Annotated in this window: 45 protein-coding genes and 2 pseudogenes (2 of these 47 running past the window's edge); 28 read left to right on the plus strand and 19 right to left on the minus strand. The window is 65.1% G+C overall.

The genetic code is table 11. The annotated features are described in order from the left end of the window. From EJ067_RS07115 to EJ067_RS07140, 6 genes and pseudogenes are all read right to left on the minus strand, one after another. Positions 1-1,159: the 5' portion of an acyl--CoA ligase gene (locus EJ067_RS07115; protein WP_126085319.1), read on the minus strand. It extends 371 nt beyond the left edge of the window; only the first 1,159 of its 1,530 coding nucleotides appear in the window; it begins with the start codon at positions 1,157-1,159; its stop codon lies off the left edge, out of view. A 50-nt stretch (positions 1,160-1,209) separates the two neighbouring features. Next, positions 1,210-2,797: pseudogene (gene ggt / locus EJ067_RS07120) on the minus strand (gamma-glutamyltransferase). 22 nt (positions 2,798-2,819) lie between these two features. Further along, positions 2,820-3,619 (minus strand): annotated as a pseudogene (locus EJ067_RS07125) (ABC transporter permease). Next, the gene (locus EJ067_RS07130) at positions 3,616-4,539 is read right to left on the minus strand and encodes an ABC transporter permease (RefSeq protein ID WP_126085320.1); all 924 of its coding nucleotides are present in this window, start codon (positions 4,537-4,539) and stop codon (positions 3,616-3,618) included. Before EJ067_RS07130 ends, EJ067_RS07125 begins: the two are co-directional and overlap by 4 nt. Next, positions 4,536-5,615, minus strand: coding sequence for an ABC transporter ATP-binding protein (locus tag EJ067_RS07135; protein WP_126085321.1), 1,080 nt, complete (start codon positions 5,613-5,615; stop codon positions 4,536-4,538). The genes EJ067_RS07130 and EJ067_RS07135 overlap by 4 nt, the downstream gene beginning before the upstream one ends. 127 nt (positions 5,616-5,742) lie before the next feature. Beyond that, positions 5,743-6,777 carry an ABC transporter substrate-binding protein gene (locus tag EJ067_RS07140; RefSeq protein WP_189510712.1) on the minus strand — a complete coding sequence of 345 codons (1,035 nt, stop codon included), beginning with the start codon at positions 6,775-6,777 and terminating at the stop codon, positions 5,743-5,745. 237 nt (positions 6,778-7,014) lie between these two features. Between EJ067_RS07140 and EJ067_RS07145 the strand changes: the two genes are divergently transcribed. Then, positions 7,015-7,716 carry a GntR family transcriptional regulator gene (locus tag EJ067_RS07145; protein WP_189510455.1) on the plus strand — a complete coding sequence of 234 codons (702 nt, stop codon included), beginning with the start codon at positions 7,015-7,017 and terminating at the stop codon, positions 7,714-7,716. 121 nt (positions 7,717-7,837) lie between these two features. On the opposite strand, the gene EJ067_RS07150 is transcribed toward EJ067_RS07145, so the two are convergent. The 6 genes from EJ067_RS07150 to EJ067_RS07175 form a co-directional block, all read right to left on the minus strand. Then, positions 7,838-8,923 carry an ABC transporter ATP-binding protein gene (locus tag EJ067_RS07150; RefSeq protein WP_126085323.1) on the minus strand — a complete coding sequence of 362 codons (1,086 nt, stop codon included), beginning with the start codon at positions 8,921-8,923 and terminating at the stop codon, positions 7,838-7,840. Next, the gene (locus EJ067_RS07155) at positions 8,913-9,521 is read right to left on the minus strand and encodes a cupin domain-containing protein (RefSeq protein ID WP_126085324.1); all 609 of its coding nucleotides are present in this window, start codon (positions 9,519-9,521) and stop codon (positions 8,913-8,915) included. Before EJ067_RS07155 ends, EJ067_RS07150 begins: the two co-directional genes overlap by 11 nt. A gap of 207 nt (positions 9,522-9,728) precedes the next feature. Further along, positions 9,729-10,799 carry an ABC transporter substrate-binding protein gene (locus EJ067_RS07160; RefSeq protein ID WP_126085325.1) on the minus strand — a complete coding sequence of 357 codons (1,071 nt, stop codon included), beginning with the start codon at positions 10,797-10,799 and terminating at the stop codon, positions 9,729-9,731. A 29-nt stretch (positions 10,800-10,828) separates the two neighbouring features. After that, entirely contained in the window at positions 10,829-11,650 is an 822-nt protein-coding gene (locus tag EJ067_RS07165; protein ID WP_126085326.1) for an ABC transporter permease, read from the minus strand. Then, positions 11,647-12,534 carry an ABC transporter permease gene (locus tag EJ067_RS07170; protein ID WP_126085327.1) on the minus strand — a complete coding sequence of 296 codons (888 nt, stop codon included), beginning with the start codon at positions 12,532-12,534 and terminating at the stop codon, positions 11,647-11,649. Before EJ067_RS07170 ends, EJ067_RS07165 begins: the two co-directional genes overlap by 4 nt. A 108-nt stretch (positions 12,535-12,642) precedes the next feature. Next, positions 12,643-13,884 (minus strand): FAD-dependent oxidoreductase, encoded by a 1,242-nt coding sequence (locus tag EJ067_RS07175; RefSeq protein WP_245468190.1) that lies wholly within the window; start codon positions 13,882-13,884, stop codon positions 12,643-12,645. A gap of 239 nt (positions 13,885-14,123) precedes the next feature. On the opposite strand from EJ067_RS07175, the gene EJ067_RS07180 reads away from it, so the two are divergent. From EJ067_RS07180 to EJ067_RS07200, 5 genes are all read left to right on the plus strand, one after another. Continuing rightward, positions 14,124-15,281 carry a fumarylacetoacetate hydrolase family protein gene (locus tag EJ067_RS07180; protein ID WP_126085329.1) on the plus strand — a complete coding sequence of 386 codons (1,158 nt, stop codon included), beginning with the start codon at positions 14,124-14,126 and terminating at the stop codon, positions 15,279-15,281. A gap of 275 nt (positions 15,282-15,556) precedes the next feature. Beyond that, positions 15,557-16,489 carry a substrate-binding domain-containing protein gene (locus EJ067_RS07185; RefSeq protein ID WP_126085330.1) on the plus strand — a complete coding sequence of 311 codons (933 nt, stop codon included), beginning with the start codon at positions 15,557-15,559 and terminating at the stop codon, positions 16,487-16,489. Between the two features lie 202 nt (positions 16,490-16,691). After that, entirely contained in the window at positions 16,692-17,678 is a 987-nt protein-coding gene (locus tag EJ067_RS07190) for an ABC transporter permease (protein ID WP_126085331.1), read from the plus strand. Positions 17,679-17,681: 3 nt separating this feature from the next. Continuing rightward, a complete protein-coding gene (locus EJ067_RS07195) occupies positions 17,682-18,476 on the plus strand; it encodes an ATP-binding cassette domain-containing protein (protein WP_126085332.1) in 795 nt (264 codons plus the stop codon). 92 nt (positions 18,477-18,568) lie between these two features. Further along, positions 18,569-19,591, plus strand: coding sequence for a LacI family DNA-binding transcriptional regulator (locus EJ067_RS07200; RefSeq protein WP_126085333.1), 1,023 nt, complete (start codon positions 18,569-18,571; stop codon positions 19,589-19,591). A gap of 267 nt (positions 19,592-19,858) precedes the next feature. On the opposite strand, the gene EJ067_RS07205 is transcribed toward EJ067_RS07200, so the two are convergent. Next, positions 19,859-20,449, minus strand: a complete 591-nt coding sequence (locus EJ067_RS07205) for a TetR/AcrR family transcriptional regulator (protein ID WP_126089525.1) — start codon at positions 20,447-20,449, stop codon at positions 19,859-19,861. A gap of 246 nt (positions 20,450-20,695) precedes the next feature. Between EJ067_RS07205 and EJ067_RS07210 the strand changes: the two genes are divergently transcribed. The 10 genes from EJ067_RS07210 to EJ067_RS07255 all read left to right on the plus strand — a co-directional run bounded on the left by EJ067_RS07210 (position 20,696) and on the right by EJ067_RS07255 (position 34,297). After that, a complete protein-coding gene (locus tag EJ067_RS07210) occupies positions 20,696-20,935 on the plus strand; it encodes a hypothetical protein (protein WP_126089526.1) in 240 nt (79 codons plus the stop codon). Beyond that, positions 20,929-24,123 (plus strand): multidrug efflux RND transporter permease subunit, encoded by a 3,195-nt coding sequence (locus EJ067_RS07215; RefSeq protein ID WP_126085334.1) that lies wholly within the window; start codon positions 20,929-20,931, stop codon positions 24,121-24,123. Before EJ067_RS07210 ends, EJ067_RS07215 begins: the two co-directional genes overlap by 7 nt. Positions 24,124-24,138: 15 nt before the next feature. After that, positions 24,139-25,293 carry an efflux RND transporter periplasmic adaptor subunit gene (locus EJ067_RS07220; protein ID WP_126085335.1) on the plus strand — a complete coding sequence of 385 codons (1,155 nt, stop codon included), beginning with the start codon at positions 24,139-24,141 and terminating at the stop codon, positions 25,291-25,293. A 157-nt stretch (positions 25,294-25,450) separates the two neighbouring features. Beyond that, the gene (locus EJ067_RS07225) at positions 25,451-26,140 is read left to right on the plus strand and encodes a GntR family transcriptional regulator (RefSeq protein WP_126085336.1); all 690 of its coding nucleotides are present in this window, start codon (positions 25,451-25,453) and stop codon (positions 26,138-26,140) included. A 15-nt stretch (positions 26,141-26,155) separates the two neighbouring features. Beyond that, positions 26,156-27,259 carry a mandelate racemase/muconate lactonizing enzyme family protein gene (locus EJ067_RS07230; protein WP_126085337.1) on the plus strand — a complete coding sequence of 368 codons (1,104 nt, stop codon included), beginning with the start codon at positions 26,156-26,158 and terminating at the stop codon, positions 27,257-27,259. Position 27,260: 1 nt separating this feature from the next. Beyond that, positions 27,261-28,445, plus strand: a complete 1,185-nt coding sequence (locus EJ067_RS07235; protein ID WP_126085338.1) for a mandelate racemase/muconate lactonizing enzyme family protein — start codon at positions 27,261-27,263, stop codon at positions 28,443-28,445. 268 nt (positions 28,446-28,713) lie between these two features. Further along, complete coding sequence (locus EJ067_RS07240) at positions 28,714-30,378, plus strand: ABC transporter substrate-binding protein (protein ID WP_126085339.1); 1,665 nt, start codon at positions 28,714-28,716, stop codon at positions 30,376-30,378. Positions 30,379-30,511: 133 nt separating this feature from the next. Beyond that, a complete protein-coding gene (locus EJ067_RS07245) occupies positions 30,512-31,402 on the plus strand; it encodes an ABC transporter permease (RefSeq protein ID WP_245468288.1) in 891 nt (296 codons plus the stop codon). Beyond that, positions 31,399-32,283: an ABC transporter permease gene (locus tag EJ067_RS07250; RefSeq protein WP_126085341.1), complete on the plus strand. Its 885-nt coding sequence runs from the start codon at positions 31,399-31,401 to the stop codon at positions 32,281-32,283. The genes EJ067_RS07245 and EJ067_RS07250 overlap by 4 nt, the downstream gene beginning before the upstream one ends. Then, entirely contained in the window at positions 32,276-34,297 is a 2,022-nt protein-coding gene (locus tag EJ067_RS07255) for an ABC transporter ATP-binding protein (protein ID WP_189510456.1), read from the plus strand. The genes EJ067_RS07250 and EJ067_RS07255 overlap by 8 nt, the downstream gene beginning before the upstream one ends. 101 nt (positions 34,298-34,398) lie before the next feature. Here EJ067_RS07255 and EJ067_RS07260 read toward each other — a convergent pair whose 3' ends face one another. Next, complete coding sequence (locus tag EJ067_RS07260) at positions 34,399-35,304, minus strand: LysR family transcriptional regulator (RefSeq protein WP_126085343.1); 906 nt, start codon at positions 35,302-35,304, stop codon at positions 34,399-34,401. A 125-nt stretch (positions 35,305-35,429) separates the two neighbouring features. On the opposite strand from EJ067_RS07260, the gene EJ067_RS07265 reads away from it, so the two are divergent. The 5 genes from EJ067_RS07265 to EJ067_RS07285 all read left to right on the plus strand — a co-directional run bounded on the left by EJ067_RS07265 (position 35,430) and on the right by EJ067_RS07285 (position 41,780). Continuing rightward, positions 35,430-37,085, plus strand: coding sequence for an ABC transporter substrate-binding protein (locus EJ067_RS07265; RefSeq protein ID WP_126085344.1), 1,656 nt, complete (start codon positions 35,430-35,432; stop codon positions 37,083-37,085). Between the two features lie 2 nt (positions 37,086-37,087). Further along, positions 37,088-37,978 (plus strand): DUF427 domain-containing protein, encoded by an 891-nt coding sequence (locus EJ067_RS07270; RefSeq protein WP_126085345.1) that lies wholly within the window; start codon positions 37,088-37,090, stop codon positions 37,976-37,978. Positions 37,979-38,186: 208 nt separating this feature from the next. Further along, complete coding sequence (locus EJ067_RS07275) at positions 38,187-39,509, plus strand: homoserine dehydrogenase (RefSeq protein ID WP_126085346.1); 1,323 nt, start codon at positions 38,187-38,189, stop codon at positions 39,507-39,509. Between the two features lie 123 nt (positions 39,510-39,632). Beyond that, the gene (locus tag EJ067_RS07280; RefSeq protein ID WP_126085347.1) at positions 39,633-41,117 is read left to right on the plus strand and encodes an FGGY family carbohydrate kinase; all 1,485 of its coding nucleotides are present in this window, start codon (positions 39,633-39,635) and stop codon (positions 41,115-41,117) included. Between the two features lie 75 nt (positions 41,118-41,192). Then, complete coding sequence (locus EJ067_RS07285) at positions 41,193-41,780, plus strand: hypothetical protein (protein ID WP_126085348.1); 588 nt, start codon at positions 41,193-41,195, stop codon at positions 41,778-41,780. A gap of 11 nt (positions 41,781-41,791) precedes the next feature. Here EJ067_RS07285 and EJ067_RS07290 read toward each other — a convergent pair whose 3' ends face one another. Further along, on the minus strand, positions 41,792-42,754 hold the full coding sequence (locus EJ067_RS07290) for a sugar-binding transcriptional regulator (RefSeq protein WP_126085349.1): 963 nt from the start codon (positions 42,752-42,754) through the stop codon (positions 41,792-41,794). Positions 42,755-42,994: 240 nt separating this feature from the next. Between EJ067_RS07290 and EJ067_RS07295 the strand changes: the two genes are divergently transcribed. The 5 genes from EJ067_RS07295 to EJ067_RS07315 all read left to right on the plus strand — a co-directional run bounded on the left by EJ067_RS07295 (position 42,995) and on the right by EJ067_RS07315 (position 48,243). Further along, the gene (locus tag EJ067_RS07295) at positions 42,995-43,981 is read left to right on the plus strand and encodes an ABC transporter permease (RefSeq protein WP_210211704.1); all 987 of its coding nucleotides are present in this window, start codon (positions 42,995-42,997) and stop codon (positions 43,979-43,981) included. A gap of 114 nt (positions 43,982-44,095) precedes the next feature. Further along, positions 44,096-45,034: a sugar ABC transporter substrate-binding protein gene (locus EJ067_RS07300; RefSeq protein WP_126085351.1), complete on the plus strand. Its 939-nt coding sequence runs from the start codon at positions 44,096-44,098 to the stop codon at positions 45,032-45,034. A 33-nt stretch (positions 45,035-45,067) separates the two neighbouring features. Next, entirely contained in the window at positions 45,068-46,576 is a 1,509-nt protein-coding gene (locus EJ067_RS07305; protein WP_126085352.1) for a sugar ABC transporter ATP-binding protein, read from the plus strand. 107 nt (positions 46,577-46,683) lie between these two features. Continuing rightward, positions 46,684-47,448 carry an SDR family oxidoreductase gene (locus EJ067_RS07310; RefSeq protein WP_126085353.1) on the plus strand — a complete coding sequence of 255 codons (765 nt, stop codon included), beginning with the start codon at positions 46,684-46,686 and terminating at the stop codon, positions 47,446-47,448. A gap of 9 nt (positions 47,449-47,457) precedes the next feature. After that, positions 47,458-48,243, plus strand: a complete 786-nt coding sequence (locus EJ067_RS07315; protein WP_126085354.1) for a glucose 1-dehydrogenase — start codon at positions 47,458-47,460, stop codon at positions 48,241-48,243. Between the two features lie 160 nt (positions 48,244-48,403). On the opposite strand, the gene EJ067_RS07320 is transcribed toward EJ067_RS07315, so the two are convergent. The 4 genes from EJ067_RS07320 to EJ067_RS07335 all read right to left on the minus strand — a co-directional run bounded on the left by EJ067_RS07320 (position 48,404) and on the right by EJ067_RS07335 (position 55,633). Continuing rightward, complete coding sequence (locus EJ067_RS07320; protein WP_126085355.1) at positions 48,404-51,553, minus strand: efflux RND transporter permease subunit; 3,150 nt, start codon at positions 51,551-51,553, stop codon at positions 48,404-48,406. 260 nt (positions 51,554-51,813) lie between these two features. Further along, positions 51,814-52,965, minus strand: a complete 1,152-nt coding sequence (locus EJ067_RS07325; protein ID WP_126085356.1) for an efflux RND transporter periplasmic adaptor subunit — start codon at positions 52,963-52,965, stop codon at positions 51,814-51,816. Between the two features lie 53 nt (positions 52,966-53,018). Next, positions 53,019-53,624 carry a TetR family transcriptional regulator gene (locus EJ067_RS07330; protein WP_126085357.1) on the minus strand — a complete coding sequence of 202 codons (606 nt, stop codon included), beginning with the start codon at positions 53,622-53,624 and terminating at the stop codon, positions 53,019-53,021. Positions 53,625-53,992: 368 nt separating this feature from the next. After that, positions 53,993-55,633, minus strand: coding sequence for an acyl-CoA synthetase (locus tag EJ067_RS07335; protein WP_126085358.1), 1,641 nt, complete (start codon positions 55,631-55,633; stop codon positions 53,993-53,995). A 203-nt stretch (positions 55,634-55,836) separates the two neighbouring features. Between EJ067_RS07335 and EJ067_RS07340 the strand changes: the two genes are divergently transcribed. Next, on the plus strand, positions 55,837-56,802 hold the full coding sequence (locus tag EJ067_RS07340; protein ID WP_126085359.1) for a sugar-binding transcriptional regulator: 966 nt from the start codon (positions 55,837-55,839) through the stop codon (positions 56,800-56,802). An 83-nt stretch (positions 56,803-56,885) separates the two neighbouring features. Next, positions 56,886-57,671, plus strand: partial view of a bifunctional aldolase/short-chain dehydrogenase gene (locus EJ067_RS07345; protein WP_126085360.1) — the 5' portion only. Its footprint extends 1,269 nt past the window's final position; only the first 786 of its 2,055 coding nucleotides appear in the window; the start codon lies at positions 56,886-56,888; the stop codon falls past the right edge of the window.

The raw sequence follows: 57,671 nt of genomic DNA on the forward strand, positions 1-57,671 counted from the left end.
GGAACCACCCATGCGCGAAGGCGCCGGCGTTGGCGTCGGGGTTCTTCTCGTAGCCGGCGGTCACGTTCGGCCCGCGAATAACGATCTCGCCGATCTCGCCGGCTGCGAGCAGCCGCCCGTCCGGCGCCATCACCGCCACTTCCGGCCCGGCCGACGCGCCGACGCTGCCCGGCTTGCGCAGGCCGGGCGGCAGGCGGTTGGAGGCCATCTGGTGCGCGGCTTCCGTCATACCGTAGGACTCAACCACCGGGCAGCCGAAGGTGGATTCCAGCTCGGCCATCACCTGCGCCGGGAGCGACGCCGACGACGAGCGGATGAAGCGCAGCTTCGCCTGGGCCAGTTGCTCGGGATTGCGCGCGGCGCGCGGCAGGATCGCCTGATGCATGGTCGGCACCGCCGTGTACCAGCTCGGCTTCGCCTCGCTCAGCCACTGGAAGAAGCGCAGCGCGTTGAAGCCCGGCGTGCAGAACACGCTGCCGCCGGCGGCAAGCGAGGACAGCACCGCCGCAATCAGCCCGTGGATGTGAAACAAGGGCATGATGTTGAGGCAGCGGTCGGCAGCGCTGAGGCCGAGCGTTGCGCCGATATGCGCGGCCGAAGCGGCAAGATTGGCGTGGCTGAGCGGCACCAGTTTCGGACGCGACGTCGTGCCGGAAGTATGGAGCAGCAGCGCGACATCGCCGTCCTTGGCCAATCCGGACACGACAGGTGCTCCCGCCGAGTCGCCCTCGATCGTGAAGACGCCTGCCGGCGCGCCGTCCGGCACGACCAGCCGCAGCACGGAGATGCCTAGACGCCCGGCAACCTCGACCGCCGGCCCCGTCTCGTCCTTGCCGACGAGGATCGCCTTGACGCCGATGTCGCTCAGATAGAAATCGAGCTCGTCGGCGCGGTAGGCGGGATTGAGCGGCGCCGTGGAGGCGGCGGCGGCGATCGCGATGAAAGCCGTCGCCATCTCCGGGCCGTTCGGCAAAACAATAGCGACGCGGTCGCCGCGGCCGATGCCGAGCGCGTTGAGCCGAGCCACTGTCTCCTGGATCAGCCGGCGCAGCCTGCCATGCGAGAGAGCCGCCCGTTCGGGCGCAGCAATGGCCGGCGCGTCTTCGGCACCGGGCGCGAGACGATGGGCGAGGTCGATGGATTTTTCGCTTCTTGTCATGGTTCCAGACTATGTTTCGAACGGTCGGCCGATGTCCAGCAAAGGGCTGCTCAATATCCGAGCGCCAGGCCGTCCTTGCGCGGATCGGAGGCGCCGGTCAGGGTGCCTTTTTCCCAATCGATGAGCACTGCCCTGTCCGCCGCCAAGGGGATGGTCGGGCTCGACAACGCGGTGGCCACGGCGACGCAGGCCCTCGGTGGCGTCGGGACGCACGCTGCGCTCGGCCTCGACGACATCGTGGTTGTAGAAGACGCGCGCTGCGTCCAGCGCCTGCTGCGGGTCCATGCCGAAATCGATCATATTGGTCAAAAGATGCACGTGGCCGAAGGGCTGGTAGCCGCCGCCCATGACGCCGAACGGCATCACGGCGCGGCCGTTCCTGGTCATCATGCCCGGCATGATCGTGTGCATCGGCCGTTTGCCGGGCGCTATCGCGTTCGGGTGCTTCGCATCGAGGCGGAAGCTCGAGCCGCGGTTCTGCAGCACGACGCCCGTCTTCGGCCCGACGACGCCGCTGCCGAAGGAATAATAGGTCGAGTTGATGAAGCTCACCGCATTCAAGTCGCTATCGACGACGGTGATATAGACCGTGTCGCTGCCCGGCAGATCAAGACGCGGCAGATGCGTCATCGCGCGCTCGGGATCGATCGCAGCGCGCAGCCGGTCGGCATAGGCGCCGGAGAGCAGCGCGTTCACCGGAACGTCGACATGGTCCTGGTCGGCGAAAAATGCATCCCGGTCCTGGTAGGCCAGCCGTCCCGCCTCGATCTCCAGATGCAGGCGCTCGGCGCCATTCGGGTCGAGCGCGGCAAGGTCGAAGCCGGACAGCACATTGAGCATCAAGAGCGCGGTGAGCCCCTGATTGTTCGGTGGCATCTGGTGGATGTCATAGCCGCGATAGGAGGTGCCGATCGCAGTCCTGTAGTCGCCCCTCGTCGCGGCGAAGTCGTCCAGCGTATGCAGCCCGCCAAGCTGGCGAAGCCGTGCGACAATATCCTCGGCCACCGCGCCTTCATAGAAGCCGGCGCGACCTTTCCTGGCGATGATGCGCAGCGTCTCAGCCAGTTCCGGCTGGCGATGGACGTCGCCGGCCTTGGGAGGCTTGCCGCCCGGCAGGAAGATGCGCGTTGCCACCTCGTCGGCCGACAGATCGGTTTCCGGATCAGCCCAGTCGAAGGCGACCCGGTCGTGCACGACATAGCCTTCTTCGGCATAGCGGATGGCCGGCGCCAAAGCGTCGGCGATGCCCTTGCGGCCATGATCCTCCAGCAGCCGGCACCAGGCGTCGACGGCGCCGGGAACGGTGACCGCATGCGGGCCCTGCTTGGGAAGCTCGCTGAAACCGTTCTCGCGATACCAGTCGACCGTCGCGGCCTGGGGCGCGCGGCCCGAGCCGTTGAAAGCGATCACGTTGCCGTCGCCCTTCGGGCAATAGAGGACAAAACAGTCGCCGCCGATGCCGGTCGATTGCGGCTCGACCACGGCCTGCACCGCCGCGGCGCAGACGGCAGCGTCCATGGCGTTGCCGCCGGAGCGCAGAATGTCGATGGCGGCAAGTGTGGCGAGCGGATGCGAGGTCGCGGCCATGGCTTCGGTGGCGCGGACCGGCGAGCGGCCGGGAAACTGGAAATCACGCATGCGGTTCAGATTATCCCTGTATTCAACGTCCGCGGCCGAAAAGCTGGGCGGCGGACAACAAGACGATCGATAGCACGATCAGGCAAGTCGAAATGGCGGCAATCGTCGGGTCGATCTGATCGCGCAACGCATTGAACATGCGGCGCGTCAGCGTCGTCGTCTCGCCGCCCGAGATGAAGAGCGAGACCACCACCTCGTCGAAGGAAGTGATGAAGGCGAACAGCGCGCCCGAGACGATCGAGAAGCGCAGCTGCGGCAGGGTCACCTGGAAGAAGGCGGCGAAGCGTCCGGCGCCAAGGCTGCGCGCCACCATTTCCTGGCTCATGTCGTAGGAACGCAAGCCGGAAAGCACGGTGAGCACCACCAACGGCAGCGCCTGGACGGTGTGGGCGATGACGAGGCCGGTCAGCGTGTTGTTGAGGCCGATGCGCGCATAGAGGAAGAAGGTGCCGATGCCGATCAGGATGACCGGGATGATCAGCGATGCCGTCAGCAGCGCATTGATGGCGCCGGTCAGCCGCAGCGTGCCGGCATTGATGGCATAGGCCGCGGCGGTGCCGAGCGGCGTCGCCACGATCGCCGTATCACCGCTACCTTGACCGAGACGACGGTGGCGTCGCGCCATTCGACGGAGCCGAAGTAGGCCTCATACCAGCGCAACGACCATTGCTCGGGCGGGAACTGCAGCAGCGTCGAGCCGGAGAAGGACATGATGACGATGATCACCGAGGGGGCGATTAAAAACAGCATGACGAGGCCGCCCAGCAGATAGAGCCAGAGACGTTGCCAGTGCGACATGGGCAGGCTGTTTTGTGCGCTCATCGCCTGCTCCATACGCCGGTGGCGCGCGCGCCGAGCAGCCGCTGGAACAGGCCGAGCAGCGCCAGCGTGACGGCAAGCAGCACGACGCCGAGCGCCGCGCCCGCTCCCCAGTTGGAATAGAGGCTGGTCGCCTGCTCCATGCGCATGGCCCACATGATGACCTTGCCGCCGCCCATCAGCGCCGGCGTGACGAAGAAGCCGAGGCAAAGCACGAAGACGATGACCACGCCCGAGGCGAGGCCCGGCAGCGACAGCGGGAAGAAGATCTGGCGGAAGGTGGCCGCCGGGCTGGCGCCGAGATTCATGCCGGCACGCAGGCAGTCGACGTCGATCGTCTTCATCGAAGCGTAAAGCGGCAGCACCAGGAACGGCAGCATGATGTGCGTCATGCCGATGACAACGCCGGCGAAATTGTTGGCGAGCGGCAGCGGCTGGCCGATGATGCCGAGGTCGATCAGCCAGTTGTTGATCAGGCCCTTGCGCTGCAGGATGACCAGCCAGGCATAGGTGCGCACCAAGACCGAGGTCCAGAACGGCAGGATGACGAAAATCAGGCAGATCGAGGCCGCGCGGCGCGGCAGCTGCGACAGCATATAGGCCAGCGGATAGCCGAACAGCACGCAGGCGCCGGTGACGACGAAGGCCACTTTGAAGGTGGTGGCAAAGGTCTTGATGTAGGACGCCTGCTCGAAGAAGCGCGCATAGTTGGCGGCGCTGAGCTGACCGGTCTCGTCGAACAGCGACAGCCAGAACAGCCAGCCGATCGGCACGATGATGACGGCGAAGACCAGAAACAGCCCGGGCGACAGCAGCGCCAGCAGCCCCAGTGCCTGCCGCCGCGCATCGGCGCGCAGCGCGTCAGCGTTCAGCATGCCATCAGACTTGCCGGCATGGCCGAGGCTCGCGGATCCGACGCTCATTGGTCCGCCACCAGCACGACATCCTGCGCATCGATGCCGAGCGTGATCGGCTCGCCCGGCGCCGGCAGCTTCGCCAGCACGTCGGAGCGGCAATAGTCGCGCAGCGTCACCTGCCGGCCGTCGCGCAGCGTCGCGTAGCAGATGAAGCTGTCGCCCTGGTAGATGACATCGCCAACGGTCGCCGGCAGCATGTTGAGGCCCGACTGGTCCGTGTCGGCGATCAGCCGCAGCTTTTCCGGCCGCACCACCATCAGATGCGGACCGGCGGCCGGCGGCGGATCGTTCATGCGCAGCTTGCGGTCCTCATACCAGACGCTGCCGTTGCGGCATTCGACGGGGATGAAGTTGGATTCGCCGATGAAGCCGGCGACGAACTTCGTCTTCGGCTTGGCATAGAGCGCCTCGGGCTGGTCGATCTGCTCGATGCGGCCGGCATTCATGACCGCGATGCGGTCCGACATGGTGATCGCCTCGCGCTGGTCGTGGGTGACGTAGACGGTCGTCATGCCGAGCCGGCGGTGCAGGTTGCGCAGCTCGATCTGCATGTGCTCGCGCAGCCCCTTGTCGAGCGCCGAGAGCGGCTCGTCCATCAAGACGATGCGCGGCTCGAAGACGATGGCGCGCGCCAGCGCCACGCGCTGGCGCTGGCCGCCGGAAAGCTGGTCGACGCGGCGCTCGCCCAGCCCCTGCAGGCGCACGAGATCAAGCGCCTTCTCCACGCGCTCCCTGGTGTCGGCCACGGAGGCCCGCCGCTGCTTCAGCGGAAAGGCGACATTGTGGAAGACGTTCATGTGCGGGAACAGCGCATAATTCTGGAACACCATGCCGATGTTGCGCCTGTGCGGCGGCATGGTGATGATCTCCTCGCCACCGACCTTGATTGAGCCGGCATTGGCGCGAACAAAACCCGCCAGGATCATCAGCAGCGTCGTCTTTCCCGATCCCGAGGGACCGAGCAGCGTCAGGAATTCACCCGCGGCGACATCGAGGCTGAGATCGCTCAGGATGGAGAGCGAGCCGAAGCGCTTCTCGATACCGTGAATGCCGATGGGAAGCGCTGACGGCGCAAGAGACAAGAGCATCTCCTTCAACTCCGGAACATTGTCTGGAACGGAGCGACGCTTCGGCGCGCCGCTCCGGCAGTCTGTTGTTACCCAATTCCGGACGGAAAACCGCTGCGCACTTTTCCTGGAATTGCTTAGCCTATTGCTGGATCAGGTTGTTGAACTTCTCGGTCGCCTCGACGAGGGTGTCGCGCCAGAATTCGGGATCCTGCAGCACCTGCTTCTTGACGTTCTCGGGCGAGGAGTTGATGTCCTTGATCCGCTCCTGCGGGATCTTGCCGGTCTCGAAGGCCTTCTCGTTGGCCGGACCGTTGTCGACATAGAGCGGCAGGTTGGCCTGGAGATCCGGGCTGACGAACCTGGCCAGCGCCTTCATCGCAAGGTCCTTGTTCTTCGAACCCTTCGGGATGACCATGCAGTCGGCGGCGAGCACGCCCTGGTCGAAGGAGAAGCTTACCGGCGCGCCTTCCTTCTTCAAGGTGCCGGCGCGGCCGTTCCAGATGCTTGCCATATCGACCTCGCCATCCTTGACGAGTTGCATGGCCTGCGCGCCGGACGTCCACCAGGCGTCGATATGGCCCCGGACCTTGTCGACGGATTGCAGCGCGCCATCGATGTCGACCGGATAGACCTTGTCGATCGGAAGCCCCTTGGCGAGTGCCGCGACGCTCAGCGTTTCGGTCGCCTGGCTGCCGGAGAGGGCGCGGCGGCCCGGAAACTTCTCGACATCCCAGAAATCGGCCCAGGTCTTCGGTCCCTTGTCACCGAAAACATCGGTCCGGTAGATCAGCACCACGGAGGTGTAGGAGATGCCGACCCAGTCGTCATGGACAAGCTTCGGGTTGATGCCGCTCTTGTCGATGAGGTTGTAATCGAGCTTCTCGAACAGGCCTTCCTTGGAGCCGCGCGCGCATTCGTCGGCGCCAAGCTCGGTGATGTCCCATTTGACGGCGTTGCCGGTGACCTGCAGGCGCACGTCGTCCAGGCCGTTGGTGGTGTCCTGCTTGATGGTGATGCCAAGCTCCTTGGCCGTCGGATCGAAGAAGGCCTTGGTCTGCGCCTCCTGATAGGTGCCGCCCCATGAGGCGACGGTGATGGTGTCGGCGGCCGACGCCGGAACGGCGAACGAGGCCAGCAGGCCAGCGGCGGCCAGACCATAGATATGTGTCTTCATCATTATCGCTTCTCCAACCGGTGTTCCCATTATCATTGATTTGGTATGCGAGTTTGTATACAATTTTGAGTGTAATTCACCGGAAGCCGATGTCAACACGGGCTATGCGTTTTTTGGCAAAGATGAACGAAGGCGTCGGTTCGGAGCTTGGCCCTTGTCGGAAACCGTCCTGTTTCAAGCAGGAGCCAAAAGGCACTACAACTGCGAATCCATGACAGACCGTTGGAGGCGGGACGCTTGAGCAAGGAGAGAAAGAACACGCTGCGCGACTCGGTGTTCGAGAAGCTGAAGGCGATGATCATCACCGGTCAGATCCCGCCGGGCGGCCGCGTGACGGAAAACGAGATCGCCGAGCGCCTGAAGGTAAGCCGCACGCCGGTGCGCGAGGCCTTCAACCGGCTCGAACGCGACGGCTTGGTCATCGGCCGGCCGCGCCAGGGCTATATCGTTGCCGAGTTCAACCTGAACATGTTCCGCGAAGCCTTCGATATCCGCGAGCTGCTCGACGGGCGCGCGACCGAGCTGGCGGCGGCCAACGCCACCAGCGCCGACAAGGCAAGGCTGCGCGAGATGCTCGCCGAATGCGAGCGCCTGGCGGCGATCCCCGACCGCAGCACACGTGAGAAATTCGAGGAATTGCAGGTCGGCATCGACCTGCACCGGGTGATCGCCGAACTCAGCGGCAACGAGATGCTCCACGGCATGCTCTGCGGCATCCTCGACAAATGCCAGCAATATGTCTGGACGGAGCTTCTGTGGCTGGACGAATGGAAGATCACCCGCGAGGAGCATACCGGCATCGTCGACGCGATCTGCGCCGGCGATGTCGCTTTAGCCGGCGAGCGCGCTCGCGCGCATGTTCGCGGCTCGCGCGAGAACATCCTGCGCCTGCTGCAGGCCAAATCCGACTACCAGGGATTCTTCGCCAGGGCGTCCTGACCGGTCTTTAGAGCAATTCCAGGAAAAGTGTGTAACGGTTTTCCGTCGGGAATTTCGTAAAAACAAATACTTAGGGCGGTTCGGCGATTCTATGAATCGCTGAAACGCTCTAGACTAGCGGTCAGCTCGAAAGCACAGGGCAGTTGGCGCCACGCCGCAGGCTGATATGGGCCACGTCGCCGACGCTGAATTGAAAACCGTCGGCGCGGCGCGGCGCGTCGATGACGATCGAAGTCCCCTGCCCGAGCTCAGCATGGAGGCGCAGCGTGCGGCCGTGAAAGACGACGCCGCTCACCCTGGCCGGCGCGGTGCCGTCGGCGGCCACGGTGGCTGCCAGCAGATCCTCCGGCCGCACGCCGATCGTGCGCGTGTCGCCGGCGGCCGGCATCTCTCCGGTGTTGGAGACCGCCTCCAGCGGCAGCTCGCCGGCGGCGAAGCGCAGCCGCTCGCCGTCGCGTCCGAGAAAGCGCGACTGCAAGAGGTTCATCGTGCCGATGAAGGAGGCGACGAAGCGCGTCGCCGGCCGGTCGTACAGCGTTGCCGGCGGCGCGATCTGCTCGATGCGGCCCTTGTTCATGACGACGATGCGGTCGGAGATCGACAGCGCCTCGGTCTGGTCATGGGTGACCATCACGAAGGTGGTGCCGAGCCGCGATTGCAGCCGCTTCAGCTCGACCTGCATCTGCTCGCGCAGATGCGCATCGAGCGCCGACAGCGGCTCGTCGAGCAGAAGCACGCGCGGCTCGCAGACGATGGCGCGCGCGAGCGCGACGCGCTGGCGCTGGCCGCCGGAGAGCTCGGAGACGCGGGCGCCGAGCTTGTCGGCGAGGCCGACCATGTCGAGCGCCTCGCCGACACGCCTGGCCTGATCGGCGCCGGACAATTTGCGCAGCGAGAGGCCGAAGCCGACATTGGCGGCGACGTCCATATGCGGGAACAGCGCATAGTCCTGGAAGACGGTGTTCACCGGGCGGTCGAAGGGCCTCAAGCCGGTGATGTCGCGGCCCTCCAGCAGCACATTGCCGCTTGTCGGGCTCTCGAAGCCGGCGATGACGCGCAGGCTCGTCGTCTTGCCGCAGCCGGAGGGACCGAGCAGGGTCAGGAACTCGCCCGGCGCAATGTCGAGATCGACGGCTTCGAGACCGACAATGCCGCCTGGAAAAATCTTCGAGACTTTCTGCAGTCGAACGAGCGCATCAAGCGCCATCGCGCACCTCGGAGGGCTTGGTGGTGTTGACCCAAAGGATTTGGCAGCGTTCGGCGCAGGGGTTGCGGAAGGCATGCAGCAGCGTGCTCTTGAAAGCGAAGCTGTCGCCTGCCTTCAGCAGATAGGTCGTGGCATCCACCACCAGTTCGACCTCGCCCGTCAGCACGAAGCCGAACTCGTGGCCGGCATGGGCGTAGGCTTCCGCCGTGCCGCCGCCGGCCTCGACCGTCACCAGCATGCCGGTGAGCGCGGCAGCCGGCGGCGACAGCAGCGCCTTGGCGATACCCTCGGATTTCACCGGAATCTGTCGCCGCTTGTCGGCGCGCACGCAATAGAGGTCGTTGACGGCATCATTGCCGTCGGCGATCAGCGCCGAGGGCTCGATGTCGAGGGCGGCGGCGAGCGGCCAGATCACCTTGACGCGGAGCGAGGACATGCCGCGCTCGATCTGGCTGAGCGCGCCGATGGAAATGCCGGCCTTGGCGGCAAGCTCGGCCAGCGACAGCTTGCGCTCCAACCTCAGCGCCCGCACGCGCCGGCCGACGCGGACGTCGGCATCGTCCTTCGGTTTCTCCGCGGCTTCGTCAAAAACGTCCATGCAGCAGTCCTCGCTAGTCTTCGTCGGCGCGGCGCAGCCCCGCCAGGCTCCCCTTCTCCCCTTGTGGGAGAAGGTGTCGCCGAAGGCGACGGATGAGGGGTGCTCCAGCTTGGCAGGGACGGCGATCCGTCCAACACCCCTCATCCGTCTCGGCGCTGCGCGCCGATCCACCTTCTCCCACAAGGGGAGAAGGGGAGTCCGCTACGCTCACCCGCCGGCCTTCACCTTCTCGAACATCTTCGCCACATCGTCATTCTGCTTCATCGGGCCGGTGAAGATGGTGCTCTTCAGCATCACGTCCGGATCGGCCGGCAATTGCAGCTTTTCCAGCTCGTCCTTCGACACGCCGGCGAAGGCGGTCGCGAGCGAGCTGCCATAGCCATACGACTGGATCAGGTATTTGCCGGAGTCGGCATCGAGCCGGCTGTTGATGAAGTCATAGGCGAGGTCGACGTTCTTGGCGTCCTTCAGCATAACGAAGCCGCAGGCCCAGGTCAGCATGCCTTCCTTCGGCTTCATGAATTCGACCGGCACGCCCTGTTTCTTGAGCGAGGTGGCCGACGCGTTCCAGGTCATTGCGGCGACCAGCTGGCCACTGGCCAAGGCCTGCTCGACCGAGGTCATGTCGGTGGTGTAGCTCGACAGCAGCGGCCGCTGCTCGCGCAGTTTCGCGGCGACCTTCTCCATCTGCTCCGGCGTCATGTCGAACGGGTTCACGCCCGCCAGCAGCGCGGCGACGATCGGCGTGTCATGCACGGCGTCGATGGTCGCCATGCGGCCGGCATATTGCTTGTCCCACAGAAGGTTCCAACTCGCCTCGGGGTCCTTGACCAGGTCGGTGCGGTAGAGGATCGAGGTGTTGCCCCAGTCCCACGGCACCATCCACACCTTGCCGTCGCCGGCCTGCAGGTCGGGCAGGTTCTTGAACACCGGGAAGATCGAATCCCAGTTCTTGATGCGCTTGGTGTCGATCGGCTGCAGCAGGCCTTCCTTGTTCCAGCGCGCCACCTTGTCGTAGCAGGGATGCGCGATGTCGGGCCGGAAGCCGGCCTTGACCTTGGTGAAGGCGTCGTCATCGTCGCCGAAGATCGTCGCCTCGACGCCGTCCGGATGCGCGGCGAGGAAGCTCTTGTTGAAGTCCGGCAACTCGTAGCCCGACCAGGTGAAGTATTGCAGCTTGTCGGCGGCAACAGCGACCGTCGACGACAGCGCCAAGGCCAAGGCGGCAAGGCCGGCGCGGGCCTTCAGTCCAGTGATCGATTTCAGGTGGAATGTCATTTTCGTTCTCCTCTCTCTCTTGTTGTGGTTCAGGCTGGATTGCGACGCGCCGCGCCGAGGCCGCGGTGGCGCAGGAGCTCGGCGAGCGCGGCGATGATGAAGGACACGGTGAGGATCACCGTGCCCAGCGCCATCACGGTCGGCAGCGAGCGCGGGAAGCGCAGCTGGCTCCAGATGTAGAGCGGCAGCGTCGGCTCGGTGCCGGCGAGGAAGAAGACGACGATGAACTCGTCGAAGGAGGTGAGGAAAGCGAGCATGAAGGCCGACAGCACGGCCGGCGCACTCAGCGGCAGCATGACGCGCCTGAATGTCGTCCAGTCGGAGGCGCCAAGATCGAGCGCCGCCTCGCGGATGGTCTTCGGGATGGCGGCGAAGCGGCTGCGCATCACCACCACCGTCGTCGGCAGCGCCACCAGGATATGGCCGAGCACGATGGCGATGCGCGACGGCCCCAGCCCGATGAGGTTGACCAGGATCAAGAGCGAAATGCCGACGATGACGCCGGGGATCAGGATCGGCAGCCGGGCTACGGCGCTGATGGTGGCGGCAAGCGGCGAGCGGCCGTAGAGGTCCATGTAGGAGACGGTGATGCCGCAGAGCGTTGCGCCCGATGCGGCGATGACGCCGATGATCAGGCTGTTCGCCAAGGCGCCGGAGAGCGCCGGATTGCCGTAGAGCGTCTCATACCAGCCGAGCGTGAAACCCTGCAGCGGAAATGCCGCCTGGATGGAATCGTTGAAGGAAAACAGCGGGATCAAAAGGATCGGCAGATAGAGGAAGACGAGATAGGCAAGCACATAGAGGCCGAGCCAGCGGCCGCCTGCATTTGCCCCTTTGCGCGCGCTGCTCATGTACGGCTGCCAAACCTGCGGTCGGTGCCGCGCACGACCAGCACCACGCACAGGATGACCAGCATGACGCAGACCGAGAGCGCGGCGCCGAAGGGCCAGTCATTGGCCTTGCCGAACTGCGACTGGATGAGCGTGCCGATCATGGTGCTGGCCGGGCCGCCGACCATGGCCGGCGTGACATAGTCGCCGACGGTCGGCACGAAGACGACCAGCGCCGCCGCCAGCACGCCCGGCATCGAGTTGGGCAGCACGACGCGGCGGAAGCTGGTGAAGGGTCGCGCGCCGAGATCGGAGGCGGCTTCGAGCAGCGATTTCGGGATGGTGTCCAGCGCCACGTAGATCGGCAGGATGGCGAAGGGCGCGTAGGCGTGCGCCAGCGTCACCACGACCGCTGCCGGCGTGTTGAGGAAGGCCAGCGTCGGTTCCGACCAGAGGCCGCTTTCGATGAAGGCCGAATTCAGCACGCCGTTATAGGCAAGCACGATCTTCCAGGCGAAGACGCGGAGCAGATAGCTGGTCCAGAACGGCAGCGTGACCAGGAAGAGCAGCAGATTGCGCCGACGCCCGGCATGGAAGGCGAGGTAGTAGGCGACGGGATAGGCGGTCACAACGGTCGCAAGCGTGACAAGGCCGGCGATCACCAGCGAGCGCAGCGTCACCGTCCAGTAGAGCGGATCGGTGGCCACGGTGACGAAATTCTCCGCCGTCAGGCCGGCGCCGAGCAGGGAGCCGTCATTGCTCCTGAAGGCGAGCAAGAGCACCAGGCCGAGCGCGAACAGGATCAGGAAGAAGGTGACCAGCCCGCCGGGCACCAGCATGGCGAAGCGGAAGACCGGCGAGATGCGGGTTTCCGGCGATGGCCGCGCTGCAACGATGGTCGACATTTTATTGCCTACTGGGCAGCTGCCCATCGATTTTTGAAATCAGCTAATTCTTTTTCATATTTGTGAAACCGTCAAGCTGAATCGCTTGTGCGCCGCACGCGGTCGCCATCAGGGCTCGAATGCGTCGAGCATCCGGTACCAGGTGATCGTGGCGGCGACGCCGATCTGGCGGAAGGCGTGGAACGGGATCGGTCGGACCGGCGACAACGGGAATGGCAATTCCCCGACATCGCCATTCGCCAGGTAGTTCGCCATGCGCTTGCCAAGCGCGCTCATCAGCCCGACGCCCCTGCCCTGGCAGCCGACGACGGCAAGCAGGCCCTTTTCCGGCTCATGCAGGTGCGGAAGATGGTCCGGCGTTATCGCCACGCGGCCGAACCAGCGCTTGTCGATGGCGATGCCGGCAAGCACCGGATAGAGGCGAGTGAGCGCGCGCTCGAGATGCGCCCAGTCCGCGGCGCTGGACGGCAGCGCCATGCGCCCGCGGCCGCCGAGCACCAGCCGGCCGTCCGCGCTCTTGCGGTAGTAGACGAGAATGCGACGGGAGTCCGAGACGGCCTGGCCGCCGGGCAGGATCGTGGAAGCAAGCCCGGCCGGCAGCGGCGCGGTGGCGATCTGGAAAGAGTGCAGCGGCACGATGGTCCGGGCGAGGCCGGGAAGCAGGCCATCCGTATAGGCATTGGTGGCAAGCACGACCGACTTGGCGCGCAATTCGGCACCGCCTTGCACCGATACCCGCCAGATGCCTGCTTCCCTGCTGAGCTTCACCACCTTCTGCCCCTCGGCGATCCTGGCACCGGCCGCCGAGGCGATGCGCGCCAGCTCCAGCGTGTAGGACAGTGGATCGATGACGCCGGCGCGACGGTCGAGCCAGCCGCCGAGATAGCCCTTGGCGCCGGTCATGGCAGCGATCTCGACCCGGTCGAGCAGCTTGACGTCGGCGCCGCGCCCCCGCCATTGCCGGTCGCGATTGGCGGCAGCCTTCAACGCGGTCTCGGTGTGCGCCGCCTGGATCCAGCCGTTGCGCGTGAACGGCACCGCGAGCTGCTCGTCGCGGATGAGGTCGAACACGGCATCGGCCGTCGAGGCGGCGAAGTCGACCAGGGCCCCGCCGCGCTCCGTACCGAAATGCCCGATCAGCCATTCCGGATCATATTTGAGGCCGGGAATGACCTGGCCGCCATTGAGGCCGGAAGCGCCCTGCCCGATCGCGCCAGCATCCAGCACCTGCACCGAAAGACCGGCACGGGCCGCATGCAAGGCGGTCGACAGGCCCATGATGCCGCCGCCGACGATGACCGCGTCGAGCGTGCCGCCGCCTGATAGCCCGGGCTGGAACGCCGGGGCCATTTTGGGCTTCTGCCAGATCGGATCGGAAAAGGCTGCGGGCAAGCGTTCACCTGAGGCGCTGGAGCTTCGTGAAAATCCTATTGCTGATTTCACAAACTTGAAAGAGCGCTCGATAGGCCAGTCCACCCTTGGCTATGTGACAGCATGCCTGTAGCCCATAACCTTGCCATAGACGGGATAGACGTTTCGGCGAAATCGGGGAAAAGTGCCGCGCGCGAAAAATCAAGAGGACCGACACCATGACCGACCCGACCCGTCTCCCGGCCGATGGCCTTTTCGTCGGCCGCGCCAGAACCAGCGATGCCTCCCATCCGCTGGTGGTCACGGTGCGCGGCGGCCAGGTGATCGACATCACCTCGAGCGCGGCGCCCACGGTGCGCGACGTCTGCGAGCTGAAGGACCCGGCGGGCCACGTGCGCTCGGCCAAGGGCAAGGCGATCGGCGCGCTGGAAGACATCGCGGCGAACAGCTTCGAGGCCGGGCGCGATGCAAAGAAGCCGATCCTGCTTTCGCCCGTCGACCTGCAAGCGGTGAAGGCTTCAGGCGTCACCTTCGTCGTCAGCCTGCTCGAGCGCGTCATCGAGGAGCAGGCGCGCGGCTCGGCCGAGAAGGCCGACGCCATCCGCGCCGACATTGCCGGGCTGATCGGCCATGACCTCTCGAAGCTGAAGCCCGGCTCGCCCGAGGCGATGGAGATCAAGGCCAAGCTCATCCAGCGCGGGGCCTGGTCGCAATATCTGGAAGTGGGCATCGGCCCCGACGCCGAGATCTTCACCAAGTGCCAGCCCATGGCCTCCGTCGGCTTCGGCGCCGATGTCGGCCTGCATCCGGTCTCCACCTGGAACAATCCGGAGCCGGAGATCGCCATGATCGCCGACAGCTCGGGCCGCATCGTGGGCGCCACGCTCGGCAACGACGTCAACCTGCGCGACGTCGAGGGCCGGTCGGCGCTGCTGCTCGGCAAGGCCAAGGACAACAATGCTTCCGCATCGCTCGGCCCCTTCATCCGGCTCTTCGACGAGACCTTTTCTATCGCCGACGTGAAGCGCGCGACGGTGCGGCTCGGCGTCGAGGGCGAGGATGGATTTTCGCTGGAGGGCGCAAGCTCGATGGCCGAAATCAGCCGCTCGCCGGAAGAGCTGGTCAAGGCCGCGATGGGGCCGCATCACCAGTATCCGGACGGGCTGGCGCTCTATCTCGGCACCATGTTCGTGCCGTCGAAGGATCGCGGCGAGAAGGGCAAGGGCTTTACCCACAAGGTCGGCGATTTGGTCACCATCTCGTCCGAAAAACTCGGTGCCCTGGTCAATCGCGTGCGGCTGTCGCCGGACTGCCCGCACTGGACCTACGGCGCCAGCCATCTGATGCGCGATCTCGCCCGGGCCGATCTCATCTAGCGGATCAAAGCGGCAACACGCTTGTGCCCATCACGACAGGCTGATGGGGCGCAACGGCGAGGGTTTGCCCGCAAAATATCACCGCAACTGATGCAATCTGATGGGTTCGCTGATGGCGTGCGCGGCCGTGCCAACATCCATTGGCGGCGGAGGCTTGCCATCGGCCGAAAAAGGGAATGCTCTTAACGTTTCCGGTCGGCGCTGGCGGGGGATGCGGTTCCCGGACTGCATCGCGCTTGATGTAGAGGAGAGATTTCAACATGGGAGGAAATCGAATGCTTTCGAGGCTGAGACTGCTCGTGCTTGGCTTGATCGCAGCGCTCGCCATTCCGGCGATGGCTGAGGCCAAGACGTTCTACTGGATTTCGCATGGCGGCCCGGCCGATCCGGTCTGGACCTATTTCCTGGCCGGCGCCAAGCAATGGGCAAGCGACACCGGCAGCAAGGTAAACACCTCGTTCCACAATGGCGACGTCGCATCGCAGCAGGAGGCTGTGCGCGCCGCCATCTCGGCCAAGGCCGACGGCATCGTCACCACCAGCCCCGATCCGGGGAGCTTGGTTGAAATCGTCAAGGAGGCCCGCGCGGCCAACATCCCGATCATCAACTTCAACACGCCCGATCCGAAGGCGAACTTCAATGCCTATGTCGGCGGCGACAACGTCACCTTCGGCAAGCACTGGGCGCAGTACCTGGTCGACAAGGGCCTGGTGAAGAAGGGCGACTTCGTTTGGATGCCGGTCGAGGTGCCCGGCGCCACTTACGGCGTGCAGGAAGAGGAAGGCATCAAGAGCGTGTTCGAGCCGCTCGGCATCACCTATGAGGTGACCGAGGCGACGCTCGACCAGGCCGAGGTGATCAACCGCATGGTCGACTATCTCACCGCGCACAAGGGCAAGGTCAAGGCGATCATCGGCCTCGGCGACCTCGTCACCGGCTCGATCAAGCGCGTGTTCGACCAGGTCGGCGTCAAGCCGGGCGAAATCCCGGTCGTCGGTTGGGGCAACTCGCTCGACACCACCCAGGAAGTGCTGAACGGCTATGTCAACGCCGCGCAGTGGCAGGACCCGCAGGCCACAAGCTATGTGGCGCTGTCGCTTGCCGCGATGGCGTCGGCCGGCATTCCTCCGGGCTTCAACGTGATCACCGGCGCGCTCTACGAAAAGGACACCGCCGGCGTCTACGACAAGATCCTGTCCGGCAAGTAATCCGCGACCGAATGGCGTGGCCGCCTCGGCCACGCCATTCCTTTCGCCGGCCTGCCCACGCGCGGGCCTAAAGCATGTCTCCCGAAAGTGGGAACCGGTTTCGGGACAAAGACATGCGTAAAATCAAGAATCTAAAGCGCGTGGCGCGAATCCGAAAGATCGCGACGCGCTTTTAGCCAAGTTCATCCACGTCGCGGGCTCAATGGAAAACCGTTCCTTCATCCAGAGTTTCATCGCGCGGCCGGAATTCGGCCCGCTGGTGCTGCTCGTCGTCGAACTCGTCGTCTTCTGGGCCATCAATCCGGATTTTCTATCGCCGCAGAACATCTCCAACATCCTCGCCTTCACCGTAGAGCTCGGCCTGATCGCGCTGGCGATGACCTTGCTGATGACATCGGGCGAATTCGACCTTTCGGTCGGCTCGCTGTTCGGTTTCTCGCCGGTGCTGATGTGGACGCTTTTCAACGGCGACGTCACCTCGCTGGAGATGGGCTTCGTCATCGCGCTAATGGTCGCGGCCTTGATCGGGCTGGTCAACGGCTGCTTCGTCACCCAACTCAAGATCCCATCCTTCCTGGTCACGCTCGGCATGCTGCTCGTCGTGCGCGGCACCGCGCTGTTCGTCACCGACGGCTTTCCGCAGCGCACCTGGAGCGCCGAAGGCAGCTGGCTTGCCGACATCCTGGTCGGCGACTTCTATATCGGCCCATTCCGCGTCTACGCCTCGCTGTTCTGGTTCATCGGCGCTGCGATCGTGCTCGGCTACGTGCTGACGCAAAGCCGCACCGGCAACTGGATCCAGGCGGCCGGCGGCAACCCCAATGCGGCGCGTGCGCGCGGCGTCAACGTCAGCCGCGTCAAGGTCGGCCTGTTCATCCTGTCGGCGGTGATGGCCTCGCTTGCCGGCGTGATCTCGTCGCTGCGCACCTCTGCGGCCAATCCCAACAGCGGCACCGGCTACGAGCTCGAGGTCATCGCCATGGTGGTGATCGGCGGCACGGCGCTGACCGGCGGACGCGGCACCATCATCGGCACCGTGCTCGGCATCCTGATCCTGCGCGTCATGCGCAACGGCATCGTGCTGATCGGCGTGCCGGGGCTCGCCTACAACATCTTCATCGGCGCGATCATCCTCGGCATGATGGCGCTGCACTCATGGCTCGAACGCCGGCACCAGGCAGGGACGTGAACCATGGCCGAACCGCTCATCCGCATGACGAACATCCGCAAGTCCTACGGACGCGTGCAGGCGCTTGTGGATGCCAACTTCCACGTCAACGAAAGAGAGATCGTCGGCCTGCTCGGCGACAACGGCGCCGGCAAGTCGACGCTGATCAAAGTGCTGTCGGGCGCGGTGCCGCTGGCCAGCGGCGACATCTTCGTGCGCGGCAAGAAGGTGGATTTCCGCAGCACAAGCGACGCCATAGCGCATGGCATCGAGACCATCTACCAGGACTCGGCACTGGTCACGCAGCTGTCGATCGCGCGCAACCTGTTTCTCGGCCGCGAGCCGATCAAGCCGCCGCGCTTTCTGAACCGCATGGACCAGGAGGCGATGAACAGGGTGGCGCGCGACCTGCTCAAGCAGGTGGGCATCTCGAAGAACATCCCGCCGACGACGCCGATCGGCTCGCTGTCGGGCGGCGAGCGGCAGGCGGTGGCGATCGCGCGCGCCATGCATTTCGACAGCGACCTGATCATCCTCGACGAGCCGACCAACAATCTCGGCGTCGCCGAGACGCAAGGGGTCTTGAGCTTCGTGCGCAGCGCGCGCGACTCAGGCCATTCCTGCATCTTCATCGCCCACAACATCCACCACGTCTTCCAGGTGGTCGACCGCATCGTGGTGATGCGCCGCGGCAAGGTGGTGGCCGACGACATCGATCCGAAAAAGACCACCGTCGCCGAGGTCGAGCGGATCATCACCGGCATGTCGGACAAGGAGATCCGCGATGCGATTTCCGACGGCCCGCAGCCGCATGGCTGATTTGCCCGACGTTGATTCGGCCCGACGTTTGATTTGGCCTGACATCTGATTTGGCCTGACAGGGACTCGCATCCCATCCTATGACTGGACCCATGAAAGCCACCGTAGCCGACATCGCCAGGAGCTGCGGCCTGTCGACCGCGACCGTCGACCGGGTGCTGAACAATCGGCCGGGGGCGAGCGCGGCCAACCGGCAGCGGGTGATGGAAGCGGCGAAGCAGCTCGGCTACCTGCCGACCCTCGACCAGGTCGTGCTGCCGTCGAAGCCGGCGCATCTGGAGTTTTTCCTGCCGATCGGCAGCAACGCCTTCATGGCCGATCTCGCCCATCACATCGAGGACTATGCCCAGCGCCTGCCGCTGGTCGCCTCCTGCCGCATCCACAACCTTGCCGGCATCTCACCCGGCGCGCTGCAGGGCGCGGTCGAAAACCTGTCGTTGAAAGCCAATGGGGTGGGCGTCATCGCCGTCGACCACCCGCGCACGCGCAACATCCTGCGCGAGCTGGTCGAGGCCGGCATCCGGCTGGTGACGCTGGTCTCCGACGTGCCGGCAGCACCCCGCTCGGCCTATGTCGGCATCGACAACCGGGTCGCCGGACGCACCGCCGCGCTGCTGATGGGCCGCTTCCTCGGCGGCCGGACCGGGCATCTGGCGATGGTCGTCGGCTCGCGCTCCTATCGCGGCCATGAGGAGCGCGAGATGGGTTTCCGCTCGGTGCTGAGCGAGGAGTTTCCCAGCCTCACCGTCTCCAGCGCCGTCGAGATCAACGACGAGCCCGACGCCAGCTACAGCGCGACGATGAAGGCGCTGCACAACGAGCCTGAGCTGCTCGGCATCTATTGCGTCGGCGCGGGACGCTCGGGCGTGGCGAGGGCCTTGCTGGAAGCCAGGCCGCGCCGGAAGCCGGTGTTCATCTGCCATGACCTGACCAAGGAGACGCGCCGCTATCTCGTCGACGATCTCGCCGACGTCGTCATCGACCAGAATGCGCGGCTGATTGCCGAACAAGCGGTGATCCGCCTGCTCGGCTCGATCGCGTCATCGGCGCCGTACCTGACGAAGAAATTTATCGAGCCGCGGCTGATCTTCAAGGAAAACGTGCCGGTTCAATGAGTTAGCACGCCGAGGCGAAGCGTCTTTGTCCGGATTTGTCGGATGATTGGCGGGCGGTGCGGCAAAACTGCACACCAGCTATGCAAGTTTTATGGTTGCCGAATCGTTGAGCAAATCGTAATTGTTGCGGTGTCGGATGTCTTCCTCCTCCCAGACACCGACGGTGAATACGGTACACCTCCTCCCGTGCCGTATTCGAAATCGAGCCCGCTGCCTCCTCCTCCCGGCAGCGGGCTTTTCTTTTGCCCGCGTGGAAAATCGGAATGGCTACGCAGCGCCCTGCGCCCTAAACGACGCGATAAGCCCTTCCGCCATGCGCACGAACTGCGCGCTCGGGCCTTCGGCGCCGACGCTCTGCATCGAGACGCGCGCGCCTTCGAGCAGCAACGACAGCGTGTCGGCGAGCAACTCCGCCTGGCCGACGCCGGCGTCGCGGCAGAGCGCCACGAGCTTTTCGCGCTGGGCTTCCTTGAGTTCCTTGATGACGCGCCTGGCCGGGTGATCGGTCTCGCTGAGCTCGACGGCGGCATTGGCCATGTCGCAACCGCGGCTGTCGGCGCTGAGCATTTGCGACACCTTGCGGACCCAGGCATGCAGTTGCGCGAGCTTGTCGCCGGGATGCTGGGCCTCGAACTCGTCCCATATCCTCGAAGCCTTCGCCGCAGTGGCGCGCAGGCATTCGATGATCAGATCGTCCTTGGATTCGAAGTGACGATAGAGCGTCATCTTGTTGGTGCCGGCGGCCTCGGTGATGGCGTCGACGCCCACGCCCTTGATACCGTGCTTGTGGAACATGTCCTGCGCCGTCTCCAGGATCCGATCCCGGGGGCGAGTGCGCTCCACGACGCCGTCTGTCATCATGCTCTCCTTTCGTTTCCAAAAAACCCTCGGCCACCTCTTGACTAGGGTGTTACCGGTCTGTAACTTTTAAATGTTACTTACTGGTAACACCTATATCGCTCGCCGTCAAACGACAAGGCCCACAGATAGCCTGCCAGAGTGAGATAGGACGCAAAACCTGCCTGTCATGCGGCTTCGGCCGGTGAATTCGAGAAAAAAGCGGCCCGTGATCAACCGATGCGGGACGAGCAAGGAGCCACTCCTATGCAAAAGCGCAAAGACCTGACGATCGACGAAGCCATCCGGGATCCGATGATCCGGCTGGTGATGAAGGCGGACGGGGTCGACCCCAAAGCCTTCGAACGGATGTTGCGCTCGCGCGCGGCGCAACAGGCGCCGGGCGATGAGATCCTGCCATCCTTCCTGGAGGACTCCGGCTCCGGTCGCGCCCGGCGCCTGCGCCACTTCGCAAAACCCTTCGGCGAGGCATCCGCATCATGGTAAGATTCTTCATCCACCGTCCGATCTTCGCATCGGCGATCGCCATCATCATGGTGCTCGCCGGCGCGATCGCTTATTTTCTGCTGCCGGTCTCGCAATTCCCCGACATCACGCCCCCACAGGTCGTGGTCAGCGCCCACTATCCCGGCGCCAGCGCGCAGGTGGTGGCCGATACGGTCACCACGCCGCTCGAGCAGCAGATCAACGGCGTGCAGGGCATGACCTACATGTCGTCGACGAGCTCGAATGACGGCTCCTCGACCATCACCATCACCTTCGACGTCGGCTATCCACTGAGCACAGCGGCGGTCGACGTGCAGAACCGCGTCTCGCAGGCCGCATCCTCCCTTCCGGCCATCGTCAACCAAGGCGGCGTCACGATCAAAAAGCAGAACCCGAATTTCGTTCTGATCGTCGACCTCACTTCGCCGGACGGCTCGGTCGATCCGGTGGCGCTGAGCAACCTCGCCTATCTGCAGGTTGTCGATCCGCTGAAGCGATTGCCCGGCGTCGGCGACGTGCAGATCTTCGGCGAGCGCCGCTATTCGATGCGCATCTGGCTCGATCCGGACAAGCTGGCCAATCTCGGCATCACCGCCGTCGACGTGCAGAACGCCATCGCCGAGCAGAACGTGCAGGTGGCGGCCGGCAAGATCGGCCAGTCGCCGGCGCCGGCCGGCACCGCCTTCGAGATGCAGGTCAACGCGGTCGGCCGCTTGAGCGATCCGAAGGAATTCGGCGACATCGTCGTGCGCGCCAATTCGCAGAACGGCTCGCTCGTCAGGCTGCGCGACGTCGCCCGCATCGAGCTCGGCGCGCTGCAATATTCCTCGTCGGCCTTCTTCGGCAAGGATCCGACCGTGGTGCTCGCCGTCTACCAGATGCCCGGCTCCAACGCGCTCGACCTGCAGCAGCGGGTCAAGGATAAGATGCAGGAGCTGTCGCAGCGCTTCCCGAAGGGCGTCCACTACGCCATGCATTACGACACGACGCGCTTCGTGTCGGCCTCGATGCATGACGTGCTGATCACGCTCGGCGAAGCGCTGGTGCTGGTCGTGGCGGTGGTCTTCATCTTCCTGCAGAGCTGGCGCACCACCATCATCCCGACCATCGCCATCCCCGTGTCGCTGATCGCGACGCTGGCGGTGATGTATATGCTGGGCTTCTCACTCAACATGCTCTCCCTGCTCGGCATGGTGCTGGCGATCGGCCTCGTCGTCGACGATGCGATCGTGGTGGTCGAGAATGTCGAACGACAGCTCGAGGCCGGCCTTGCGCCGCTCGCCGCGACGCGCGCGGCGATGGCCGAAGTGACCGGACCGATCATCGCCACCACGGCGGTGCTGGCGGCAGTGTTCATCCCTGTCGCCTTCATCCCCGGCGTGTCGGGACGGCTCTACAACCAGTTCGCGCTGACCGTGGCGATCTCGGTCGGCATCTCGGCCTTCAACTCGCTGACGCTGAGCCCGGCGCTGAGCGCGGCGTTCCTGCGCCATCGCGGCGAGACGCAGTTCGTGCTGTTCCGCTGGTTCAATGCCGGCTTCGACTGGCTGTCGCATGCCTACGCCCATGGCGTGCGCATCCTGATCAAGTTGCGCTGGGCCATGCTCGGCCTGTTCGCGGCCGGTCTGGTCGCGACCTATTTCGTCTGGCAGAAGCTGCCCTCGACCTTCCTTCCCGTGGAGGACCAGGGCTATTTCTTCGTCGTCATCCAACTGCCCGACGGCGCTTCGCTGGAGCGCACCGACGCGGTTGCCCAGAAGGCGCGCGACATCCTGCAGAACACGCCCGGCGTCGACATCGTCGGCTCGATCAGCGGCCTGAACTTCCTCACCAGCGCCGCGCAGTCGAATTCGGCTGTCGAGTTCGCCATCCTGAAGCCGTGGGACGAACGCGGGCCTGACCAGAACGCCTCGAAGCTGGTCGCCGAGGTACGCAACAAGCTCCTACAGATGCCGGAAGCCTTCGCGCTTTCCTTCGATCCGCCTTCGATCCCGGGCCTCGGCACCACCGGCGGCTTCGAATTCCAGGTGGAGGATCTTTCGGGACGCGGCAGCGCCGCACTCAACGAGGTCACGCAGGCGCTGATCGCCGAGGCGCGCAAGCAGCCGGAGCTCAACCCGCAGCAGCTGTTCTCGTCCTTCTCGACCTCGACGCCGCAGTTCAACTACGACCTCGACCGCAGCAAGGCGAAGCTTCTCGGCCTCAACCTGCCCGACGTGTTCAACACGCTGCAGATCTACCTCGGCTCGCTCTACGTCAACGACTTCAACCTGTTCGGCCGCACCTTCCGTGTGACCATCCAGGCCGACAAGGACGCGCGCGGAAATGCGACCGACATCTCGCGGCTCTATGTGCGCAACGCGTCGGGCGGCATGGTGCCGCTGAGCACGCTGGGCAAGCTGGTGCCGGTCGTCGGACCCGAGACCGTGCCGCACTACAACAACAATGCGTCCGCCCTCATCAATGGCGGCGCCGCGCCGGGCTTCTCGTCCGGCCAGGCGGTGGCGGCGATGGAGCGGGCGGCGGCGAACGTGCTGCCGCGCGACTTCGGCTACGAGTGGACCGGCATCACCTTTCAGGAGCTCAAGGCAGGGTCGATCGCCTCGGTCGTGTTCGGCCTGGCAATCGTCTTCGTCTTCCTGATCCTGGCGGCGCAGTATGAAAGCTTCGCGATGCCCTTCATGGTGCTGCTCGCCGTGCCGCTGGCCTTGTTCGGCGCCTTCGTCGTGCTGTTGCTGCGCGGCATGCAGATCGACGTCTACTCGCAGATCGGCTTCGTGATGCTGATCGGCCTGGCGGCGAAGAACGCGATCCTGATCGTCGAGTTCGCAAGGCGACGGCGCGAGGAAGGCCTCACCATCGTCGAGGCGGCGATGGAAGCCGCGCGGCTCAGGCTGCGGCCGATCCTGATGACGGCCTTCGCCTTCATCCTCGGTGTGCTGCCGCTGATGTTCGCGACGGGTGCGGGCGCTGCCAGCCGGCAGTCGATCGGCACCACCGTCTTCGGCGGCATGGTGGCGGCGACTGTCCTGTCGCTGGTCTTCGTGCCCGTCTTCTACGCGGTCATCGAGAAGCTGCGCGAGCGCGGCGGCGAGAACGAACCTGCCGCGGGGCATCACTATGCCCCGCATCAACAAGAGATTGAACCGACCGCCGAGCCTATCCGGCTCGCCGATGCGGCCGAGTAGGATTGGAGAGATTTCATGCGTAAATGGAAAATCGCTTTAGGAACGGCCGTCGCGCTGGGCGCGATTTCGGTGGCAAGCGTCCACCTGCTCGACATGGGCAATCTGAGCCTCAACGCCAGCACGGCGGGCGCGGCTCCAGCGCCCAAGGCCTTCGTCATGCCGGTGCCGGTGGTGAACGTCGTGAAGAAGACGCTGCCGATCTATCTCGACTACGCCGCGCGCGTCGAGTCGATCCGCAGCATCACGCTGCAGGCGCGCGTGCCGGGCTACCTGCAGGAGCAGACCGCGGCCGACGGCAGCGACGTCAAGCAAGGCGACCTGCTCTACAGGATCGCGCCGGAGGACTACCAGGCGGCCCTCGACCAGGCCAAGGCGCAGGTCGAGCGCGACACCGCGACGCTCGACTACGCGCGCTCGAATCTCGGCCGCGGCAGCGAGCTCGCCAAGAGCGGCTATCTTGCCAAGGACAGCTTCGACCAGCGCACCAGCACCTTGCGCGGGGCCGAAGCGGCGCTGCTGCTCGACAAGGCGGCGGTACGGACGGCCGAGCTCAATCTCGGCTATGCCGAAATCAAGGCGCCGTTCCCGGGACGCATCGGCCGCAACCAGGCTTCGGTCGGCACGCTGGTCAGTGTCGCCGGCACCGTCCTCAACACGCTGGTGCAGCTCGACCCGATCTACGTCACCTTCAATCCGAGCGAGACCGACCTCGTGCAGATCGAACAAGCGAGGGCCGCCGGTCCGATCGCGGTCGACGTGCTGCTGCCGGGCGAGACCGAGCCGAGCCAGAAAGGCCAGCTCACCTTCATCGACAACACGATCGACCATTCGACCGGCACGATCACCGCACGCGCCACGATTGGCAACGCCAAGTTCATGCTGCTGCCCGGGCAATATGTGCGCGTGCGGCTGCATGTGAAAGAGCAGCCCAACACGCTGATGGTGCCGCAGGTCGCGTTGGGTTCCAGCCAGCTCGGCAAATACCTTTACGTTCTCGGCAAGGACAACACCGTCGATCAGAAGCTGGTCTCGCTCGGACCGACCGACGGCGACCTCATCTCCGTCACCTCCGGCATCTCCGAGGGCGACCAGGTGGTCACGGGCAATTTGCAGAAGATCGGACCCGGAATGCCGGTTTCTCCCTTGCCGCAACCGAAACCGGCCAGCTGATAACCCCCATCAGTTCCGGTCCGACGGCGCCTTCGGCTCCCACGCCGAGGGCGCCGTTTTCTTTCCGCGGCGCAATCCGAAAAAATCGGATCGCCGCCCCTTGTTAGATTGTCGACAATCTGCTTGTCTTGCGGCCGGTTCATCCGGAGCGGGACGCATGGCGAAACTGGATTTCAGTCCGATCGCGGATACGACGCGCAGGGCCGAGATCGTCGCCCTGCTCAGGCGCGCCATCCTGACCGGCCAGCTGGAGCCCGGGCAGAAACTCAACGAGCTCAGGATTTCCGAACAGATGCGGGTGAGCCGCGCGCCGCTGCGCGAGGCGATGCGCGAGCTGGTGCAGGAAGGCATACTGACCGGCATCCCCTATGCCGGGACCTTCGTCATCGACGTCACCGCCAAGGACATCATCGACGCCTATTCGTTGAACAAGGTGCTCGACGAATTCGCCATCGAGCTCGCCTGGCCGCAGCGCGACCAGCGCTTCTTCGACGAGCTCGACCGCCGCCACGAAGCGGTGAAGCAGGCAACGCGGGCGCTCGACACCACGCGCCAGATCGAGACGGCGCTGCAGCTGCACGGGCTGATCTACGAATGGGCCGACAATTCGGTGCTGCTCGAGACCTGGCAGCGGCTGACCAGCCGGCTGCAGATGTATTTCGCCCTGCATCAGCGGGCCCGCAACGAGCCGGTGCCGGCAGAAGACGTGCACGAAACCTATGTGGCGCTGCTCAAGGGCACGGACATGCGCGCCGCCCAGCGCCATGCGCGCGAGCATATCGACCTCGATTTCGAGGAGCTTCTTGCCTATGCGCGCGGCCTCGAAAAGCGCGCATCGAAGAACTGACAGACGGACAGCAAAGTGAAGATCAAGAGCATAAAGGCCTACCATGTCGTCCAGCCCTTCGTGGGCGGGCCTTACCGCATGTCCAAGGGACGCGTCGCCGACTGTTTCGATGCGGTGATCGTCGCCATCACCTCCGACAGCGGCGTTACCGGCTGGGGCGAGATGGCGCCGCTCGGCAATTTCTACTCGGCCGCCTTCCCGGCGGGAGCACGCGCGGGCGTGCCGGAAATCGCGCCGCATCTCATCGGCCAGGATCCGCGCGGTCTGGCCGGCATCGGCCGGCTGATGGACACGGTGTTCAAGGGCCACCCTTATATCAAGTCGGCGCTCGACATGGCGTGCTGGGATCTCGCCGCACGCGCGGCTGACGTGCCGCTGGTTACAATGCTCGGCGGCCGCGAGAGCGACATGGCGGAGACCTATCGGGTCGTCACCCACGGCACGCTCGACCAGATGGCCGCGCTTGCCAAGCGGATCATCGCCGAAGGCTGCCGGCGCCTGCAGGTCAAGGTCGGCGGCAATGTGCATGACGACATCGAGCGCGTGACGACGGTTGCCGCGGCTGTGCCGAAAGGCACGGTGATCTTCTGCGACGCCAATGCCGGCTGGACGCCCTACCAGGCGCGCCAGTTCGCGGATGCCACGCGCGGCATCGACTACACCTTCGAGCAGCCCTGCACGACGATCGAGGAAAACATGTCGGTGCGCCGGATGCTCGACAAGCCGATGGTGCTGGATGAATCCGTCACCTCGCTGGGCGAGATGCTGGAAATCCATCGCCGCGGCGCGGCCGACGGGCTGACGCTGAAGATCTCGCGGCTGGGCGGCGTGACGCAGACCCGGCTGATCCGCGACGTCGCCGTCGATCTCGGCTTCATGATCACCGTTGAAGACACCGGCGGCGCCGAGATCGACACCGCCGCCATGGCGCATCTGTCGCTGTCGACGCCGGAGGAGCGCCGGCTGCATGCGATCGCCTTCCACGAATGGGTGACGGTGCGCACCGCCTCCAACAAGCCGCCGGTGACGGGCAGCCGCATGGGCATCCCGGACGGACCCGGCCTCGGCATCGATGTCGTGCCGGAGCTGCTCGGCAAACCCTTCTTCGAGATCGGCTGAAATGAAGATCCGGCGCGTCAGGGCAACGCCGATCAACTACAGGCTCGAAGCGCCCTATGTCTGGGTATTTGGCGAGCTCGACGGCTTCTCGCCGACCATCGTCGAGGTTGAGACCGAGGACGGGCTCGTCGGTCTCGGCGAAGCGCCGACGCCGGCAGCGGCGGCGATCATCAACGACGTGCTGGCGCCCCGGCTCGCCGGCCGTGATGGCTTCGACATCGCCGGCGCCGAAGAGGTGTGCCTGCCCTATTGGAGCGGCGTGCAGTCGATCAACGATCGTGCCCGCATCATGGCCTTCGGCGCCATCGAGATGGCGCTGTGGGATCTGCGCGGCAAGGCCTGGAAGCAGCCGCTCTACCAGTTGCTCGGCGGCGCGGTGCGCAAACAGATCCCCTTCACCGACTATTTCTCGCTGCGCGGCGATGGAGCGACGGTGAAGGGCGAAAAGACGCCGGAAGCGGTCGCGGACTACTGCGTCGAACTGCACGAGCGGCACGGCACGACCTTCTTCGAAGGCAAGTTTTCGACGCAGGATCCGAAGCTTTCGCTCCGGATGGTCGAGCTGATCCGCAAGAAGCTCGGCGACGATGCGATGATCCGCATCGATTCCAACCAGGCCTATTCGCTGGCCACCGCGAGGCAACTGGCGCGGCCGCTGGAAGAGCTTGGCGTGCGCAACTGGGAAGACCCGGTGGCAACGATCGAGGAGATGCGGGAACTGCGCCGCCACACCTCGATCCCGTTCTCCACCCACAACATCGACATCGCGCGCGCCATGGAGCTGAAGGTGCCGGACGCCTTCGTCGGCAATCCGACCGCGCATGGCGGCATCGCCCGCATGCTGCGCTTCGTCGGCGCCTGCGAGCATACCGGCATCGACTACTGGTGCTATAGCGGCGACACCGGCATCGGCAGCGCCTGCTACCTGCATCTTTGCTCGGCGCTCGGCTGGATCCGGGAGCCCAACCAGTCGCTGTTTCGCATGCAGCCGATGGACGTCATCGAGGAAGGGCCGTTCGCGCCGAAGAACAATGTGGTGCGGGTGCCGGAAGGCCATGGCCTCGGCGTCACCCTTTCGCGCGACAGGCTCGCCGCCTGCCATCGCGACTTCGTCGAGAACGGGCCCTGCAACAAGTACCACGACCCGGAAAAGCCCGGCACCTATCGCCGGCTGCCGCTGAACTAGAGCACCTCAGCACCTCAAGGGAAAGGAGGCGACAGACGGAGAGAAGAAGCGGCCGCGATTTCGATCCGGCCGCAGAAACGGACAAGGCATGCATCAAGAAAATCTGACCTTCCCGCATCCAAGAGCGGATGGACCGGACCAGACTGCATGCTAAAGTTCGTTCGACTGAAATTCATGACGATGTCCGGGACCGGAGAACTCCACGGTATTTCGTCAACAGGAATGCACCACCCGCCAACCACAAGAACTGGGGAAAGGGTCTAGACCCATGAGCAAGAACTATCGCATTCTCGATCTCATCCGGCGCAACCGCACGCCGCTCGAAAACCACCTTATCGACGGCCTGATCGACGGGCGCGTCAGCCGCCGCGACTTCGTGCGCCATGGCAGCCTGCTCGGCCTGTCGCTGCCGCTTCTCGGCCGCATCGCCATGGCCGCCGGCTTTGGCGCCGCGCCGTCGCTTGCCCGCGCCCAGGGCGCGCCCGGCGCCACCATCCGCGTCGGCAGCAATGTGCCGTCCGCCGCCATCGACCCGGTCACCATCGCAGACGCCGGCGGCCTTCTCGTCCTGCAGCAGGTCGCTGAATTCCTCTGCATCGACGGACCGGACCTGGTGCTGAAGCCGGCGCTGGCGGAAAGCTGGAAGCCGAACGCCGACGGCACGGTGTGGACCTTCACGCTGCGCAAGGGCGTCAAGTTCCACAGCGGCGGCGAGATGAAGGCCGACGACGTGGTGGCCAGCATCGACCGTCTCGCCGACCCGGCCAACTCGTCCAACGCGCTGTCGGTGTTCAACGGCATCCTGCAGAAGGGCGCGACCAAGAAGGTCGACGACTACACGGTCGAGTTCCACCTCGACGCGCCGAACGGCAACTTCCCCTACATGGTCTCGTCCGACAACTACAACGCCGTCATCATCCCGGCGAGCTACAAGGGCGGCTACGAACAGAGCTTCGACGGCACCGGTCCGTTCAAGCTCGAAAAATACACGGCCAAGGTCGGCGCCTCCTTCGTGCGCAACGAGGACTATTGGGGCGAGAAGGCCTTGCCGGAACGCACCGAGTTCACCTTCTTCTCCGACATGCAGGCCCAGATCCTTGCCCTGCAGGGCGGCCAGATCGACATCATCAACCAGATGCCGGTGCTGGCCGGCGTCGGCCTGCTCAATGATCCGAACGTCTCCATCATCAGCCTGAAGTCGGTGGCGCATCAGCAGCTGCACATGCAATGCGATGCCGACCCGTTCAAGGATCCGCGCGTGCGTCGCGCCATCGCGCTCAGCATCGACCGCAAGAAGCTGGTCGCCGGCCTGATGAAGGGCCGCGCCCAGGAAGGCAACGACAGCCCGTTCGCGTCCGCCTATCCGTCAACCGACACCAGCGTGCCGCAGCGCGAGCAGGACATCGCGCAGGCCAAGCAGCTGATGGAGGCGGCCGGCGCCGGCAAGGGCTTCAAGGTGACGCTCACCACTGAGCGCTATCTGGAAATCCCGGAATACGCGCAGCTCATCCAGAACTGGGTCAAGGAGATCGGCATCGAGCTCGAGCTCAACATCCTCGACCAGGGCGCCTATTACGGCGATGCCGTGTTCGGCAAGTCGAACTGGCTGGATTCGGTGATGGGCATCACCGACTACGGTCACCGCGGCGTGCCGAACGTCTATCTTGCGGCACCGCTGAAGAGCGACGGCACCTGGAACGCGGCGCATTTCAAGAACAAGGACTACGACCAGCTGGCGACGAGCTATATCGCGGCCCTCGACCTCGAGGCGCAGAAGGCCACAGCCGGCAAGATCCAGAAGCTGCTGCTCGAGGAAACGCCGGTCATCTTCGGCTACTTCTACGACTACCTGACGGCGACGGCGAAAGGCGTGGCGGGCGTGCAGCCCACCGCCATGTCGCAGCTGTTCCTCGAGAAGGCTTCAAAGGCCTGACGCGAGCGAACCAGCTTATCCCTGAAAGCCGGCTCTCCGCAGAGAGCCGGCTCCAATAGGAGTATTCGCCATCCTCGCTTTCCTCGTCCGGCGCCTGGCACTGTCGCTCGTCACGTTGTTCCTGCTCAGCCTCATGGTGTTCCTCGGCGGCCAGGTGCTGCCCGGCAATGTCGGGCGCGCCATATTGGGGCCGTTTGCCGATCAGCGCGCGGTTGACGCGCTCAACCATTCGCTTGGCGTCGACCGTCCGCTGCTCGTCCAATACGGAAGCTGGATCTGGAACTTCCTGCATGGCGACATGGGCACGTCCTACATTTTCCGCGCGCCGGTCGCGCCCTTCGTGGTCGACGCGCTCGGCAATTCGATGAAGCTGGCGCTGGTCGCCTTCGTGCTGGTGGTGCCGATCGGCATCCTCGGCGGCGTCATCGCCGCGCTCAACCTCAACCGGCCACTCGACCGCATCATCAGCCTCGGCGGACTGTCGGTGACGGTGCTGCCCGAATTCGTCACCGGCATCATCCTGATCCTGATCTTCGGCGTCTGGCTGCGCTGGCTGCCGATCGCGGCCGCCTGGCCGAAGGGCGCCGGCTTCTTCACCCAGCTCTATTATCTCATCCTGCCGTCGCTGCCGCTGTTCCTGGTGCTGTTCGGCTACATCGCGCGCATGGCGCGGTCCGGCATGATCGAGGCGCTCGATTCCGACTACACGCGCACCGCCGTGCTCAAGGGCCTGCCGTGGCGCATTGTGATCTGGCGGCACGTGCTGCGCAACGCGCTGTTGCCGACCATCACCGTCATCGCCACGCAGACCGGCTACCTGATCGGCGGCCTGGTCGTGATCGAGACACTGTTCCGCTACCAGGGCATCGGCTCGCTGATCTTCACCGCCGCGCGCGACAAGGATTTCCCGATGCTCGAGGCCGGCATCCTCACGATCGGCATCGTCTATGCGGTGGCCACATTGATCGCCGACTTCCTCTATTCGGTGCTCAATCCGCGCATCCGGCTTGGAGCAGAGCAATGAGCGCGACAGACACGCCCGCGAACCTGCCAGCGCCCCATACCGCGCCGCGGCGCGGCCCATGGGGCGACGTGCTGCATTCGCTGCTCAGATCAGGAACCTTCCTGACGGGGCTCGGCATCGTCCTGTTCTGGGTCATCTGCGCGCTGTTCGGCGAGCATTTCGTGCCCTACGACCCGCTCGCCGACGACATCATCAACGCGCTTGCGCCGCCGTCGGCCGAGCACTGGTTCGGCACCGACCAGATCGGCCGCGATGTCTTCTCGCGCGTCATCGTCGGCTCACGCGACATCCTGACGGTAGCGCCCTTGGCCACGTTGCTCGCGACCGTCGCCGGCACAGCGCTCGGCCTGCTCATCGGTTATTTCCGCGGCATCGTCGACGACGTGGTCAGCCGTGTGCTTGAAGCCTTCATGGCGATCCCGGTGGTGATCATCGCGCTGCTCGCCATCGTCGCGCTCGGCACTTCGAAGATCACCGTCATCGTCGTCATCGGCCTGAGCTTCGCGCCGATCATCGCCCGTACCGTGCGCTCGGCGGTGCTGGCCGAGCGCGAGCTCGACTATGTCGCGGCGGCCAAGCTGCGCCACGAAGGCGCGCTGCACACGATGTTCGTCGAGATCCTGCCCAACGTCATCCCGCCGATCCTGGTCGAGACGACGGTGCGGCTGGGTTACGCGATCTTCGCGGTTGCGACACTCTCGTTCATGGGCTTCGGCATCCAGCCGCCCTCGCCCGACTGGGGCCTCTCGATCTCCAGCAACTACGGCATGATCGGCGGCGGCTTCTGGTGGACGGTGCTGTTCGACGCCCTGGCCATCGCCTCGCTGGTGATCGGCGTCAACCTGGTGGCGGACGGCGTCCATGGAGCGTTCAATGACTGAGAAGAACGCGCTCGAGCTCAACGATCTCTCCGTCGCCTACCGCGTTGGCGGCCGCAACCGGGCGGTGCTGCGCAATGTCAGCCTTACCATCGGCCGGGGCGAGGCCTACGGACTGGTCGGCGAATCCGGCTGCGGCAAATCCACCGCGGCGCTGTCTGTGGTGCGCTACCTGCCGCGCAACGGCTCGATCACCGGCGGCTCGATCGCGCTCGACGGCCAGGACGTGATGAAGCTCGATGCCGAAGCGCTGCGGCGGGCGCGTGCGGAAAGCGTGTCGATGGTCTATCAGGACCCCGGCAAGGCGCTGAACCCGTCGCTGCGCATCGGCCGCCAGCTCACCGAGATTTTCGAGCTGGCCGGCATCTCGGGACAGGCGGCGAGCAACAAGGCGATCGCCATGCTGAACCGGGTGCGGATATCCGATCCGGTGAGCGTCATGCAGCGCTATCCGCATCAGCTTTCCGGCGGCATGCAGCAGCGCGTGGCGATCGCCATGGCGCTGGCCAACGACCCATCGATGCTGATCCTCGACGAGCCGACGACCGGCCTCGACGCCACGGTCGAAGCCGAAGTGCTCGACCTGATCGCCCAGTTGAGAAGAGAACTGTCGGCATCGATCCTGTTCATCAGCCACAATCTCGCCGTCGTCTCCAACATGTGCGACCGGGTCGGCGTGCTCTATGCCGGCATGCTGGTCGAGGAAGGCTCGACGAAGGACGTCTTCAACGATCCGCGCCATCCATACACGGTGGCGCTGCTGCGCTGCCTGCCGCGCGGCGGCCAGCGCAAGGACCAGGGCCGCCTTGACACCATTCCCGGCTTCCTGCCCGGCATCGGCGCCAATATCGTCGGTTGCGCCTTCGCCGACCGCTGCGCGCTGGCGACGGAGCGCTGCCGCAGCGAGCCGCCGCCGCTCTACGAGCTCGAAGGCGGCCGCCTGTCGCGCTGCCACTACCACGACAAGGCGCAGACGCTGCCGCGCGCCACGCCCGCGGAGATTCCCGCCGTCGCGCCGAAGCAGGCGCCGCCGGTGCTGCAGGTCGAAGGCCTGAACAAGACCTATGCCAGCCACGGCCGCCCGCTAAGAGCGGTGAAGGATGTTTCGGTCAGCCTGAGGCCCGGCGAGACGCTCGGGCTGGTCGGCGAATCCGGCAGCGGCAAGACCACTTTCGCGAGGCTTCTGCTCGGCCTCGTGCCGCCGGACGAAGGCGGCAGCATCGAGCTCGAGGGCCAGCAATTGGCGCCGCGGCTGGCAAGCCGCTCGGAGGACCAGGTCAAGGCGGTGCAGATCGTCTTCCAGAACCCGGATTCGGCGCTCAACCGCTCACATTCGATCCGGCACATCCTCAGCCGTGCCTTGAAGCGGCTAGGCGGACTCACCGGCAAGACACTGGACACACGCCTCGAAGAGCTCGTCCGCTCGGTGCGGCTCACCGACCGGCATCTCGCGGTCAAGCCGCGCCAGCTCTCGGGCGGGTTGAAGCAGCGCGTGGCGATCGCCCGCGCCTTCGCCGGTGATCCGCGCATCGTCGTCTGCGACGAGCCGACCTCGGCGCTCGACGTGTCGGTGCAGGCGGCGATCCTCAACCTCTTAGCCGACCTGCAGTCGAAGCAGGATGTCAGCTACATCTTCATCTCGCACGACCTCGGCGTGGTGCGCTATCTCTCCGACAAGATCGCCGTGCTCTATCTCGGCCGCATCATGGAGTTCGGGCCGTCGGAAGCAGTGTTTTCCGGGCCACATCATCCCTATACCGAGGCGCTGTTGTCGGCCGTGCCGAAACTCGACCGGACCGAAAGCTCACGCATCCGCCTCGACGGCGAAATCCCGAGCGCGGCCAATCCGCCGACAGGCTGCGTCTTCCACACGCGCTGCCCGCGCAAGATCGGCGCCATCTGCGAGACGCAGGAGCCGGAACTGACCGAGGCCGAGCCGGGGCATACGATCCGCTGCCATATTCCTTTTGCGGAGTTGGCCAGACTGCAGAAGCCGAAGGCCGTGGAGCCGGCGTGATCGCCGTCAGAATGCCACCGCGCGTCGCGATCTTTCGGATCGCTCCATTCGCTTAGGTTTTGATTTTACGCATGTCTTTATCCCGAAACCGGTCCCGACTTTCAGGAGACATGCTTCAACATGCTGAAGGCGCGGTCGCTCTCCGCGAAAGCCTGCTCGTTGGACAGGTTCCTGGCAAGCGTGCGCAGGCCGGTCAGGGCGATATCGAGAGCATCGGAAGATGCCGGGTTCTCCGGGTAGGCTAGATAAATCGGCCGCTGGAACACCGGCGTATCCTCGACGCGCCGCAATTCGCCGCGCTCGATGTGAGGGCTGACCGCGCTCAGCGGCAGATAGGCGGCCGCCTTTTGCGACAGCACATGCTGCAGGCCAATGAACACCAGCCCGGCCGAGATCGCCGGCTTCACCTTGCCGGCAAAGGCGCGGTCATGCTCGACGCGGAACTCCAGCCCCCAATCCATCAGGATGTAGTTGTCCGTCCACGGCCCGACCTGCTCCGCGTGCTGGACGAGAACCACCTGATCGACGGCAAGAGTCTCATAGACGATGCCGGGATGCGGCCTGGGCAGATAGAGGATGCAGATGTCGAGCAGGCCTTCAGCCATCTGGTCGATCGCCAGATCCGGGAAGCTGCCTTCCAGCCGAAGCGCTACATTCGGCCGCTTCGCCCGTATCCAGTCGATCCAGGGCGAGGTGATGCTGTCCCAGAGATAGGCCGGCGCGGTGAGCCTCAGCAGCGTCTCGTAGCCATCGGGAACGGCAATGTCCTGGCGCGATTGCTCCCAGGTGCGGGTGATCGTCGAGGCATGCGGCAGGAACTGCCGGCCGGCCGGCGTCAGCGTGACGCCATCGCTGTCGCGGACGAACAGCTTGCGCCCCAATTGTTGCTCCAGGCCGCGGATGCGCGCGCTGACGGTGGACTGGGCGAGGTTCAGCCGATGGGCGGCGACCGTGAAGCTGCCATGCTCGGCGACCTCCAGGAAACTGCGCAGATTCTCGGTATCCATCGCTTTCGCTTTCGGCTCAGAGGTAATCGAAAATTCCGATGGCCCTCATCATAAAATATCGCTTTTCGGTAGTGATCAACAGTGAACTAGATGGCAAGCCCCCACGCCAACCAAGGAATGCAGCCATGCCGAAGCATTTCAGGACGACCGACGCCGCCCGCAAAAACCTCAGCGCAATCGAAAATTCCGCTATCGACGAATTGCTCGCAGGCCGGATCGGCCGGCGTGAATTCCTGCGCCATGGCAGCGTGCTCGGCCTGTCGCTGCCCTTCCTCGGCGGCATCGCCTCGGCGGTCGGCCTTGGCGCACCGCAGGCACGCGCCGAAGGCAAGCCGGGCGGTACGGTGCGCGCCGGTATCGCCGTGCCCGGCGGCGCCATCGACCCGGTGACCTTCTACGACAGCGGCAGCTATCAGCTCGTCTTCCAGACGGCCGAATTCCTGTGCGTGACGCAGCCGGACCTGACGCTGAAGCCGGTTCTGGCGGAAAGCTGGTCGCCCAACGCCGATGGCAGCGTCTGGACCTTCAAGCTGCGCAAAGGCGTGAAATTCCACAATGGCGAGGATTTCAAGGCCGACGACGTCGTGGCGACCTTCGATCGCCTCTCCGACCCGAAGGGCAGCTCCAACGCGTTGTCGGTGTTCAAGGGCCTGCTGTCGAAAGGCGGCACGCGCAAGGTCGACGACCATACCGTCGAGTTCCATCTCGACGCGCCGAACGGCAGCTTCCCCTATTCGGTGTCGATCGACAATTACAACGCCGTCATCCTGCCGGCGAGCTACAAGGGCGACTACGAGAAGACTTTCGAGGGCACCGGCCCGTTCCGGCTGGAAAGCTACACGCCGAAGGTCGGCGCCAGCTTCGTGCGCAATCCCGACTACTGGGGCGAGAAGGCGCTGCCTGACCGCCTCGAATTCAAGTTCTATGGCGACGTGCAGCCGCGCATCCTGGCGCTGCAGGCGGGCGAGGTCGACGTGCTCGACGCCATCCCGCTCGACGTCAGCCAGGTGGTGCTCGGCAATCCCGACATCACGGTGCTGCGCGTGGCGTCCACCGCGCATCGCCAACTCCACATGCGCTGCGACATGGCGCCCTTCACCGACAAGCGCGTGCGCCAGGCCCTCGCCCTCTCGATCGACCGCTCCAAGCTGGTCGACGGGCTCTGCCGCGGCATGGCGGCGACCGGCAATGACAGCCCGTTCGCGCCGGCCTTCCCGGCTACCGACAAATCGGTGCCGCAGCGCGCGCAGGACATCGCCAAGGCCAAGCAGTTGATGGAGGCCGCCGGCCTTGCCAGCGGCTTCGACATGACGCTGACCACGCTGCGCTATTCCGACATTCCCGGCTACGCGCAGCTCTTCCAGAACTTCGCCAAGGAGATCGGCACGCGCATCTCGCTCAACATCGAGGACCAGGACAAATATTACGGCAAGGCGGTGTTCGGCCAGTCCGACTGGCTGGACAGCCCGCTCGGCATCACCGACTACGCGCATCGCAGCGTGCCGAACGTCTTTCTGAAGAGTCCCCTGGTGAGCGACGGTCCGTGGAACGCGGCGCATTTCAAGAACACGGCCTATGACGGGCTGGTGGCCGGCTACCTCAAGGCGCTCGACCTCGACGCGCAGCGCAAGGCTGCCTCCGACATCCAAAAACTGCTGCTCGACGAGACGCCGGTGATCTTCAGCTATTTCCCGGACCTCCTGGTGCCGGTGCGCAAGAATGTCAGCGGCCTGCCGCCGATCGCCGCCGGCCTGCTGCTCGATCGTGTCTCGGTGGGTTGATCATGGTCGCGCGCAGCAACCTGGCGGCCAACGACGAGAAAAGGACGACGACCATTCGCAAGCCTCATCTGCGCGGCCGCGGGCCGCATTTCCCGCTGCTCGACACTATCGTGCAATACGAGTTCGAGCCGGGCTACGTCGCCTTCACCATGCCCTCGCCCAAGCGGCTGCGCGTCCAGGTCGGGCCGATGATCGTCGCCGACACCACCAGGGCGCTAGTGCTTTATGAGAGCGACCACCTGCCGGTCTACTACTTCCCGATGAGCGACGTGCGCGAGGAGTTCCTGCTGCCGAGCAGGACCACGACGGAGGATCCGTTCAAGGGCACCGCCACGCACTACTCGCTGAACACCGGCATCACGCTCGTCGAGGACGGCGCCTGGCGCTATCTCGATCCGGTCAAGGGCTGCCCGCCGATCGCGGACTACATCTCCTTCTACTGGCCGAAGATGACGCATTGGTGGGAGGAGGACGAGGAGATCTTCGTCCATGCCCGCGACCCGTTCCGTCGCGTCGACTGCCTGCCTTCATCGCGGCGCGTGCAGGTGATCCTCGACGGCGAGCAGGTCGCCGATTCCCGGCGTGGCGTGTTCCTGTTCGAGACCGGCCATCCGGTTCGGCATTATCTGCCGATCTCGGACACGCGGCTCGATATGTTCACGCCCAGCCGCTACATCTCGCGCTGCCCCTACAAGGGCATCTCCAACTACTACCACGTGACGACGCCCAAGGAGCGGCACGAGAACCTGGTCTGGTACTATCCCGAGCCCGTGCACGAGGCCGAGCGCATCAAGGGACTGGTGTGCTTCCACCACGAACTGGTCGACAAGATCCTGGTCGACGGGGTTGAGATTCCCAAGGAAGCGACAGCGGCGTCCGACGGCTATTTTTGAGCGAACTCCCAGCCTCTTCCTGAAGCGAAGCAACGAAGCGGCGCAGATTGGCAGCCGTGGCGTTCCTTCGCGCCCCCCTCTGCCCTGCCGGCCTTGAATTGATCCCTCAGGGCAATGCCCAAATCCCGGTTGAAATATTTTTCAAATAGAAATAGGAATGTTCAAACGATTGCGGCGCGGCGGCGCGCCAAGGACCGGAGGAAGCAATATGTCCCATCCGCAATTCGCAGCGGAACTCCTGCAGCGCGCTGAGAAGCAGGGACCGATCACCATCGGGCTCGCCGGCGCCGGGCAGATGGGGACGGACATCGTCGTCCAGGTGGCGCTCATGCCGGGCATGCGCATCGGCGCCATTTCGGAAGTCAGGCCGCAGGCGGCGATCGATGCCGCGCTGCTTGCCGGCCACGACCGCTCCGATATCGTGCAGGCGCCCAATGCGGCGGCCATCGACCGCGCCATCGAGGCCGGCAAGATCGCCGTCACCGAGGATCTTCACGCGCTCGCCGCCGCCGGCCGCATCGACGTCATCATCGACGCCACCGGCAATCCCAATATCGGCACGCTGTTCGCGCTCGAAGTGATGAAGAACGGCAAGCATATCGTCATGCTCAATGTCGAGGCCGACATCACCATCGGCCGCTTCCTCAAGGAGGAAGCACGAAAGGCCGGCGTGGTCTACACCGGCGCGGCCGGCGACGAGCCCGCCTGCACGCTGGAGATCATCGGCTTCGCCAAAAGCCTCGGCTTCACCATAGTTGCCGCCGGCAAAGGCAAGAACAATCCGCTCAAGTTCGATGCGGTGCCCGCCGATTACGAGAAGGAGGCGGCCGAGCGCAACATGAATGCGCGCATGCTTGTCGAGTTCGTCGACGGCTCGAAGACGGCGATCGAGATGGTGGCGATCGCCAATGCCACCGGCCTGGTGCCGGACGTGCCCGGCATGCACGGCCCGACGGCAACGCTGGAGGAACTGGCAAGCGTGCTCTGCCCGCGCGAGGACGGCGGCGTGCTGCACCGCAAGGGCGTGGTCGACTATTCGATCGGCAAGGGCGTCGCGCCCGGCGTGTTCTGCATCATCGAGACGAAGCATCCGCGCGTGCTTGAGCGCATGATCGACCTCAAGGTCGGCAAGGGTCCGTATTTCACGATCTTCCGCCCCTATCACCTGACCAGTCTCGAAGTGCCGCTCTCGGCGGCGCGCGCGGTGGTCTACAAGCGCGCCGACATGGAGCCGCTCGACCATCCGGTGGCCGAGGCGGTGGCGGTGGCCAAGACCAATCTCGGCACCGGACAGTCGCTCGGCATGATCGGCGAGAACGATTATCGCGGCTTTGCCATGACCTGGGAGGACGCGCGCGCCAAGGGCGCGCTGCCGCTCGGCCTTGCCGAGCGCGCCAAGGTGGTGAAGCCGGTGAAGGCCGGCGACTTCCTGACCTATGAAAATTGTGTACCCGACGATTCGATGGTGATAACCCAGATCCGCCGTCGTCTCGACCAGTCGGACGGGCGGTTCGTACCCAACGCGGCCTAAAGCGCGTCGCGCTGAAACGAATCCAGGCGACGCGATTTAGGTCCTTGTTTTTATGCATGTCGTTTTCGCAAAACCGCTGCACACTTTTGCGCGACATCCACTAACCCTGCGGATCGCCGCCTGATGGACGATGTCGTAATCGGGATCGACGCCTCGACGACGGCCGTGAAGGCGATCGCTTTCGCGCGTGACGGCACGGAGCTCTTCCAGGCACGCGAGACCTACCCGCTTTCCAATCCGGCGCCCGGCCATTTCGAGCAGGATGCCGAGCATTGGTGGACGGCGTTGCTGACGGCGCTGGGGAAGGTCGCCGACAAGATCGGCGCGGGGCGCGTGAAGGCGATCTCCATCGCCCATCAACGCGAGACCTTCACGCTGATCGACGACGCCGGCAAGCCGCTCATCCCCGCCATCCTGTGGCTCGACGAGCGCGCCCGCCGCCAGGTGGCGCGGCTTTCGCAAGAGCTTGGCCGCGAGGCGATCCGCGACTGGAGCGGCAAGCCGCCGGACCCGACGCCGGCGCTCTACGCCTTGGCCTGGCTGGTGGAGCATAAGCCGCCGGCGCTGACGGAAGCGGCAGCGCTGGTCGACGTGCATGCCTTCTTCGTCCACCGGCTCACCGGTCGGCTGATGACCAGCACGGCGAGCGCCGATCCGCTCGGCCTGCTCGACATCGCCAACTGTACCTGGCATCCGCGGCTGGTCGAAGCGGCAGGCCTGCAAACTGGACAATTGCCGGAGTTGGCCGCCCCCGGCGCGGTCTGCGGCACGCTTTCGGAAGGGATCGCCGCGGCGACCGGTCTGAAGGCCGGCACGCCGGTCGTGGCCGGCGCCGGCGACGGCCAGGCCATGGGCCTCGGCATGGGCGTCTACGGCCCCGGCAAGAGCTATCTCTCGCTGGGCTCGGGCGTCGTCAGCGGCAACTATTCCGGCACGGTCACGACATCGGATGCGTTCCGCACGCTGGTCTCGCCGACCGGCTCCGGCTTCATGCTGGAAACCGTGCTGCGCTCCGGCATGCAACTGGTCGACTGGATCGTGCGCACCACCGGCTCGCCTTCGGCCGCCGTACTGGAAAGGGCGGCGATGACGGTCGCCGCGGGCAGCGACGGCCTGCTCGTCTTGCCCTATTGGGCCGGTGTCATGAGCCCCTACTGGGACGGCGCGGCGCGCGGCGCGATCGTCGGCCTGTCGCTCGATCACGAGTCGAAACATCTCTTCCGCGCGGTGCTGGAAGGCATTGCCCTGGAGCAGGCGATTGCCACCGACGCGATGGAGGAACAGACCGGCAAGGCCGGCGCGATGATCGCGGCAGGCGGCGGCACCAATTCGACGCTGCTGATGCAGATCATGGCGAGCGTGCTCGAGCGGCCGCTCTTGGTCTCGCCGGTCAACGAGGCGGCGGCGCTGGGTGCTGCCATGCTAGCGGCCTCGGCCATCGGCTGGTTCGCATCGCCGGAGGACGCGGCAAAGGCGATGGCCGCCCCGCCAGCGAGACAAGTCGATCCGGTCGAAGCGCTGGTGCCGATCTACCGCGCCCGCAAGGAAATCTACCGCGACCTCTATCACGCGACGCGAGACATCCACGCGCGGCTGGGTGCGGCCTGAAACCTGTGTGAAGCAACGCATTTTGCGTCTTGCCCTGCTGATGCTACGCTTCCGGCACGCGGCGGACGATTGCTCATGACCACAGCCCTTCATCATGCGGCCCTCTTTTGGCTTGTCGCCTCGACGGCTATGCCTGTGCCGGCGCTTGCCGGCGACAAGCCGGCGTTCGAGCTTGCGCTCGACGTCGACCAGGACGGCACGATGGACCGCGCCGTGGTGATGCAGGACGATGGTCCGGCCGACCTCTACATCTATCTGGGGACGGGAGCGGAAAAGCCCGGTCCTTCGCGAAAACCCGACTTCGCCAGGAATGCGCTGACCGAGGACCGGGTCGTCGATCTCGAAGCCAAGGGCAAGGGATCGCTGGCGATCACGTCCTGCTTCGGCTGCGGTGCCAACAAATCGACGGAGGACACGCTGACCGTCGTCTATCGCAACGGCAGCTTCCTGGTCGGCGGCTACAGCCGCAGCTGGGACTGGGGCAACCGGAAGTCCGATGACACCGTAGAGACGATGCTCGGCGACTGCGACATCAACTACCTCACCGGCAAGGCCACGGCGTCCACGGATCTGGAAGAGGGCAAACCGGTCAAGGGCCGGTTCAAGCCCGTGTTGCTAAAAGACTGGTCCTACGAGAAGCGTCCCAAAATCTGCAGCTTCTGATCCGGCGAACCTCAGCGGCTGAGCAGGCCCTTGGCCGCGTCCTCGTCGGTGATCAGCACAGAAACCTTGGTGTTGGCAAGCGCGGCGCGCATGACGGCGATCTTCTCCTGCCCGCCCGAAACCAAGATGGTGGTCGGGATGTCGGAGAGGTCCTGCAGCGGATAGGCGCAGACACGGCGATTGACCTCATGGTCGACCGTGCGGCCCTCGGCATCGATGAAATGGCAAAGGATGTCGCCGACCGCGCCGGCCGCCTGCAATTCCTCCAATTCGCTTGGCTTGATGAAGCCGTAGTTGGCGATCGGGCTGTCGTTGGAGAAGGAGCCGACGCTGAGCACGGCGATGTTGGCGCGCCTCGCCCTAAAGACGACGTCCTGGACACTGCGCTGGCTCATGAAGGCATCGCGCTGCTCCGGCCTGTCGGCATAGACTGGTACCGGCAAAAGGTAGCATTCGGCGCCGATCTTCTCGGCGAATTCCCAGGCGCTCTCAGTCGGGTTGAGCGGCTGCGCGTGGGTCAGGCCGCCGAGCATCGAGACCACCGTGGTCCTGGCGATCGGCCGCCTGGGCAGTTCGTTGATGGCGAATTTCAACGTCCTGCCCCAGCCCAGCGCAATGACGTCGCCGGGATTGACATTGTCGGCAAGATAAGCGGCGGCGGCATGGCCGATCATCAGCGGCGCGTTGCTCCTGTCGGCTGCCGACGGCACGACCACGGCGTGGCCAAGGCCGAAGCGCTGCTTCAGGCTTTCCTCCAATTGCACGCATTCGACGACGCTGTCGCGAATGCGGAACTGGACAACACCCTCCTCGCGCGCGGCCGAGAGAATCCGGTGCACCTTGATGCGGCCGATACCGAGGATCTCGGAGATCCGCTCCTGCGTCAGGCCTTCGACATAATAGTGCCAGGCGGCACGGGCCTTGAGCTCGGCATCCGGGAAGCGCGAGGCCTTCTCGTTCTCGATCACCGCCATCCTTTTGCCTCCCGCATGCGTTCGACTTTCCCTATGGCAAACCGTCGGTTGGCGCAAACCGCCGCCGAAAGCGTCAGCGGCACTTGACAATTTTCTGATGAACGTTTTAGCTGAACAAAATTGCATATCAAAGATAAATTGTTCACAAGGGAGGATGCCTGGTGAACAGGAGCGGACGGCGAGGCGCGCCGGCTGGCTGACGGAGGAGACGACGTGGCCGTGAGCAACGAGACGAGCGAGTTGAAGGCCGGCGCCGGTGCCGCGCGCGGCGCTTCCGGCGCAAAGCTTTCGGCCCTGTTTGCCGGAACGATGGGACCGCTGATCGGCCTGGCGCTTCTGTGCCTGGCGCTGGCGCTGACCACCGACACCTTCCTGACGGTCCGCAACATCCTCAACGTGCTCGACCAGGTCACCGTGCTCGGCATCATGGCGATCGGCATGACGCTGGTCATCCTGATCGGCGGCATCGACCTTTCGGTCGGCTCGGTGCTGGCGCTGGCCTCGATGGTGATGGGCTACGTCGCCTACCCCGACTATCTCAATCTCGGCGTGCCCGTGGGCATTGCCGCGGCGCTCGTTGTCGCCGCCCTCTGCGGCCTGGTCTCGGGGCTGCTGGTGACGGTGACCAAGCTGCCGCCCTTCATCGCGACGCTCGCCATGATGTCGGTGGCGCGCGGCCTCGCCAACATGATCACCGATGGCTCACAGATCGTGGGCTTCCCTGACTGGTTCACCAACCTGTCGATCGTACGCCATTTCGGCTTCCTGTCGGTCACCGTCGGGCTGATGATCGTGCTGGCGATCGTCTTCGCCATCTTCCTCAACTATCGCGCCACCGGGCGCAGCCTTTACGCGATCGGCGGCAGCGCCGAGGTCGCCCGCCTCTCCGGCATTCCGGTGAAGTCGCTGACCAACTGGGTCTACGCGATTTGCGCTCTGCTGGCGGGACTGGCCGGCATCGTGCTCGCCGCCAGGCTCGATTCGGTGCAGCCGAGCTCGGGCGTCGGCTACGAGCTCGACACCATTGCCGCGGTGGTGATCGGCGGCGCCAGCCTTTCGGGCGGCATCGGCTCGATCGGCGGCACGGCGATCGGTGTGCTGATCATCGGCGTGCTGCGCAACGGGCTCAACCTGCTCGGCGTCTCGCCCTTCATCCAGCAGGTGGTGATCGGCGTGGTGATCGCGCTCGCGGTCGCCACCGACACCTGGCGGCGCCGCAGGCAATAGGGATTCGCCCGGATGTGCGGGCGAAACGGATCGGTCGATCCGAGACTGGACTGTCCGGCCGGGGGCGCCGCGATGCGCAGGCTGGACGGGATTGAACACCAACGGAGGAAAAACATGCTGACCAAACGTTCACTGCTGCTTGCGGCCGCAGCCATCGTCCCGCTACTCGGCCTGTCCGACGCCGCTTCGGCCAAGGACGCCAAGAAGCTCGGGCTTGCCGTCGCCAACCTGCAGGCGGACTTCTTCAACCAGATCAAGCAGTCGGTGGAAGCCTATGCCAAGGAGAAGGGCATCGAGGTCATCACCGTCGACGCCAAGGGCGACTCGGCAACGCAGGTCAGCCAGGTGCAGGACCTCGTCACCCAGAACATCGACGCGCTGATCTACATCCCGGCCGGCGCCACCGCCGCGACCGTTCCGACCAAGACCGCCAAGGCTGCCAGCATCCCGGTGGTCAATGTCGACCGCAACGCCGACGGCGCGCCCGGCGACACCTTCATCGCCACCGACAGCGTCAATTCGGCCAAGGGCGTGTGCGACTACATCGCCAAGCAGGCCGGCGGCAAGGGCGAGATGGTGATCATCCATGGCCAGAAGGGCACGACACCGGAAGTCGACCGCTCCAAGGGCTGCGGCGAAGCGCTGAAGGCTTATCCGGACATCAAGGTGGTCGGCGAGCTGTGGAGCGACCAGTGGCACCAGGACGAGGGCTTCAAGCTGGCGCAGGACCTGCTGCAGGCCCACCCGAACGTCTCGATCATCTTCGGCCAGGCCGACGCCCTGGCGCTGGGCGCCGCGCAGGCGGTCAAGGTCGCCAATCCCGACCACAAGATCTGGATCGCCGGCTTCGATGGCGACGTGGCCGCGCTGAAGGCGCTGAAGGACGGCGTGTTCGACGTGACAGCGACGCAGCAGACGCAGGGCATGGGCCGGCTCGCCGTCGACTCGGCGGTCAAGCTGGTGGCCGGCGACAAGCTGCCCGCCGATCAGTTGCAGGACGCGACGCTGACCACCAAGGACAATGTCGCGCAGTTCATCGAGAAGCACCCCTGAGGGCAAGCCAGCCGAGACCTGAAGAGCGCCACGATGTCCCCTGATCCTCACACCGGCGGGAGCCCGCATAACGGGCTCTTCGTCAACGGGCTGAGCAAGAGCTACGGACCTGTGCAGGTCCTGGCCGATGCGAGCTTCGAGGTGCGGCCGGGCGAGGTCGTGGCGCTGCTCGGCGAAAACGGCGCTGGCAAGTCGACCGTCTCGAACATCATCGCCGGCTCGACCAAGCCCGACGCCGGTACCATCATCTGGCGGGGGAAGCCCTACTCCCCCGCCAACCCCGCCGCGGCCATCGAGGCCGGGGTCGGCATGATCCATCAGGAATTGAAGCTGCTGCCGGACCTGTCGGTGGCGGAGAACGTCTATGTCGGGCGCCTGCCGATGCGCGGCGGCCGCATCGACCGCGTGACCATGAACGCGAAAGCCTCGGCGCAGTTGAAGCGCCTCGGCCTCGACGTCTCGCCGGAACGCAAGGTGCGCACGCTGCGCGTCGCGGCCCAGCAGCAGGTCGAGATCGCCAAGGCGCTGACACTGAACGCCGAGCTTTTGATCCTCGACGAGCCGACAGCGGCGCTTGGCGGCGAGGAGACGGAGCTGCTCTTCCAGCAGATCCGCAAGCTCAAGGCCGAAGGCATGTCCTTCATCTATATCAGCCACCGCCTCGACGAGATCGCGCAGATCGCCGATCGCGTGGTGGTGATGCGCGACGGCCGCATCGTCGCCCGGCACGAGCGCGCCGATATCCCGGTGCGCACCGTGGTCGAGCAGATGGTCGGCCGCAGCGTCGAGCGCATGTTCCCGAGGCTGTCGGCGCCGGGCGTGGAAACGGTGCTCGAGGTCGAGAACCTGTCCTCGCCGGAGCGCAGCTTCAACAACGTTTCCTTCTCGGTGAAATCGGGCGAGATCCTCGGCATCGCCGGGCTGATCGGCGCCGGCCGCACCGAGCTGGTGCGGGCGATCGCCGGCGCCGATCCGATCTCGTCCGGCGCGGTGCGCGTCGCCGGCCAGGCAGTCCGCCTCAGCGGCCCGGCGGCGGCAATCAGGGCCGGCGTCGTGCTGGTGCCGGAAGACCGCAAGGAACAGGGTGTGGTGCTGGAACAGACGATCGGCGAGAACCTCGCGATCGGCAATTTCGACCATGTCGCGCCGAAGGGTTGGGTGTTTCCCAGAGCGGTGCAGAGATTTGCCGAGGCCGGGATCAGTCGGCTCGGCGTCAAGGGACGGCCGAATCAGGCCGTCGGCAAGCTGTCGGGCGGCAACCAGCAGAAGGTGATCATCGCCAAATGGGTGTCGCGGCCGCCCAGGGTGTTCATCCTCGACGAGCCGACGCGAGGCATCGATGTCGGCGCGCGCGCGGCGATCTACGACGTGATCGCCGACCTTGCCCGCTCTGGCATGGCGGTGGTGGTGGTGAGCTCGGATCTGGAGGAAGTGCTGGGGCTTTCGCACCGCGTGCTGGTGCTGAGCCGCGGTCGCCAGCGCGGCATCCTCGATCGCGATGAGGCAAGCAATATCGCCGTCATGGAACTCGCCACGAGCTGAGACACGGCGGATGGGAACAAAGCGCAGCAGGTGATACCCTCCCAGGCACCGGACCGCGCGGGGCGCCAGCAGGACTGGCGCCCCTTCATCTGAGGAGAGGGAAAAAGATGAAACTGTTCGATCTTCACGGCGACGTAGCCTTGGTGACCGGCGCCGGCAGCGGCATCGGCCAGTCGATCGCCATCGGGCTGGCGGAAGCCGGGGCCGACGTCGCCTGCTTCGGCCACAGCTCGAAAGGCGGGCTGGACGAGACGGCCGGCAAGATCAAGGCGCTCGGCCGCAAGGCGCTGGTGCTGACCGGCACGGTGACGTCGGAGAGCGATCTCACGGCGGCGATCGAGCGCACGGAAAAGGAGCTCGGCGCGCTGACGATCGCCGTCAACAATGCCGGCATCGCCGGCGCCGAACCCGCCGAGACGCTACCGCTGGAGAAATGGCAGAAGCTCTACGACGTCAATGTCGGCGGCGTGTTTTTGTCCTGCCAGGCCGAGGCGCGCGTCATGCTGCCGCGCCGCAAGGGCTCGATCATCAACATCGCCTCGATGTCCGGCTCGATCGTCAACCGCGGCCTGACGCAGGCGCACTACAATTCGTCGAAGGCGGCGGTGATCCATATGTCGAAGAGCCTCGCCATGGAGTGGGCCGATCGCGGCCTGCGCGTCAACGTCGTCAGCCCGGGCTATACGCTGACGCCGATGAACAAGCGGCCGGAGGTGGCCGAGCAGATAAAAATCTTCAAGCGCGACACGCCGATGGGCCGCATGGCGACGCCGGAAGAAATGGTCGGGCCGACCGTGTTCCTGGCGAGCCGCGCCGCGAGTTTCGTCACCGGCGTCGACCTCATCGTCGATGGCGGCTTCGTCTGCTGGTAGGGAGAGAAGATGCAGAAGCGTTTTGAGGGAAAGACAGCGGTCGTCACGGGCGCCAGCGGCGGCATCGGCGCCGCCATGGCAAAACGCTTCGCGACGGAGGGTGCGGCGGTCGTGGTCAGCGCCATCGATCCGCGCGTCGACGAGGTCGCCGCCGACCTGAAGGCCGCGGGTGCGAAGGTCGCCTCGATGCGCATGGACGTGACGAAGAAGGACGAGGTCGCAGCCCTTTACGATCTCGCCGAAAAGGAATTCGGCCGCGTCGACATTTCCATTCAGAACGCCGGCGTCATCACCATCGCCAGGATCGAAGCGATGACGGAAGCCGAGTGGGACAAGGTGATGGCGGTGAACACCAAGGGCGTGTTCCTGTGCTGCCAGGAAGCGATCCTGCGCATGCGCAGGCATGGTGAAGGCGGCCGGCTGATCAACACCGCGTCGGGCCAGGCGCGGCAGGGTTTCATCTACACGCCGCATTACGCGGCCTCGAAGTTCGGCGTCGTCGGCATCACCCAGAGCCTCGCCAAGGAAGTGGCCAAGGAGAAGATCACCGTCAACGCCATATGCCCCGGCATCATCGACACCGACATGTGGGCCTATAACGACACCGCCTGGGGCAAGCTGCTCGGCGACTACAAGCCGGGCGAGCTGATGGCTGAATGGGTAAAGACCATCCCGATGGGCCGAGCCGGCAGCGGCGAGGACGTTTCGGGCCTCGTCAGCTTCCTCGCCAGCGACGACGCGGCCTACATCACCGGACAGACCATCAATGTCGACGGCGGCCTGATCATGTCGTGAGTCAGCCGACAATGCCTTGAGGCGCAGGCGGCGCCAGCCTCCCTTCCATCGCGCATCCCGAGGACCTCGGGTGACGGCTGATTTCCGCACGCCGTCACCCTGATACATATCATCCGCCACCAGCTTTCGCCGATGGCGGATGATGCGAGGTTGCCACCTTTTATTCCGCGGCCAGCGCCAGCTGCGGCCTTTCGATGCCTTCGATCTGTTCCGGCTCCGGCGCCTGCGCGTCGGTCTTGGCTTTCTTCGGCTCGCGGCCGAAGAACAAGGCATAGCCCGCCGGCAGCACCAGGATGGTGAGCACGGTGGCGACCAGGATGCCGCCCATCATGGCGTAGGCCAGCGGGCCCCAGAAGACGGCGCGCGAGATCGGGATCAGCGCCAGCACCGCGGTCAGCGCCGTCAGCATGATCGGCCGGAAGCGGCGCACTGCAGCGCCGACAATCGCTTCCGATCGCTCCATGCCCGCCGCGATATCCTGGTCGATCTGGTCGACGAGGATGATCGAATTGCGCATGATGATGCCGAGCAGCGCGATGACGCCGAGGATGGCGACGAAGCCGAACGGCGCGCCGCTGATCAGCAGCGCTGCCGCGGCGCCGATGATGCCCAGCGGACCGGTGGCCAGCACCAGCATCGACTTGCCGAAGTGCTGCAGCTGGACCATCAGCAATATGACGATGATGGCCAGCATGATCGGCGCCTTGGCCGCGATCGAGGCCTGGCTTTCGGCCGAGTCTTCCGCACCGCCCTGGATCTCGATCTTGTAGCCGGGAGCAAGGCCGGCACGCAGGTCCTTCATGTCGTTGTACATCTTGGTGACGACATCGTTCGATTGCACGCCGTCCGGCAGCGTGCCGCGCACCGAGATGGTCGGCAGGCGGTCACGCCGCCATTCGATGCCTTGTTCCATGACGGGCACGACCTTGGCCACCTGCGACAACGGGACAGAGCCGCCGAAGTCGGTCGGGATGTAGACGGAGTCGACAGAGGAGAGCAGATGACGTGTCGCTTCCGGCTCGCGGGCGACGATCGAGACCGTCTCCTCGCCGTCGCGGAAATCGTCGAGCGGCGCGCCGGACATGGTCGCCTGCAGCATCTGGCGGATGCGCTGCGAGGTGACGCCGAGCGCCCGGGCGCGATCCTGATCGATGACCAGCTTCATCGCCGGCACCTGCTCCAGCCAGTCGTCATGAACGGCGCCAAGCAGCGGGTTCGCCTGGAACCTCGCCTTCACCTCGTCGGCGATGCGGCGCACCTCCTGGCGATCCGGACCCATGATGCGCATCTGCACCGGCCAGCCGGTCGGCGGGCCGAGGAAGAGACGATCGACCTTGGCGCGGATCGAGGGGAAGTCCTTGGCCAGGATCGAACGCAGCTTGACGATCAGCCGCTCGCGCGTCGCCTCGTCCTTGGCCATCACCAGGAGCTGGGCGAAGTTCGGATTCCTGAGCTGCTGGTCGAGCGGCAGGAAGAAGCGCGGCGCGCCCTCGCCGATATAGGTGGCGATGAAGCGCTTGTCCTGGTCGTCCATCATCTTGGCTTCCAGCGCCTTGGCCTGCGTCTCGACCTCCTTGATCGAGGTGCCCTCGGGCAGCCAGAGATCGACCAGGATTTCCGGACGCGAGGACTGCGGGAAGAAGTTCTGCGGAATGAACTGGAAGGCCCACAGGCTGGTGCCGAAAGTGACCAGCGTCATCACCAGCACGATGATGCGATGGCGCACGGCCCAAGTGACCGTCGAGCGCAGCCGCCGGTAGAAGCGCGTGTCGAAGACATCGTGATGGGTGCCCGCGTGCTTGCGCTGCTTCAGGATCATGTAGCCGAGCCAGGGCGTGAAATAGACCGCGACGAACCACGACACGACGAGCGCGATGCCGACGACGTAGAACAGCGTGCGCACATATTCGCCGGCGGTGGAGGCTGCGAAGCCCACCGGGATGAAGCCGGCGGTGGTGATCAGCGTGCCGGTGAGCATCGGGAAGGCGGTCGAGGAATAGGCGAAGCTCGCCGCCTCGATCTTGACCAGCCCCTCCTCCAGCTTTCGCTCCATCATCTCGACGACGATCATGGCGTCGTCGACCAAAAGACCGAGCGCGATGATCAGAGCGCCGAGCGAGATGCGCTGCAGGTCGATGCCGATCTCGTACATGATCGCGAAGGTGGCGGCCAAGACCAGCGGGATGGCGATCGCGATCACCAGGCCGGAGCGCCAGCCGATCGACAGGAACGAGACGACGAGCACGATGAGCAGCGCTTCGCCGAGCGCCTCCATGAACTCGTTGACGGCGTCCTTGACGACCTCGGGCTGGTCGGAGATCTGATCGACCGCGACGCCGTAAGGCAGGCCTTCCTCGAAGCGCTGGTAGGTCGCCTCGACATCCTTGCCGACGTCCCTGACGTTGAAGCCCTTGGCCATGACGACGCCGACCTGGACGCTCTCGCGGCCATTGAAGCGGTACTTGCGCTGATAGGGATCCTCGAGACCCGAGGTGACGGTGGCGATGTCGCCGAGGCGCGTCACCTGGTTGCCGGCGCGCAGCCTCAGCTCGCGGATGTCGGCGGCTCTGGTGACGTCGCCCTCGACCGAGATGCGGACCGAGCGCAGGCCGGTGTCCACCGAGCCGGCCGGATCGACGGCGTTCTGCCCTTTCACGGCGTTCTGCAGATCGACGATGGTCAGGCCGCGCTCGGCGAGCGCCTTGGACGAGACGTCGATATAGATCTTCTCCGGCTGGTCGCCGATGATGACGGCCTTCTCGACTCCCGGCGTCGTCAACAGCATGTCGCGTGCCTGGATGGCGAACTTCTTGAGCTCCGGATAGGTGAAGCCGTCGCCGCTGATCGAATGCAGCGTGATGAAGGTGTCACCGAACTCGTCGTTGAAATACGGCCCGAGCAGGCCCTGCGGCAGCTCATTGGCAATGTCGCCGACCTTCTTGCGCACCTGGTAGAAGGCGTCCTTGACCTGTTCAGGGTTGGTGTCGCCCTTGACCTGCAGGGTGATGATGGCGCTGCCGGCGCGCGTGTAGGAACGGACGAAATCGAGATGCGGCGTTTCCTGCAGCTTGCGCTCGATCTTGTTGACGACCTGGTCCTCCATGTCCTGGATCGAGGCGCCCGGCCAGACCGCCTGCACCACCATGACGCGGAAGGTGAAGTCGGGGTCTTCCTTCTGGCCCATGCGCATCAGGCCGAGCGCGCCGGCCAGGATGATCAGGCCGAACAGGAAGCGCGCGATGCTCGGATGTCCGATCGCCCAGCGCGAGAGGTTGAAAGGTCGCTTTTCAGTGCTGCTGTCCGTGGTCATGGCGCAAGTCCAGTCCAATTGGCCGGCAAGGCACGCTTGCCATTACTCATGAATTGCTCGGGTGGCTTCCGGGCGGCGAGCACCTCAAGCGGAGAGACTCGCAATCGCGCTGGACGCGGCCGCGGTGCGGGGGATACCAGCAGCCGGCGTCTCGTCGATCGGGGGCGTTCGCCGCCCGGAACCCATGCCCTCCCCGGCTCGCGGCTCGCGCCAGCGAGGGCGGGAAAGGCGTTTTTTCGCCTGACTTCAAGTCTTAAGCATCAGTGCAGGCTGCTGGTGGTGGCGACGTTGTCCTCCGCCGAAGCGGATTGCTGGGCGATGTCGCCGGAAAGCTTGACCTTCAGGTTCTCGGTCATGAATTGCGTGCCGGCGGCAACCACCACGTCACCCTGCTTCAAGCCATCGGCAACGGCGACACCGTCGGCGGTGAAGTTCGCCACCTTGATCGGGCGCGGATGCACGGTGTCGGAGGCGCGGTCGACGGTCCAGACGATGTGCTTGCCGTCCTTCTCGGTCATGGCGGTCAGCGGGATCGAAACCAGTTGCGCCTTGCTGCCGACGGTCGCCTCGACGTTGGCGGTCATGCCGAGCAGCACGCGCGGATCGTTGGGCAACGACACCCGGACCGCGAAGGTGCGCGACTGCGGGTCGGCGCTGCCGGCAACCTCGCGGACCTTGCCGTCGAGGGTCAGCGCGTCGTCGGACCAGAAGCTCGCTTTGACCTCCTTGCCCGGGCGGAAGCCGGCGATATCCATTTCGGGCACCGCGATCAGCACTTCCTTCTCGCCGTCGACGGCAACCGTCATCACCGGCGTGCCGGCGCCGACCACCTGGCCGATATCGGCCGAGATGGCGGTGACGATGCCAGCCTTGCTGGCCTTGAGATCGGTGTAGTGGACCTGGTTCTGCGCCTGGGCGAGCGTCGAACGGGCGGCATCGCGCGTCGCCACCGCCTGGTCGTAGCTCAGCGCCGCCTGGTCGAGCTGCGACTTCGGCGCGAAGTTCTTGGCATAGAGCTGCTCGGCGCGCTTCCTGGCGAGATCGACCGTCTCGACCTGGCGTTCGGCGGCATCGAGGCTCGCCTCGGCGCTCTTCACCGACAGCTCGTAGTCGGACGGGTCGACGCGGGCGAGGACGTCGCCCTCGTTCACATGCTGGCCGATATCGACAAGACGCTCGGTGACCTTGCCGGCGATGCGAAAGCCGAGATTCATCTCGGTGCGGGCGCGCACCGAGCCGGAATAGTCGAGCTGGCGGGTTGTCTGCGCCTCGCCGATCTCGACGACCTTCACCGGACGGACGGCTTCCTCGACGACCGCCGCCTTCTCCTGGCTGCAGCCGGCAAGGCCGAGCGCCGCAACGACGAGGCCAGCGGCCGGCAACCCGCGGAGGATGGAACTGGACAAAAACACTTTAGCACTCCCGAACTGGAGATGAACGTCGACCGGCACCCGGCGGGCGGCGGCTATTGCAAGGCTCTGATTGCGTAATCGATGAGATCGTCGGGCATCGCCCTGTTGGTCTTGGCAAGGCACTGCGCGACCATCTGCGGATGGCAGAGGATGACGGTGGAGGCGCCGAAGCAGCGCGAGGCGATGACCGGATCCTGCTTCCTGAACTCGCCGGCCTCGATACCCTGGCGGATCACCTCGGCGAACAGGTCGTGGATGCGGTCGACATGCTTGTCGATGACGCCCCAATCGCGCTCGAGCGCGACGATGACCATCTCGTGCACCTTCTGGTCGTCGAGCATGACCTCCAGCGTCATCTTGTACTGGGCGTGAACGTAACGGCGCAGCCGCTCCTCGGCGCTGATCGGCAGGCGCATGATCTCGTAGGCCATCGCGTAGCTGGCGCCGAGCATACGGCCGCAGACGGCCTGGTGGATCTCAACCTTGGAAGCGAAGAAGCGGTAGATATTGGCCGGCGACATGCCGAGCTCGCGGGCGATGTCGGCGACGTTGGTCTTGCCGTAGCCGTAATGCCGGAACAGGCGCTCGGCGCAGTCGAGAATGCGCGTCACATTCTCCTGTCTGGCGGGGTCGGCCACGATGTTGGCGGCTTCTGACATTGGTGCTTTCGTTTGACGAGTGACGAATTTCAATTTTCGTCAGTCGTAAATCGAAAACAGCGAAGAGTCAACGCGGAATCGACGTACGCGTATAATTGGTGACAAATGGTGACAGCGAGGAAGCGTGAAACCGACGAATGAGTTCGTCATCCTAGGGCGAAGCAAGGAGCGAAGCGACGCAGCGCAGACCCTAGGATCCATGCCGTGACGTCGGCCAAAGAATAAAGTCGGATCAAGCAGTTAGCTTGCCAGCGCCGCCATTCGTGCAGGCTATTCTCGACCGCCGGAGCACGGCCGCAAGGTCACGGCATGGATCCCAGGGTTTCCGCGACGTCGCTCCGCGACTGCTCCACCCTGGGATGACGAACTCAGAGGCCCTTCGCCATTTCCCGCAGCCGGAACTTCTGGATCTTCCCTGTCGAGGTCTTCGGAATCTCGGCGAACACCACCGCCTTCGGCACCTTGAAGCGGGCAAGCAGTGAGCGGCAGTGCTCGATGATCTCGGCCTCGGTCGCGGCCTTGCCGGGCTTCAGCTCGACATAGGCGACCGGCACCTCGCCCCATTTGTCGTCGGCACGGGCGACGACGCCGCAGGAGGCGACGGAAGGGTGCTTGTAGAGCGCGTCCTCGACCTCGATCGACGAAATGTTCTCGCCGCCCGAGATGATGATGTCCTTGGAGCGGTCCTTGAGCTGGATGTAACCATCCGGATGCATGACGCCGAGATCGCCGGAGTGGAACCAGCCGCCGGCGAAGGCCTCGTCGGTCGCCTTGCGGTTCTTCAGATAGCCCTTCATGACGATGTTGCCGCGGAACATGACCTCGCCGATGGTCTCGCCGTCGGCCGGCGTTTCCGTCATCGTCTCGGGTTTCATCACCGTCAGCTCCTCGAGCGCCGCATAGCGCACGCCCTGGCGCGCCTTCTTCGCCGTCCTCGGCCCCTTCTCCAGGGCATCCCAGTCATTGTGCCATTCGTTGACGACGGCCGGCCCGTAGGTCTCGGTGAGGCCGTAGAGATGTGTGACGGCGAAGCCGGCATCGGCCATGCCGGAAAGCACCGCCTCCGGCGGCGGCGCGGCGGCCGTGTTGAAGGTCACGGTCTGCGCGAACTGGCGCTTGTCCTCGTCCTTCGCGTTGATCAGAACCGACATGACGATCGGCGCGCCGCAGAGATGGGTGACGCCATGGTCGGCGATGGCGTCATACATCGGCTTTGCCCGCACCCAGCGCAGGCAGACATGGGTGCCGGCCTGCACGGCTAAAGTCCAGGGAAAGCACCAGCCGTTGCAGTGGAACATCGGCAGCGTCCAAAGATAGACCGCGTGCTTGGCCATGCCGGCATGGATGGTGTTGGTGTAGGCCATCAGCGCCGCGCCGCGGTGGTGGTAGACGACGCCCTTCGGATTGCCTGTGGTGCCGGAGGTGTAGTTGAGCGAGATGGCGTCCCACTCGTCATCCGGCATCGACCAGGCGAAGGCCTCGTCGCCGCCGGCGACGAAATCCTCATAGTCGAGCGTGCCGATCCGCTCGCCCTTCGGATAGGGCGCGTCGGCGGCGTAGTCGGGATCGTCATAGTCGATGACCAGCGGCTTGACCTTGGCCAATGCCAGCGCCTCCCTGACCACGCCCGAGAATTCGCGGTCGACGATCAGCACCTTGGTGTCGGCATGGTCGAGCTGGAAGGCAATGACGGCGGCGTCCAGTCGGGTGTTGAGCGAATGCAGCACCGCCTTGGTCATCGGCACGCCGAAATGCGCCTCCAGCATCGGCGGCGTGTTGGATAGCATCACCGTCACCGTGTCGCCCTTGCTGATGCGGTGTTTCGCAAGCGCCGAGGCGAGCTTCAGCGAGCGGCGCCAGAAATCGCGATAGGTGATGCGCTGGCCGCCATGGATGATGGCGATGTGGTCGGGATAGGTCTTGGCGGCGCGCTCCAGATAGGTCAGCGGCGTCAGCGGCTGATGGTTGGCGGCGTTCCTGTCGAGATCCTGTTCATAGGGATTGGCCATCCCATCCTCCCCAAAGTCCTTTTCGAGCTTTCTACCCACTGGGCGGCGATCATGCCATCCCCCTGAACGACCGGGAAATGCTATCATATGAGCGCCCGGTAGAATGGCTGTTCCGATCTGGCCGCCCCGGAAGGCGATTACACCCAGCTGCCCAGATTTGACTTTTGTCGAGAGCCGTGACTAATGTCAGCCGAGGAGGCGGCATGGCGATCAGACCGGCAGAACAGCTCATCCATAAGGCCGCCTGGCTCTACTATGCGCATGGTCTGCGCCAGGACGAGGTGGCGAACCAGCTGAAGATCTCGCGCGCGTCGGTCGCGATGTATCTGCGCAAGGCGCGCGAGACCGGCATCGTCAACATCTCGACCTCGACGCAGCTTTTCACCGACGACGTCATGGCGCGCCGGCTGGAGGATGCCTTCAAGCTCGACGCCGTCTGGATTGCGCCGGAAAACGCTTATGTCGCCGACCCCTCGACCGACATCGCGGTGCTGGCGGCGAGCGTCTTCCTAGAGCTCGTGAAGAAGGGCGACCGCATCGGCGTCGCCTGGGGCCGCACCGTCTACACCATCGCCGACATCATGTCCTATGCCGATCTGCAGGACGTCACCGTGGTGCAGCTCTGCGGCAATCTCGGCGCGCCGTACTCCTACCGGCCCGACCAGTGCACGATGGAGATCGCCCGGCGGCTGAACGCCAAGGGCCTCAATTTCTACGCGCCGCTGGTGCTGTCGACCGAAGAACTGGCGCAGGGCCTGCGCGCCGAGCCGGTGATCCGCGACCAGCTTGCCGGCATCAGCGATTGCGATCTGGCGCTCTATTCGGTCGGCGCCGTCGATGCCGACAGCCATCTGGTGAAATGCGGCGCGCTGTCGCCGGCCGAAATGTCGGCGCTGCGCGGACAAGGTGCGGCCGGCGTCATCGCCGGGCAGGTCATCGACGCCGATGGCGAGGTGCTCGACTGCGACTACAACCGACGGGTCATCTCCGCCGAGCTCGCCTCGCTGCGCGCCATCGAAAAGCGGCTTATGGTGGTGCAGGAGGACAGCAAGTTCGAGCCGCTGCTGGCGGCGATCGCCGGCGGGCTGTGCACGCATCTGGTGGTCGGCGCGCACATGGCCGAGCGCCTCCTCGCGCACGCGGGCGCGGCGAGCAAAAAGGCTTCGTAGAAAAACCACCCCCGCCGCTTCTGTCATCAAGACGTCGCGGCTTTCTGTTCATGAGCAAAAAGACGAGTATCGGACGGAGCGAGATGAAGAACCTTTGGAATGACGCTGACGCGGAAAAGATGGTTGCCGACTATGCGAAGAAGGGCGTCGGCCGCGACCTTGCGCTGCGCGTCTACACGACCCGTCTGCTCGGCGGCGAGCCGCGGCTGGTGCTGCATGGCGGCGGCAACACCTCCTGCAAGACCAGGGCCACCGATCTCGTCGGCGACGAATGGGACGTGCTCTGCGTCAAGGGCAGCGGCTGGGACATGGCGGTCATCGAGCCGCAAGGCCTGCCGGCGGTGAAGATGGGCGCGCTGCTCAAGGCTCGCGGGCTGGAAAGTCTCTCCGACGAGGACATGGTGGCGCTGCAGCGCTCCAACCTCATCGATCCCGCCTCCCCCAACCCGTCGGTCGAGACGCTGCTGCACGCCTTCCTGCCGCACAAATTCGTCGACCACACCCATTCGACCGCCATCCTTGCCATCGTCGACCAGGAAGACAGTAAGGCGCTGGTGGCAAAGGTGTTCGGCAGCAAAATGGGTTACGTGCCCTACATCAAGCCGGGCTTCCATCTCGCGAAGGTCGCGGCGGAGGTTTTCGACGCCGACCGAGGCGTCGAGGGCCTGATCCTCGACAAGCACGGCATCTTCACCTTCGGCGACGATGCCAGGCAGGCCTATGACCGGATGATCCACTATGTGACCGTCGCCGAGGATTTTGTGGCCAAGAACGGCAAGCCACAAACGGCCAAGGCGGCGCTGCCGGCGAAGCTGGCAAAGCCCAGCGACATCGCGCCGACGCTGCGCGGCGCGGTGGCGGTGGCGCAC

This window comes from Mesorhizobium sp. M1D.F.Ca.ET.043.01.1.1 (assembly GCF_003952385.1).
Classification (GTDB): Bacteria; Pseudomonadota; Alphaproteobacteria; order Rhizobiales; family Rhizobiaceae; genus Mesorhizobium.

Coding starts and splice junctions, on each gene's coding strand:
- EJ067_RS07310 (WP_126085353.1), top strand. CDS start 46,684: ATGAAACTGTTCGATCTTCACGGCGACGTAGCCTTGGTGACCGGCGCC.
- EJ067_RS07240 (WP_126085339.1), top strand. CDS start 28,714: ATGAGCAAGAACTATCGCATTCTCGATCTCATCCGGCGCAACCGCACG.
- EJ067_RS07250 (WP_126085341.1), top strand. CDS start 31,399: ATGAGCGCGACAGACACGCCCGCGAACCTGCCAGCGCCCCATACCGCG.
- EJ067_RS07130 (WP_126085320.1), bottom strand. CDS start 4,539: ATGAGCGTCGGATCCGCGAGCCTCGGCCATGCCGGCAAGTCTGATGGC.
- EJ067_RS07280 (WP_126085347.1), top strand. CDS start 39,633: ATGGACGATGTCGTAATCGGGATCGACGCCTCGACGACGGCCGTGAAG.
- EJ067_RS07305 (WP_126085352.1), top strand. CDS start 45,068: ATGTCCCCTGATCCTCACACCGGCGGGAGCCCGCATAACGGGCTCTTC.
- EJ067_RS07260 (WP_126085343.1), bottom strand. CDS start 35,304: ATGGATACCGAGAATCTGCGCAGTTTCCTGGAGGTCGCCGAGCATGGC.
- EJ067_RS07155 (WP_126085324.1), bottom strand. CDS start 9,521: ATGGACGTTTTTGACGAAGCCGCGGAGAAACCGAAGGACGATGCCGAC.
- EJ067_RS07170 (WP_126085327.1), bottom strand. CDS start 12,534: ATGTCGACCATCGTTGCAGCGCGGCCATCGCCGGAAACCCGCATCTCG.
- EJ067_RS07235 (WP_126085338.1), top strand. CDS start 27,261: ATGAAGATCCGGCGCGTCAGGGCAACGCCGATCAACTACAGGCTCGAA.
- EJ067_RS07210 (WP_126089526.1), top strand. CDS start 20,696: ATGCAAAAGCGCAAAGACCTGACGATCGACGAAGCCATCCGGGATCCG.
- EJ067_RS07140 (WP_189510712.1), bottom strand. CDS start 6,777: ATGAAGACACATATCTATGGTCTGGCCGCCGCTGGCCTGCTGGCCTCG.
- EJ067_RS07220 (WP_126085335.1), top strand. CDS start 24,139: ATGCGTAAATGGAAAATCGCTTTAGGAACGGCCGTCGCGCTGGGCGCG.
- EJ067_RS07165 (WP_126085326.1), bottom strand. CDS start 11,650: ATGAGCAGCGCGCGCAAAGGGGCAAATGCAGGCGGCCGCTGGCTCGGC.
- EJ067_RS07205 (WP_126089525.1), bottom strand. CDS start 20,449: ATGACAGACGGCGTCGTGGAGCGCACTCGCCCCCGGGATCGGATCCTG.
- EJ067_RS07340 (WP_126085359.1), top strand. CDS start 55,837: ATGGCGATCAGACCGGCAGAACAGCTCATCCATAAGGCCGCCTGGCTC.
- EJ067_RS07315 (WP_126085354.1), top strand. CDS start 47,458: ATGCAGAAGCGTTTTGAGGGAAAGACAGCGGTCGTCACGGGCGCCAGC.
- EJ067_RS07195 (WP_126085332.1), top strand. CDS start 17,682: ATGGCCGAACCGCTCATCCGCATGACGAACATCCGCAAGTCCTACGGA.
- EJ067_RS07180 (WP_126085329.1), top strand. CDS start 14,124: ATGACCGACCCGACCCGTCTCCCGGCCGATGGCCTTTTCGTCGGCCGC.
- EJ067_RS07185 (WP_126085330.1), top strand. CDS start 15,557: ATGCTTTCGAGGCTGAGACTGCTCGTGCTTGGCTTGATCGCAGCGCTC.
- EJ067_RS07200 (WP_126085333.1), top strand. CDS start 18,569: ATGAAAGCCACCGTAGCCGACATCGCCAGGAGCTGCGGCCTGTCGACC.
- EJ067_RS07225 (WP_126085336.1), top strand. CDS start 25,451: ATGGCGAAACTGGATTTCAGTCCGATCGCGGATACGACGCGCAGGGCC.
- EJ067_RS07320 (WP_126085355.1), bottom strand. CDS start 51,553: ATGACCACGGACAGCAGCACTGAAAAGCGACCTTTCAACCTCTCGCGC.
- EJ067_RS07300 (WP_126085351.1), top strand. CDS start 44,096: ATGCTGACCAAACGTTCACTGCTGCTTGCGGCCGCAGCCATCGTCCCG.
- EJ067_RS07150 (WP_126085323.1), bottom strand. CDS start 8,923: ATGGCGCTTGATGCGCTCGTTCGACTGCAGAAAGTCTCGAAGATTTTT.
- EJ067_RS07175 (WP_245468190.1), bottom strand. CDS start 13,884: ATGGCCCCGGCGTTCCAGCCCGGGCTATCAGGCGGCGGCACGCTCGAC.
- EJ067_RS07160 (WP_126085325.1), bottom strand. CDS start 10,799: ATGACATTCCACCTGAAATCGATCACTGGACTGAAGGCCCGCGCCGGC.
- EJ067_RS07285 (WP_126085348.1), top strand. CDS start 41,193: ATGACCACAGCCCTTCATCATGCGGCCCTCTTTTGGCTTGTCGCCTCG.
- EJ067_RS07245 (WP_245468288.1), top strand. CDS start 30,512: ATGGTGTTCCTCGGCGGCCAGGTGCTGCCCGGCAATGTCGGGCGCGCC.
- EJ067_RS07275 (WP_126085346.1), top strand. CDS start 38,187: ATGTCCCATCCGCAATTCGCAGCGGAACTCCTGCAGCGCGCTGAGAAG.
- EJ067_RS07255 (WP_189510456.1), top strand. CDS start 32,276: ATGACTGAGAAGAACGCGCTCGAGCTCAACGATCTCTCCGTCGCCTAC.
- EJ067_RS07270 (WP_126085345.1), top strand. CDS start 37,088: ATGGTCGCGCGCAGCAACCTGGCGGCCAACGACGAGAAAAGGACGACG.
- EJ067_RS07335 (WP_126085358.1), bottom strand. CDS start 55,633: ATGGCCAATCCCTATGAACAGGATCTCGACAGGAACGCCGCCAACCAT.
- EJ067_RS07215 (WP_126085334.1), top strand. CDS start 20,929: ATGGTAAGATTCTTCATCCACCGTCCGATCTTCGCATCGGCGATCGCC.
- EJ067_RS07190 (WP_126085331.1), top strand. CDS start 16,692: ATGGAAAACCGTTCCTTCATCCAGAGTTTCATCGCGCGGCCGGAATTC.
- EJ067_RS07265 (WP_126085344.1), top strand. CDS start 35,430: ATGCCGAAGCATTTCAGGACGACCGACGCCGCCCGCAAAAACCTCAGC.
- EJ067_RS07330 (WP_126085357.1), bottom strand. CDS start 53,624: ATGTCAGAAGCCGCCAACATCGTGGCCGACCCCGCCAGACAGGAGAAT.
- EJ067_RS07290 (WP_126085349.1), bottom strand. CDS start 42,754: ATGGCGGTGATCGAGAACGAGAAGGCCTCGCGCTTCCCGGATGCCGAG.